The 55,010-nt window shown below is 59.8% G+C and carries 63 protein-coding genes and 1 rRNA gene; 47 read left to right on the top strand and 17 right to left on the bottom strand.

What is annotated here, in order from left to right:
• Nucleotides 1-211 precede the first annotated feature (211 nt).
• From KVT38_RS19530 to KVT38_RS19515, 4 genes are all read right to left on the bottom strand, one after another.
• A complete protein-coding gene (locus KVT38_RS19530; RefSeq protein ID WP_217595419.1) occupies nt 212-1,555 on the bottom strand; it encodes a hypothetical protein in 1,344 nt (447 codons plus the stop codon).
• Nucleotides 1,545-2,726: a glycosyltransferase family 4 protein gene (locus KVT38_RS19525; RefSeq protein WP_217595418.1), complete on the bottom strand. Its 1,182-nt coding sequence runs from the start codon at nt 2,724-2,726 to the stop codon at nt 1,545-1,547. The genes KVT38_RS19530 and KVT38_RS19525 overlap by 11 nt, the downstream gene beginning before the upstream one ends.
• A gap of 41 nt (nt 2,727-2,767) precedes the next feature.
• On the bottom strand, nt 2,768-3,754 hold the full coding sequence (locus KVT38_RS19520; RefSeq protein ID WP_217595417.1) for a nucleotidyltransferase family protein: 987 nt from the start codon (nt 3,752-3,754) through the stop codon (nt 2,768-2,770).
• A gap of 309 nt (nt 3,755-4,063) precedes the next feature.
• Nucleotides 4,064-4,228, bottom strand: coding sequence for a DUF1328 domain-containing protein (locus KVT38_RS19515; protein WP_090108542.1), 165 nt, complete (start codon nt 4,226-4,228; stop codon nt 4,064-4,066).
• A 379-nt stretch (nt 4,229-4,607) separates the two neighbouring features.
• On the opposite strand from KVT38_RS19515, the gene KVT38_RS19510 reads away from it, so the two are divergent.
• The 5 genes from KVT38_RS19510 (at nt 4,608) to KVT38_RS19490 (ending at nt 8,523) form a co-directional block, all read left to right on the top strand.
• Entirely contained in the window at nt 4,608-5,183 is a 576-nt protein-coding gene (locus KVT38_RS19510) for a DUF948 domain-containing protein (RefSeq protein ID WP_217595416.1), read from the top strand.
• A gap of 76 nt (nt 5,184-5,259) precedes the next feature.
• Nucleotides 5,260-5,586, top strand: coding sequence for a YflT domain-containing protein (locus KVT38_RS19505; protein ID WP_217595415.1), 327 nt, complete (start codon nt 5,260-5,262; stop codon nt 5,584-5,586).
• Nucleotides 5,587-5,756: 170 nt separating this feature from the next.
• A complete protein-coding gene (locus KVT38_RS19500; RefSeq protein WP_217595414.1) occupies nt 5,757-6,905 on the top strand; it encodes a PP2C family protein-serine/threonine phosphatase in 1,149 nt (382 codons plus the stop codon).
• A 112-nt stretch (nt 6,906-7,017) separates the two neighbouring features.
• Entirely contained in the window at nt 7,018-7,866 is an 849-nt protein-coding gene (locus tag KVT38_RS19495; protein WP_217595413.1) for a CheR family methyltransferase, read from the top strand.
• 102 nt (nt 7,867-7,968) lie between these two features.
• Nucleotides 7,969-8,523, top strand: a complete 555-nt coding sequence (locus tag KVT38_RS19490; RefSeq protein WP_217595412.1) for a general stress protein — start codon at nt 7,969-7,971, stop codon at nt 8,521-8,523.
• A 37-nt stretch (nt 8,524-8,560) separates the two neighbouring features.
• Here the strand turns inward: KVT38_RS19490 and KVT38_RS19485 are convergent, their stop codons facing one another.
• Nucleotides 8,561-9,790 carry an NAD(P)/FAD-dependent oxidoreductase gene (locus KVT38_RS19485; protein ID WP_217595411.1) on the bottom strand — a complete coding sequence of 410 codons (1,230 nt, stop codon included), beginning with the start codon at nt 9,788-9,790 and terminating at the stop codon, nt 8,561-8,563.
• A gap of 54 nt (nt 9,791-9,844) precedes the next feature.
• The gene (locus tag KVT38_RS19480; protein WP_217595410.1) at nt 9,845-10,000 is read right to left on the bottom strand and encodes a hypothetical protein; all 156 of its coding nucleotides are present in this window, start codon (nt 9,998-10,000) and stop codon (nt 9,845-9,847) included.
• Nucleotides 10,001-10,157: 157 nt separating this feature from the next.
• On the opposite strand from KVT38_RS19480, the gene KVT38_RS19475 reads away from it, so the two are divergent.
• The 4 genes from KVT38_RS19475 (at nt 10,158) to KVT38_RS19460 (ending at nt 12,190) form a co-directional block, all read left to right on the top strand.
• Nucleotides 10,158-10,484: an STAS domain-containing protein gene (locus tag KVT38_RS19475; protein ID WP_217595409.1), complete on the top strand. Its 327-nt coding sequence runs from the start codon at nt 10,158-10,160 to the stop codon at nt 10,482-10,484.
• Nucleotides 10,485-10,530: 46 nt separating this feature from the next.
• Nucleotides 10,531-10,974 (top strand): anti-sigma B factor RsbW, encoded by a 444-nt coding sequence (rsbW, locus tag KVT38_RS19470; RefSeq protein WP_217595408.1) that lies wholly within the window; start codon nt 10,531-10,533, stop codon nt 10,972-10,974.
• Nucleotides 10,971-11,753 carry a sigma-70 family RNA polymerase sigma factor gene (locus KVT38_RS19465; RefSeq protein WP_217595407.1) on the top strand — a complete coding sequence of 261 codons (783 nt, stop codon included), beginning with the start codon at nt 10,971-10,973 and terminating at the stop codon, nt 11,751-11,753. The genes rsbW and KVT38_RS19465 overlap by 4 nt, the downstream gene beginning before the upstream one ends.
• 86 nt (nt 11,754-11,839) lie before the next feature.
• A complete protein-coding gene (locus KVT38_RS19460) occupies nt 11,840-12,190 on the top strand; it encodes a hypothetical protein (protein ID WP_217595406.1) in 351 nt (116 codons plus the stop codon).
• 285 nt (nt 12,191-12,475) lie between these two features.
• On the opposite strand, the gene KVT38_RS19455 is transcribed toward KVT38_RS19460, so the two are convergent.
• On the bottom strand, nt 12,476-12,760 hold the full coding sequence (locus KVT38_RS19455) for a hypothetical protein (protein WP_217595405.1): 285 nt from the start codon (nt 12,758-12,760) through the stop codon (nt 12,476-12,478).
• Between the two features lie 78 nt (nt 12,761-12,838).
• Nucleotides 12,839-13,150, bottom strand: coding sequence for a YtxH domain-containing protein (locus KVT38_RS19450; protein ID WP_254639353.1), 312 nt, complete (start codon nt 13,148-13,150; stop codon nt 12,839-12,841).
• 164 nt (nt 13,151-13,314) lie between these two features.
• Between KVT38_RS19450 and KVT38_RS19445 the strand changes: the two genes are divergently transcribed.
• Genes KVT38_RS19445 through KVT38_RS19435 form a run of 3 tightly spaced genes read left to right on the top strand, consistent with a single transcriptional unit; the run spans nt 13,315 to nt 16,148 of the window.
• Nucleotides 13,315-13,923, top strand: coding sequence for a discoidin domain-containing protein (locus tag KVT38_RS19445; protein ID WP_217595403.1), 609 nt, complete (start codon nt 13,315-13,317; stop codon nt 13,921-13,923).
• A 24-nt stretch (nt 13,924-13,947) separates the two neighbouring features.
• Nucleotides 13,948-15,108 carry a glycosyltransferase family 39 protein gene (locus tag KVT38_RS35570; RefSeq protein ID WP_368859129.1) on the top strand — a complete coding sequence of 387 codons (1,161 nt, stop codon included), beginning with the start codon at nt 13,948-13,950 and terminating at the stop codon, nt 15,106-15,108.
• Nucleotides 15,109-15,152: 44 nt separating this feature from the next.
• Nucleotides 15,153-16,148, top strand: coding sequence for a glycosyltransferase family 2 protein (locus KVT38_RS19435; protein WP_217595401.1), 996 nt, complete (start codon nt 15,153-15,155; stop codon nt 16,146-16,148).
• A 78-nt stretch (nt 16,149-16,226) separates the two neighbouring features.
• Here KVT38_RS19435 and KVT38_RS19430 read toward each other — a convergent pair whose 3' ends face one another.
• From KVT38_RS19430 to KVT38_RS19420, 3 genes are all read right to left on the bottom strand, one after another.
• Entirely contained in the window at nt 16,227-17,144 is a 918-nt protein-coding gene (locus KVT38_RS19430) for a LysR family transcriptional regulator (RefSeq protein ID WP_217595400.1), read from the bottom strand.
• A gap of 28 nt (nt 17,145-17,172) precedes the next feature.
• On the bottom strand, nt 17,173-17,340 hold the full coding sequence (locus KVT38_RS19425) for a hypothetical protein (RefSeq protein WP_217595399.1): 168 nt from the start codon (nt 17,338-17,340) through the stop codon (nt 17,173-17,175).
• A 195-nt stretch (nt 17,341-17,535) separates the two neighbouring features.
• The gene (locus KVT38_RS19420; RefSeq protein WP_217595398.1) at nt 17,536-18,393 is read right to left on the bottom strand and encodes an AraC family transcriptional regulator; all 858 of its coding nucleotides are present in this window, start codon (nt 18,391-18,393) and stop codon (nt 17,536-17,538) included.
• Nucleotides 18,394-18,547: 154 nt separating this feature from the next.
• On the opposite strand from KVT38_RS19420, the gene KVT38_RS19415 reads away from it, so the two are divergent.
• The 3 genes from KVT38_RS19415 to KVT38_RS19405 all read left to right on the top strand — a co-directional run bounded on the left by KVT38_RS19415 (nt 18,548) and on the right by KVT38_RS19405 (nt 22,425).
• On the top strand, nt 18,548-19,729 hold the full coding sequence (locus tag KVT38_RS19415; RefSeq protein WP_217595397.1) for a galactokinase: 1,182 nt from the start codon (nt 18,548-18,550) through the stop codon (nt 19,727-19,729).
• Nucleotide 19,730: 1 nt separating this feature from the next.
• Entirely contained in the window at nt 19,731-20,717 is a 987-nt protein-coding gene (gene galE / locus KVT38_RS19410) for a UDP-glucose 4-epimerase GalE (protein WP_217595396.1), read from the top strand.
• Nucleotides 20,718-20,799: 82 nt separating this feature from the next.
• Nucleotides 20,800-22,425 (top strand): UDP-glucose--hexose-1-phosphate uridylyltransferase, encoded by a 1,626-nt coding sequence (locus tag KVT38_RS19405; protein ID WP_483298182.1) that lies wholly within the window; start codon nt 20,800-20,802, stop codon nt 22,423-22,425.
• A gap of 386 nt (nt 22,426-22,811) precedes the next feature.
• On the opposite strand, the gene KVT38_RS19400 is transcribed toward KVT38_RS19405, so the two are convergent.
• Nucleotides 22,812-23,033 carry a DUF1128 domain-containing protein gene (locus KVT38_RS19400; protein WP_090108524.1) on the bottom strand — a complete coding sequence of 74 codons (222 nt, stop codon included), beginning with the start codon at nt 23,031-23,033 and terminating at the stop codon, nt 22,812-22,814.
• A gap of 130 nt (nt 23,034-23,163) precedes the next feature.
• Here KVT38_RS19400 and yyaC point away from each other — a divergent pair, with 130 nt between their 5' ends.
• The 7 genes from yyaC (at nt 23,164) to KVT38_RS19365 (ending at nt 31,395) form a co-directional block, all read left to right on the top strand.
• A complete protein-coding gene (yyaC, locus tag KVT38_RS19395; RefSeq protein WP_217595395.1) occupies nt 23,164-23,745 on the top strand; it encodes a spore protease YyaC in 582 nt (193 codons plus the stop codon).
• A 55-nt stretch (nt 23,746-23,800) separates the two neighbouring features.
• Nucleotides 23,801-24,622 (top strand): alpha/beta fold hydrolase, encoded by an 822-nt coding sequence (locus tag KVT38_RS19390; RefSeq protein ID WP_217595394.1) that lies wholly within the window; start codon nt 23,801-23,803, stop codon nt 24,620-24,622.
• The gene (locus tag KVT38_RS19385; protein WP_217595393.1) at nt 24,615-25,277 is read left to right on the top strand and encodes a DUF6483 family protein; all 663 of its coding nucleotides are present in this window, start codon (nt 24,615-24,617) and stop codon (nt 25,275-25,277) included. The genes KVT38_RS19390 and KVT38_RS19385 overlap by 8 nt, the downstream gene beginning before the upstream one ends.
• Complete coding sequence (locus KVT38_RS19380; protein ID WP_217595449.1) at nt 25,274-26,476, top strand: class I SAM-dependent methyltransferase; 1,203 nt, start codon at nt 25,274-25,276, stop codon at nt 26,474-26,476. Before KVT38_RS19385 ends, KVT38_RS19380 begins: the two co-directional genes overlap by 4 nt.
• 124 nt (nt 26,477-26,600) lie before the next feature.
• Complete coding sequence (locus KVT38_RS19375; RefSeq protein WP_217595392.1) at nt 26,601-28,280, top strand: histidine kinase N-terminal 7TM domain-containing diguanylate cyclase; 1,680 nt, start codon at nt 26,601-26,603, stop codon at nt 28,278-28,280.
• A gap of 33 nt (nt 28,281-28,313) precedes the next feature.
• Complete coding sequence (locus tag KVT38_RS19370; RefSeq protein ID WP_217595391.1) at nt 28,314-29,000, top strand: GGDEF domain-containing protein; 687 nt, start codon at nt 28,314-28,316, stop codon at nt 28,998-29,000.
• 217 nt (nt 29,001-29,217) lie between these two features.
• On the top strand, nt 29,218-31,395 hold the full coding sequence (locus KVT38_RS19365; RefSeq protein WP_217595390.1) for an O-antigen ligase family protein: 2,178 nt from the start codon (nt 29,218-29,220) through the stop codon (nt 31,393-31,395).
• A gap of 123 nt (nt 31,396-31,518) precedes the next feature.
• Here the strand turns inward: KVT38_RS19365 and KVT38_RS19360 are convergent, their stop codons facing one another.
• On the bottom strand, nt 31,519-31,830 hold the full coding sequence (locus KVT38_RS19360; RefSeq protein WP_217595389.1) for a dehydrogenase: 312 nt from the start codon (nt 31,828-31,830) through the stop codon (nt 31,519-31,521).
• Between the two features lie 98 nt (nt 31,831-31,928).
• Nucleotides 31,929-32,378, bottom strand: coding sequence for a cupredoxin domain-containing protein (locus KVT38_RS19355; RefSeq protein WP_217595388.1), 450 nt, complete (start codon nt 32,376-32,378; stop codon nt 31,929-31,931).
• Between the two features lie 204 nt (nt 32,379-32,582).
• On the opposite strand from KVT38_RS19355, the gene uptA reads away from it, so the two are divergent.
• The 14 genes from uptA to KVT38_RS19285 all read left to right on the top strand — a co-directional run bounded on the left by uptA (nt 32,583) and on the right by KVT38_RS19285 (nt 42,673).
• Nucleotides 32,583-33,191, top strand: a complete 609-nt coding sequence (gene uptA, locus KVT38_RS19350) for an undecaprenyl phosphate transporter UptA (RefSeq protein ID WP_217595448.1) — start codon at nt 32,583-32,585, stop codon at nt 33,189-33,191.
• Between the two features lie 97 nt (nt 33,192-33,288).
• Nucleotides 33,289-33,855, top strand: a complete 567-nt coding sequence (locus KVT38_RS19345) for a thioredoxin family protein (RefSeq protein ID WP_217595387.1) — start codon at nt 33,289-33,291, stop codon at nt 33,853-33,855.
• 12 nt (nt 33,856-33,867) lie between these two features.
• Nucleotides 33,868-34,503, top strand: coding sequence for an MBL fold metallo-hydrolase (locus tag KVT38_RS19340; RefSeq protein WP_217595386.1), 636 nt, complete (start codon nt 33,868-33,870; stop codon nt 34,501-34,503).
• Nucleotides 34,504-34,700: 197 nt separating this feature from the next.
• Complete coding sequence (locus KVT38_RS19335; RefSeq protein WP_217595385.1) at nt 34,701-35,417, top strand: CpaB family protein; 717 nt, start codon at nt 34,701-34,703, stop codon at nt 35,415-35,417.
• A complete protein-coding gene (locus KVT38_RS19330) occupies nt 35,414-36,259 on the top strand; it encodes a CpaE/TadZ family protein (protein WP_217595384.1) in 846 nt (281 codons plus the stop codon). The genes KVT38_RS19335 and KVT38_RS19330 overlap by 4 nt, the downstream gene beginning before the upstream one ends.
• Nucleotides 36,256-37,713 carry an ATPase, T2SS/T4P/T4SS family gene (locus tag KVT38_RS19325; RefSeq protein WP_217595383.1) on the top strand — a complete coding sequence of 486 codons (1,458 nt, stop codon included), beginning with the start codon at nt 36,256-36,258 and terminating at the stop codon, nt 37,711-37,713. The genes KVT38_RS19330 and KVT38_RS19325 overlap by 4 nt, the downstream gene beginning before the upstream one ends.
• Complete coding sequence (locus KVT38_RS19320) at nt 37,707-38,636, top strand: type II secretion system F family protein (RefSeq protein WP_217595382.1); 930 nt, start codon at nt 37,707-37,709, stop codon at nt 38,634-38,636. Before KVT38_RS19325 ends, KVT38_RS19320 begins: the two co-directional genes overlap by 7 nt.
• A gap of 65 nt (nt 38,637-38,701) precedes the next feature.
• Nucleotides 38,702-39,595, top strand: coding sequence for a hypothetical protein (locus KVT38_RS19315; protein ID WP_217595381.1), 894 nt, complete (start codon nt 38,702-38,704; stop codon nt 39,593-39,595).
• Between the two features lie 56 nt (nt 39,596-39,651).
• Nucleotides 39,652-39,801, top strand: coding sequence for a hypothetical protein (locus KVT38_RS19310; protein WP_177244168.1), 150 nt, complete (start codon nt 39,652-39,654; stop codon nt 39,799-39,801).
• A 33-nt stretch (nt 39,802-39,834) separates the two neighbouring features.
• Entirely contained in the window at nt 39,835-39,981 is a 147-nt protein-coding gene (locus KVT38_RS19305) for a hypothetical protein (protein ID WP_217595380.1), read from the top strand.
• Complete coding sequence (locus KVT38_RS19300; RefSeq protein ID WP_217595379.1) at nt 39,978-40,403, top strand: hypothetical protein; 426 nt, start codon at nt 39,978-39,980, stop codon at nt 40,401-40,403. Before KVT38_RS19305 ends, KVT38_RS19300 begins: the two co-directional genes overlap by 4 nt.
• A 20-nt stretch (nt 40,404-40,423) precedes the next feature.
• A complete protein-coding gene (locus tag KVT38_RS19295; RefSeq protein WP_217595378.1) occupies nt 40,424-40,909 on the top strand; it encodes a hypothetical protein in 486 nt (161 codons plus the stop codon).
• A 63-nt stretch (nt 40,910-40,972) separates the two neighbouring features.
• Nucleotides 40,973-42,196 (top strand): M24 family metallopeptidase, encoded by a 1,224-nt coding sequence (locus KVT38_RS19290; RefSeq protein ID WP_256454879.1) that lies wholly within the window; start codon nt 40,973-40,975, stop codon nt 42,194-42,196.
• Nucleotides 42,197-42,295: 99 nt separating this feature from the next.
• Nucleotides 42,296-42,673, top strand: coding sequence for an ATPase (locus KVT38_RS19285; protein ID WP_217595377.1), 378 nt, complete (start codon nt 42,296-42,298; stop codon nt 42,671-42,673).
• A 74-nt stretch (nt 42,674-42,747) separates the two neighbouring features.
• Here the strand turns inward: KVT38_RS19285 and KVT38_RS19280 are convergent, their stop codons facing one another.
• A complete protein-coding gene (locus tag KVT38_RS19280; protein ID WP_217595376.1) occupies nt 42,748-43,167 on the bottom strand; it encodes an organic hydroperoxide resistance protein in 420 nt (139 codons plus the stop codon).
• Between the two features lie 26 nt (nt 43,168-43,193).
• Nucleotides 43,194-44,267: an EAL domain-containing protein gene (locus KVT38_RS19275; RefSeq protein WP_217595375.1), complete on the bottom strand. Its 1,074-nt coding sequence runs from the start codon at nt 44,265-44,267 to the stop codon at nt 43,194-43,196.
• 191 nt (nt 44,268-44,458) lie between these two features.
• Here KVT38_RS19275 and gatC point away from each other — a divergent pair, with 191 nt between their 5' ends.
• From gatC to KVT38_RS19235, 8 genes are all read left to right on the top strand, one after another.
• A complete protein-coding gene (gene gatC, locus KVT38_RS19270; RefSeq protein ID WP_217595374.1) occupies nt 44,459-44,746 on the top strand; it encodes an Asp-tRNA(Asn)/Glu-tRNA(Gln) amidotransferase subunit GatC in 288 nt (95 codons plus the stop codon).
• Between the two features lie 24 nt (nt 44,747-44,770).
• Nucleotides 44,771-46,222 carry an Asp-tRNA(Asn)/Glu-tRNA(Gln) amidotransferase subunit GatA gene (gatA, locus tag KVT38_RS19265; protein WP_217595373.1) on the top strand — a complete coding sequence of 484 codons (1,452 nt, stop codon included), beginning with the start codon at nt 44,771-44,773 and terminating at the stop codon, nt 46,220-46,222.
• Nucleotides 46,223-46,240: 18 nt separating this feature from the next.
• On the top strand, nt 46,241-47,686 hold the full coding sequence (gene gatB, locus KVT38_RS19260) for an Asp-tRNA(Asn)/Glu-tRNA(Gln) amidotransferase subunit GatB (RefSeq protein WP_217595372.1): 1,446 nt from the start codon (nt 46,241-46,243) through the stop codon (nt 47,684-47,686).
• A 78-nt stretch (nt 47,687-47,764) separates the two neighbouring features.
• Nucleotides 47,765-48,235, top strand: a complete 471-nt coding sequence (locus KVT38_RS19255) for a GNAT family N-acetyltransferase (RefSeq protein WP_217595371.1) — start codon at nt 47,765-47,767, stop codon at nt 48,233-48,235.
• 84 nt (nt 48,236-48,319) lie between these two features.
• Complete coding sequence (locus KVT38_RS19250; RefSeq protein ID WP_217595370.1) at nt 48,320-49,018, top strand: MgtC/SapB family protein; 699 nt, start codon at nt 48,320-48,322, stop codon at nt 49,016-49,018.
• Between the two features lie 29 nt (nt 49,019-49,047).
• Nucleotides 49,048-49,713, top strand: a complete 666-nt coding sequence (locus tag KVT38_RS19245; RefSeq protein ID WP_217595369.1) for a hypothetical protein — start codon at nt 49,048-49,050, stop codon at nt 49,711-49,713.
• 102 nt (nt 49,714-49,815) lie between these two features.
• On the top strand, nt 49,816-50,247 hold the full coding sequence (locus KVT38_RS19240) for a Fur family transcriptional regulator (protein WP_217595368.1): 432 nt from the start codon (nt 49,816-49,818) through the stop codon (nt 50,245-50,247).
• 144 nt (nt 50,248-50,391) lie between these two features.
• Nucleotides 50,392-52,137 (top strand): glycosyl hydrolase family 18 protein, encoded by a 1,746-nt coding sequence (locus KVT38_RS19235; protein ID WP_217595367.1) that lies wholly within the window; start codon nt 50,392-50,394, stop codon nt 52,135-52,137.
• A gap of 60 nt (nt 52,138-52,197) precedes the next feature.
• On the opposite strand, the gene KVT38_RS19230 is transcribed toward KVT38_RS19235, so the two are convergent.
• Nucleotides 52,198-52,572, bottom strand: coding sequence for a DUF2614 family zinc ribbon-containing protein (locus KVT38_RS19230; protein ID WP_217595366.1), 375 nt, complete (start codon nt 52,570-52,572; stop codon nt 52,198-52,200).
• Between the two features lie 162 nt (nt 52,573-52,734).
• Here KVT38_RS19230 and KVT38_RS19225 point away from each other — a divergent pair, with 162 nt between their 5' ends.
• The 3 genes from KVT38_RS19225 to KVT38_RS19215 form a co-directional block, all read left to right on the top strand.
• Nucleotides 52,735-53,634 carry a nucleotidyltransferase-like protein gene (locus KVT38_RS19225; protein WP_217595365.1) on the top strand — a complete coding sequence of 300 codons (900 nt, stop codon included), beginning with the start codon at nt 52,735-52,737 and terminating at the stop codon, nt 53,632-53,634.
• A 163-nt stretch (nt 53,635-53,797) separates the two neighbouring features.
• Nucleotides 53,798-54,604: a hypothetical protein gene (locus tag KVT38_RS19220; RefSeq protein ID WP_217595364.1), complete on the top strand. Its 807-nt coding sequence runs from the start codon at nt 53,798-53,800 to the stop codon at nt 54,602-54,604.
• A gap of 331 nt (nt 54,605-54,935) precedes the next feature.
• A 16S ribosomal RNA gene (locus KVT38_RS19215) occupies nt 54,936-55,010 on the top strand; the annotation flags it as partial.

The raw sequence follows: 55,010 nt of genomic DNA, 5'->3' as shown, positions 1-55,010 counted from the left end.
GGAGTAACCAGCCCAAGTATGCACGTAGATCGACAGTTGGCGAAACCGCGAGGAGTAACCAGCCGAAGTATACACGTAGATCGACAGTCAGCGAAGCCGCGAGGATTAACCAGCCCAAGTATGCACGTAGATCGATACTTCGCGGATCCCCCCGCACACACCAAAAATCCCCCGCCTCCCGGCAGGGGATCCGCTTAAACTGTCCAAGCCTTCAGCGGCACAAGGCCGCCGTCATCAGATAGGCGATGGTCGATTCGGCGCCGCAGTTGACGTTGGGGCCGTTTTCCTGGAGGCCGTCGCAGCCGCTGCCGTCGCTTGCGTCGGCCATGATGGCGCCGAGGTCGTTGTCGCCGAAAAACCATTGGAGGCAGCGATTGCGCGCGGACCGCAGCTGCGCCGCGTAGTCGGCGACCTCGATCGCGTGGGCGTCGGATTCGCTGGCCGTTGTGGCTGCGCCGCGGTCCTCGACCTGACCGTCATCCGTCTCAGCGCGGACGGCGAGCGCGATGCCTACTTCCGGCGCCCGGATGGAGCCGTTGCCTCGGAAGCCGCCGTTGCCGCGGTCTCCGCCCGGCGATCTCGCATTGGCAGAGCCCCCCTTTGCCGGGGCCCCTTGATCGTACGCAAGCAGCAACGCAACGCCCTGCTTGCCCGCTTCCTCGAGCGCGACCGCGCCTTCCTCGAGCGCCAGCGCCAGCTTGAAAATTTCGAGCGGCTGCTGGTCCCATTTGCTGCTCCTCGAGCGCGTGCGCCAGCCGGAATTGCCGATCGGGCGGAACCAGCCTTCTTCCGCGGTCATGGCCGCCTGAAGAGAGGACAGGCTGTCGAGGCCGATCTCCAGCGCTTCCGGCGCGTGGGTCACCCGGTAGGACCGCAGCAGCGCCCAAGGCAGCACGCCGTTGCCGTAGCTCATCTGCGTTTCGAACCAGCGCCATTCGGCGTCCGAATGACGAAGGAACGACTCGATCAGCTCGTCTTGGAAACGGACGACGTGCGTCTTGAGCTGCTCGCGCCAGCCCGGCTTGAAGGCGATCGCGCCAGCGCGCTCGCTCTCGAGCGCATGCGCGCACGCCGACAGCGCGTAGGCTTTGCCGCGCAGCGAACCGAGCTGTCCGAGCGTGGGCATTGCGCATTCGAACATCGATCTCGCGGCGTCCTTGTGCGAGTCGGGCAGCCCGACCCAGGCGCTGACGCATGCCCAGATCGATCTTCCCTGGCAGTCGTACGACACCGATTCCGCTTCGGGAGAGCGATCGTACGCGACGTTGTTGTGCCACCAGCCGTCTTCTTTTTGCTGCCACAGCATGAACGACAAGTAAATGGAAGCGAGCTCGAGCAGCTGTATGCGGTCCGACTCGCTTACTTCGGCGCCCGGGACGTCCCGCAGCCATTCGGTGACTGTCCAGAGCGAACGTGCATTATCGTCCGTCGTATAACCTTCGCCTCTGCGCGGCGTGCGTCCGAGCGCATGCTCGAGCAGTCCCGTATCGTCCGTCATTCTCCGCAAATGGGTAAAAGAGGGCGGATGGCTCCGCCCCTTCGGGTTATATAACATCGGCCATCCTCCAACGTTTCTCCGCAGCGGTCCGTTCCAGCAGCTGCAGGTATTCTTGGCCTACGACCGGCCATTGCATGCTTTTTCCGATTTCGGCAACCCTTGTCTCGCACATCTTGAGCTTCTCCGGATAAGAGAATAGCTCGATGAGCTTCACGCTCCAAGCTTCAATGTCGCCATAAGGGAGCAGGAGCTCCTCGCAGCCTTGAAGCAGATCTTTGGCGTAAATATAAGGCGTGCTGAGCACCGGGCGCCCTAGACCGACCGCATATGCCAGCGTGCCGCTCGTAATTTGCTGCATGCCGGGATACGGCGTCACGTACAGATCGCATGCCTGCAGCAAAGAGGTGAGCTCCTCTTCCGGGATATAACGATCGATCATGCGCACATGGTGCTGCAGACCGAGCTCTTCGATGAGGGCGTTCAACTCCTCCCGGTATGCCTCGCCCTCGTGCTTGCGCACTTCGGGATGCGTTTGACCGGCCAGGACGTAGAGCAGATCGGGCACGGCCTTGACCGCGGCAGCCATGGAGCGGAGGATCAGCTCTACGCCTTTGCTGCGGCTGAGCAGACCGAATTGGAAGACGACCTTGCGCTGCTCCCAGCCGTATTCGCTGCGTGTGCGGATCCGGTCCGCTTTGCTCGGAACGGGCGTTCCGTGCGGAATATAGGAGATTTTCTCTAGCGGAATGCCGAAGTTGTCGTTCAAATAGCCGATCGCCTTGCGATTCATGACATGAATGCGATCGCTTCGCTTGGCGATTTCGGCTTGAACGGCAGCATAGGGCTCCTGCGGGTTTTCAAATACGGTATGAAAGGTCGTGACGACCGGCTTGTTCAGCCTGCTCAGCAGCTCTAGCGCGTAGGAGCCGGCCTCTCCGCCGAAAATCCCGAATTCATGCTGCAAGGAGACGATGTCGACGGCGCTCCGGTTCAAATAGTCCGCCATCTTGCGATATTCTTCTTTGTCGTTTTTAAGAAGGGGATAATGCCAGCTTTCATTATAAAGTTCCAGCTCGTCTTCGTTGCACATGGCAATGATCGGATCCGGAAAAATGCCGTTGTGGGCTACCCGAACCGCTTCCCGAAGATGGTGCGTGTATGTGGCCAGGCCGCATTTCTTCGGTACGTAGGTGCTCACATAGGCGATTTGAAAAGTTTTTGGACTCATTAATGTCGCACCTCCAGCTTGTAGTAGCGAATTTGCCGACTTCATAGCGCAGCTTCGGCGACGGTGGTGCCCAAGCCGAATGCATATCCGTTGAGCAGCGACGAATCGCCGACGACAGATCGCGAAGGGAGGATCGTCCTTGCGATTCGGGCCTCACGGCCGATCTCGCAACGCGAGCCGATAACCGTATACGGCCCGACGATCGATTTGTCGCCGATTGTGGCATGCTCTCCGATTACGACGGGAGGTACGAGCAGCACGCCTTTTCCGATGACCGCGCCTTGGCCGATCCAAATGCCTTGTTCGTTCATTTCCGTACCGCTGATCGAAAGCGGAAGCTTGCGGTCAAGCAGGTCCCAGTGAAGCTGGGCATAGCTCTCGGGCATGGTTGCAAATGTACAAAAGTTGTCCGGTATGTAGCCGGATATCTTGCTTCCATTGCCGATCAGGAGAGGAAATGTTTCGTTTTCCAAAGAGACGTGTCGACCTACAGGGATGAGCGACAGCGCGGATTTACTCATCATGTATACGCCCGAGTTGAGAAGGATAGACGGCGCATTCTGCGTGCTTGGCTCTTGGACGAGCGAGAGGACGTCTCCATCGGATCCGACCTGTACGATGCCGTACGGCGAATCGCGTCTGCCAGACGTCAGGCACATCGTGACGATCGCAGCCCGATCGTCATGGTACGCCATGGCCTGGTCGAGGCGAAAAGCGTGAACGGCAGCGGGATGCAAGACGACGAACCGGTCCTGAAGCAGCGGCTCCGCCAGCTTGATCGTACCCGCCGAGCCGAACTGTTCCCAACCGGTCTGATAGACGACTCGCACGCCGAATCGAGATCCGTCTCCGAGCAGCTCCGCCAAATCTTCCTGATCCTGCCGGCCGACCGCGACGACAATTTCTTGGACGCCTTGATCGCGGCCCAGCGTGACCCAATGCTCGATCCAAGGGAGATTGACGATCGGAGTCGTCCATGCTCCCAAGCCATCTGCCGCCGGATTCGCGCCGAGTAACAATGCTTGCATGGACTTGTCGACCTCCGTAACGGGGATTGCCATGGCTGATACGGCGCAAGCGGCATGTACATTAATTAACGCATTTTGACGTCCGATGAAACAGGAATTGTCAGAAATTCATTCCTTTCGCATGGATTTTCCGAACAATCCTGGCGCAGGAGGGAAGCAAAAAGGCAACCGCAGCGGGAGATCCCGCGGCCGATTGCCTTTTTGCGATCGGGTCTGTTTGACTGTGACGAAGGGTTAACGCTACTTATATAAGTGCTCTATTCGGCGCATTTATTCAGTAGCGGCGCCTTCGCTGTGCGTTCATCGCTGTTATAAATTCCGGCGACGGCCAAAGATCAGCGAAACGACGAACAGAATCAGGAACAAGAAGAAGAGGAACTTGGCTACGCCGACTGCGGCGCCGACGATGCCGCCGAATCCGAAGATGGCTGCGACGATGGCGACGAGCAAGAAGATAAACGCCCAGTATAACATAAGAACGCCTCCTAAGTATGAATGATAATCATACCTTGCGGGATCGTGGCGGGTCGGGGTGGTCGAGCTTTCATGGAGCGACTCTACCGCCTTGCCGAAGGACGCTTCGATCGTTTCGCGAATTTCAGTTCGTCCTATCGGCTCCCGCTAGTTTCGAGCGTCGGTATGATCTTGCTGCATCCTTACCACTGCCCCAACCGGCTGAATCACCTGCAAATCAAGGCAAATTAATCCTACATTAACTTCTTGAAATTACGCACGGGGGCGCCGAGCTTCTCGTTTCCGAGAGGGGGCATACGTCGTTTCGCCGTCTGCCGGCAAGGGTAATTGACGATAGGCAAGAGACAATCGAAATTCCCTTGAAAGGAAGGTGATACGCATGAGCAACCAGGCATTGATGGCTTGGAGCGTCGTCGTCGTCGCGATCAGCTTCGCCGCCCTCTGCGTATACTTGATCGTCACCTTGAAGGCGGCCCGGGAGACGCTGGTCTCCGTCCAGGGCACGATCAAGGAAGCGAATCAGACGGTAGGGATGCTGCATACGAAGGTTGAGGACTTGACCAACAACGTCAAAGTCATCTCCGAGGACGTGAAAAACAAGATTCGGTCGACGGACGACTTTTTCCAGGCCGCTCGCAATGCGGGCGTGACGCTGAAGGAAACGACGGGAGCCGTGAAGGACATCTCCTCGACGCTCTCCCGCGCGGTCAGACAGCAGGTCGCCGCGCTGGAGCCCGGTCCGGAGAACAAGAAGACTTGGACCGAATGGTTCAAGATCGGCATGAACGTCGTATCCGCGATCCGCAGCGCCAAGCAGCAGAACAAAGAAGAAAAAGCGATCGTTGCCGCCGAACGGCAGGAAGAGGAACACCGCTTGTACGACAGCGCGGCGTATGTCCCGGAGCCGTTTCAGCCCGGCTCGCACAGGGTATATAACGGACACAGTCACAACTGAAAATCGATTGAAGGCAAGTCGTCGCCGATCGGCTTCGACAAAGATAACGAGGAACGAACGATAAGGAGGAATCGACATGGACAGGGCTTATGCCAAGTTGGTTAACAACGGACTCGAAGCGTTCGACACGGTCAAGGATCTGCACCGCCAAGGCTACCGGGAAGAGGAGATTTACGTGCTGGCACACGGCGAGAGCCGTACGGACCGGATCGCGGACGTCGCGAACGCCAACACGATCGGCGCCTCCGAAGAAGGCGTCATCCAATCCGTCGCGAATCTGTTCAGGGATCGGGGCGACGAGCTGAGGGCCAAGATCAAGGCGCTCGGGTTCGATTCCTCCGAGGCGGAGCAGTACGAGGCAGAGCTTGATCGCGGCAAGGTGCTCGTCCTGGCGAAGCATTGATGTTGAGATTGCGCGGCTCGCCTTGCGAGATTAGGAAGCTTGGTTGACGGGAATAAGGAATGAGAGGCATTCGCCTGCTCATTCCTTATTCCCGTTTGCCGGCATTGCTTTACAGCGGGCTATGGGCTGAGATAACTTTAACGTATGATATACGCGAGGAGAATTGGACAATGAGCATTTTGGTCGTAGACGACAATCCGATGAACGTGATGGTTGTCCGGGAGATGCTGAACCGGTCGGGCTACGAGGACGTGCAGATCGCCTATTCAGCCGATGAGATGTTCGATATACTAAGATCGGACAATCTAGGCGCTCAGGCGCCTACGTCGATCAATCTGATTCTGCTTGATCTTATGATGCCCGGCATGGACGCCATCGAGGCCTGCGCCTTGCTCCAGAAGGACGAGCGCCTTCGCGATATTCCGGTCATCATGGTGACTGCGATCGGCGACTCGCGCAAGCTCGCTGAGGCGCTGGACGCCGGCGCGTCGGACTACGTGACGAAGCCGATCAACAAGATCGAGCTGCTGGCGCGGATCAGGTCCGCCCTTCGCCTGAAGAGCGAGCTCGACTGGCACAAAGAGCGGGATCGGCGGCTGCATGAGGAGCTGAGCCTCGCCAGGCAGGTTCAGGAGGCGGTTATGCCCAACGACGTCGACGGCGACAACCTGAGGGTGCAAGCATTCTTTCGTGCCTCCGAGGGGCTGGCGGGAGATCTTTATTCCTGGCATGCGCTCGATTCGAAGCATTACTTGATCGCGATCATGGACGCCATGGGCCACGGGATCTCTTCCTCGCTGATCAGCATGTTCACCGCTTCCGTGCTGCACGAGGCAATGCGTACGACGGTCACCCCGAAGCGTATCGTGCACGAGCTGAACAGGCGCTTGCTGCAGTTGCAGTACGAGAACGAGATGGTTCAATACTATTGCACGGGCATATGCGCCTGGATCGATCTGGAGAACGGAATTATCGAATACGTCAACGCCGGCCATCCTCCGGGCCTTATCACACGAGGAGACGGCGGTACGCAGCAGCTTTACGCGACGGCGCCGCCGATCGGCATGTTCGAGCAAATGGACGTGCAGATGGAGACGGCAAGCATCCGGACAGGAGACGTGCTCCATCTCTTCACGGACGGGTTGCTCGATTTGTTTCCCGGCGACATGGAGCAGCGGATCGAGCAGCTCACGGGCACGATTCTGGAGGCCGGAGGCGACCACAAGGCGCTGGAGAGCCTGCTCGTCCAGGAGTCGCTGGACCGGCGGCCGGACGATCGTTGCCTGGTCAGGGTCGAAGTTAAAAAAACTCATCGTTGATGGCGGTTTAGCGACGTCGCAAACATTTTTACATAGCGAGCCGCAAGAGGCGTAAGCCTCAAGGCAGGCAGGACGGTGAACGACGGCGATTCATAAAAAGCGTGGTGTTACATTGACGGATTTTTTAGATATTAGCCCCTATGACGAGCGCCTGGAAAAAATCGAAATCGAAAGTCTACTCGAGGCGCTTTTCAAAAGGTACGGCTACGATTTTCGCAATTATGCCTATCCGTCGTTGCGGCGCCGAATATGGCACCGCGCCTCGATCGAACAGCTCGGGACGATTTCCCTGCTGCAAAATCTCGTGCTGCACGATCGCGACGCGTTCGAACGGCTGCTGTCCGATCTGGTCATTCCGGTCACGGAGATGTTCAGAGACCCGGGCTTGTTCCAGATTCTTAGAGCGCGGGTGATGCCGATCCTGAAGGAGGCTTCCTTCATTCGCGCCTGGCACGCGGGCTGCGCGACCGGCGAGGAAGCCTACTCCATGGCCATTCTGCTGGATGAGATCGGGATGCTGAATCATTCGCGCATCTATGCGACGGACATCAGCGAGGCGAGTCTGCAGCGCGCCAGACAAGGCCTGATCTCGCAGGAACGGATGACCCTGTACGCGCATAACTACGAGCAGTCCGGCGGGAAGGCGCCCTTCGCGTCTTTTTACGAAACGAATCACGGACAAGCGATGCTGCATGCCAAGTACCTCGAACGAATCGTTTTCGCGGAGCACAATCTGGTGACGGATCGCTCGTTTAACGAGTTTCAGATCATCTTTTGCCGGAACGTCATGATTTACTTCGACAACGGGCTCCGCGAGCGGGTTCATACGCTGTTGTACGAAAGCTTGTCGCCGGGCGGCTTTCTCGTTCTCGGCAACAAGGAATCGGTCGCCTTCACGAGCTTCGCCGGACGCTACGAGACTTGGAACGACGAGTACCGGATCTATCGCAAGCCGCTTTGAGGCGCGTCGCGGAAGCGGCGTGCGCGGTTCAAAGCGCCATCCCTCGGGTAAAATTACAAAAAGGCGATGCGTTCGTTTGCCGCCTACAAGGAGGGAATGGCCATGGGAGTCACGATCGGCATTTTTGAAAGCGAGCAACGCGTGTTGGACGCCGTGGAGCTGCTTCGCGCGAACGGCGCGCACAAGGACGGCGTGCGCGTCATCGTCAAGAGCGAGGAAAACGTGCCGCTGCTCACTGCCAGCGAAGCGATCCAGGTCGAGAGCATCACCGGCATCCAGGAAGCCAGAGATCGTTCCTACGGCGATCGCGACGGCGACGGTTCGTCGTGGGGAGACGATGGCGTGCTCCCGCTTCCGGCGGCCGGCCTCCTGGCGACGCCGGGGGTTAGCGGCACCGGCGGTTACGCCGGCGGCGTCGTGCCTGCGGGCTTGGCTGCGGCCGGCTTGGCCGGGCGGGGCGGCAGCCTGCTGGACCTGGACGGCGACGGACTGCATACGGACGACGTGCTGGCCGATCTGGGCCTGCCGGACGGCGATGCGGGAAGACTGGCCGACGAAGTCAACGGCGGCCGCTATCTTGTCGTCGTCGACGATCGTCCCGACGATCAGGCGGGCAGCCTGCTAAGCCAGGCGGGAGCTGTCGAAGTACTTAACTGACGGCGAGGGTCGTCGCAAAAAAAGAACCGGTCTTCTGCTACTGCGGCAGGCCGGTTCTTCGACTGCGGAGTCCGACGAGCTCGGCCAGCATGCTGGTCTTGCCTTGAAGCGCCTCCGTCAGTATGCCGCTTGCTAGCATACTGTACACCGCTCCGTTGCCGCCGTACCCAAGCGCTACATATCGCCCTGGACGCTCCGGATCTTCGCCGATCAAAGGCAGATCGTCCTCAGATTCGCAAAAGGCGGCATTCCAGGCGTACTCCGTTTCCAGCGACAATTCGGGAAACAGCTTGCGGGCTTCCGCGAGGAGCCGGTTCGCCTGCTTGTTCAAGGCGCTCCGGTCCGCTATCGGTTCGCGAATATTTTCATCGAAGCCGCCGATCACGACGCGGCCGTCCCGCGTCGTCCGGGCATACAAATAAGGCCTTGCCGTTTCCCACAGCAGCCATCTTTGGTGCCAATCGGCGAGCGACGGTACGACTCGCGTCGCGATAGCACTGGTGCGGGCATACTTGATAGCGAGATGGCCGAGGCCGGCGATCTCGGGACGGTAGCCGACCGCGTAGATGACGGACGAAGCGCGCACCGTACCGTGCGAGGTATGACACGCCAAATCGCCCTTCGGTCCTTCGACGGACTTCAGGGACGTATTTTCGTGGATGCGGGCTCCTTTTTCCGCGGCTCGTTCGGCGAGTCTGACGGACAGGCGGTACGGATTCAGTTCGCCGTCGCCGTTCGTCACAAGAGCCGCGGGTTTGGCGAAAGGGAAAATCGCGCGAAAGTCAGCCTGCTCCAGCCAATCGACGCTGAAGCCCCTGGCGCGAAGTGCTTCGTATTCCGTCTTGAGCTTGGGCACGTCAGCTTCGGAGCTGGCAAAGTAAAGGCTGCTGCGGCGTTTGAACGCCACGTCGTCCGGGAGCGTCTCCGCAAGCTGGCCCAGCCGTTCCACGGCGTTTTTGCAGGCCCGGTAAAAATGAGCGGCACGTTCCTCGCCTATGCGGGACAAGAGGTCGGACAGCATGATATCATTGGAGTATTGAAGCAACCCGGTGCTGGCGGCGGAACTGCCTCCGCCGATTCGTCCTTCGTCGATCAGAACGACGGAGAGGCCTGCCGCAGTCAATGCGTCGGCCGTCAACGTACCGGTCAAGCCGCCGCCGACGATCAACACGTCGCACCGCGCGGATCGGCCGGATAGGGACGGATAACGGGGAGGCTCGCCGCCGCCGGCGAGCCAGAGCAAAGAACCGTAATATAGCGGGTGCAATCGAACGCCTCCGTCAGATGGGATTCGTCCAAGTATATCCTAAAGAGACGTTCGTTAGACGAGCGGCAGCAGGTAGTAGATAATCAAGTACAGTACGCCGAAAAAAATGATCAAATATGCGGCATACTTGATGAAGGTCGACCAAACCATGCTGGAATCCGACTTTTCCTGCACCTCGTGCCTTTCGATGTCGACGTCCTTGTTCATCATGTTCAGCTCCTTCGCGTATTTTTTATCCTGAGCTGGGATATGCTTCTTTACCCGACCGCAGACTGCCCAAAACAAAGGCGTTTTCCAGGTTTAGGGCTGTTTCAACAGACAAGGGCGAGGGGTAATAAAATCTATGAATAACGGAAAGGGGTTTCGTATGCAAAGCGAAAAATTGACATTTCAAACCGAAAATCTGGACGGCTTGACCGTCGTGCGGATCGCAGGCGAGCTCGATCTCGAGGTCGCTTCGCAGATGCGCTCCGTGATGGAGCCCCTGATGGAATTGTCCGACCGCAAGCTCGTACTTAATCTTCGAGACCTCAAATACATCGACAGCACCGGCATCGGCATTCTGATCAGCATCGTGAAGGCCCGTCATGCTCGCAACGCCCCGTTCGGAGTAGAAGAAGTGCCTTCGACGATTCAAAAACTATTCGATATGACGGGGATCACCCCGTTCTTGGCCGCTTCTCCAAATGCTTAATGCGAGCGAGCACTTACATTCCGAAGGGAACGAGGACGAAACAACGATGAGAAACGATGGGACAGTGACGCTGACGGTACCCGCCAAAGCCGAGTTCGTTGACATTATCCGCTTGACCTTGTACGGCATAGCCGCCAAGATGAAATTTTCTTTCGAAGAGATCGAAGATATGAAGGTTGCCGTCTCGGAAGCATGTAACAACGCCGTTTTGCATGCCTATGATCATTCTCAACCGGGCCATATCGAGGTGTCCTTCACCATCATGAACGAAGACCGTCTCCAGATCGCGGTGAGCGATTCGGGCGTCAGCTTCGAACAGGTGACCGATCGGTCCACGTCCACCTTGCACGGTAAGTCCATCGATGAAATCCAGTCGGGCGGATTGGGACTTTACTTGATGCAAGCGTTGATGGACGAAGTGGAGATTCGAAGCAATCAAGGCACGAGCGTCATCCTCACTAAACGGCGGCTGGCGCAAGAAACGGTATGAGCCTTCAATCGAGCGCCCGTCTGCCCGACGACGCGATCTTGAAGCTTCTGGAATACCAGAAAACGCTGCGCAACGAGCTGGCCGAGGAGCTCATTCGGCACTACGAGCCGCTCGTTCGCATGGCCGCGCACAAAATGTCGCGCAGCCATCTGAGCCTGCAGGAAGATTTGTTCCAGGTCGGCCGCATGACGCTTTTCCGGCTGCTTAAGCAGTTCGATCCCGATCTGGGCATGCCGTTCGAGCCGTATGCGATGAAGAGCATCGTCGGCCAGATGAAAAATTACCTCCGCGACAAGTCGTGGTACATTCAAGTGCCGCGACGGATCAAAGAGAAGGGTCTCGTCGTGCAGCAGGCGATCGACGAGATGACCGTACGCCTCGAACGCTCCCCGAGCGTCGAGGAGATCGCCGAATTCCTGGAGATGAGCGTCGAGGATACGCTCGAGGTGCTGGCCGGACGCGAGCTGCATCACTACGTCTCGCTCGATACGCCGGTATCGCAGGAAGAAAACACCGCTACGCTCGGTGAACTGATCGGCTCGACCGCCGACGACTTTGCCGGCGTCGACCGCCGCATCGATCTGCAGGAAGCGATGATGAAGCTGAAGCCCGAAGAACGTCAGGTGCTCTTGCTCCTGTACGAAGAAGGGCTGTCCCAGCGCAGCGCCGCCGACCGCCTGCAGGTGTCACAGATGAGCATCTCCCGCATCCAACGGCGCGCCATCGAGAAGCTGAAGGGCTGGCTGACCGAACCCGACGACGACGAGGATTCCGATTAATTCCAATTCGATCAACTGTTTCTACCGTCCTGCCGCCGGGTAATAATCGGTAAGCTACACCATTCACTTCGCCGAAGGCGGTGGACATGATGACGGTTAAATATCGAATCGAATGCTTCGAGTGCGACATTGTAGTCAGGCAAAAAGACGAGGCCCATACCCTTAGCATCCAATCCCGCAAAACGCCACTTGGCAACGGCAACCGGTTAGCCGAATATGCATCCGAGCAAGAGGCTGTACACGCGGCGGATCAACTCTGCCAGTCGTATACCATTGCGAGGGAATTCGGCTACCATCTCTCCGGTGGGGAGTTCGTCAGAGACGGCGTACCTTCCATCGATGTCGTGTCGCTGCTCAGTCAGGAACTCGACGCCTCCGATCTGAAGTCGCTTCTCAATCGCGAAGCCATCAAGCACGGCATACAGCAAACAGGTTGAAACCGGTTGCAACATAAATGAGGGGCCTCTTCGGAGGCCCTTTTTTCAATGGATGGCAAGTTAGGCAGAGGACACCGGGCACCGGACTCAGGAGTCGCTATTTTCGTAAAAACCGGTCCCGAGACGATCGTAACGGACTGGGTGGACGTTATTCAACCGAATCCAGACTAAAAGAAGCCCACTATTGCGCAATAGCGGCGCCTGAGTCCGCAAGAGGCCCATGATGTCGGCTGGATCAAGAATAACGGCTCCTGAGTCCAGGAGCGGGCTCATAACGCCTCAGCCTCAGGCCTTCTCCTGGATCGGGTCGCTCACAAGTCCTTCCTCGCTCAGCTCGCTGCCTGTCTTGACGCGCTCCATATCGCGGCCAAGACGCTTCAGATCGTCGAAGTCCTGCACCATCGAGCCGTTCATCGCCTCGTCGACGGAGCGGGTCTCGATCGGGCCGGAGGGCCGGCTGTCTTCTTCTGAGCGATAATCGGCATTCGCGCGATCGATCGCCGCATCAGGCTGAGCGGCCACGCCTTCGGCGACGTCCTCCCGAACGTCGGGCTGTTTGGATTCAGTCATCTTAATCGCTCCTCTTCAGAAATTCGCACAGACAAAAGCCAATCCCGAGCAAGCTCAGGGTTGGCTTTTGGAGGTTATTCAGTTCGGCTTCGTCGATTCCTGAAGGGAGCCGGTGATCTCGTCCTTGGCGCCGTTCATGCCGTCCTTCGCGCTGGACAATGCCGATTTGGTCTGGCCGATCATATCCGAAGCTTGTTGGCCGACTTTGGAGGCCAACTCTTGCGTTTTGGTTCCCGCGGTGGAAACCCATTCCTTCGACTTATCCATCGATTTGCTGTAGGCGTTCATCAGATCCTGACGCGTCTCGCGTCCCGGTTTCGGAGCCAGCAGCAGCGCTGCTGCCGCGCCTACTACGCCGCCGATAACAACACCCTTTACCATTCCTGCCATGTGAATTCCTCCTTGTAATGGCTGTGCCATTTTGTTATAAGTGTTAACGTCCTGCTTGAGCTATTTTTACCCTAGGGGGTAGGTGCTGAATCAAAGCGGACTTTCCGCAGGGCGTGCTTTAGACTACAATAGGTAGCAGATGATCAAAGAGGGCGAGGACGTTCATGGAATCACAAGAATACGGCGGTAGCCTGTCTTCGTACGGCTGGAGCCGCAGCGAATCGGAGCGGAGCAGAAGACCTTGGAGCCGGATCGATTTTATTTTGATCGGGATTCTCATGCTCGTCTCGGCCTGGCTGTCGCTCCACGATCTGGGCAACCGGCATGCGCCGCAGACGTTCTGGCGGCCCGACGTATCTGGCGAAGGCTTCGTCGCCGACTTCGGCGAGCTGCGCCAGGTCGGCCGCATTAGCCTGTACGAGGGGCCTGGAGCCGCGGGCGAGACGCAGATCGAATCGTCGGCCGACGGCGTGAACTGGTCGCCGTATCTGACGGTCGAACACAAGACGGGGCGTGTATTCACCTGGATGGCAGAGGACAAGCCGGCCAGCGCGCGGTACATGAAGTTTACGGCCAAGCGCACCGGGTACAGCCTCTACGAGGCCGGCTTTTTCGAGGCGGGTACAAAAGCGCGGATCGCCATCGCCGGCATCGCGCCCGCCGGCGCCAAGGGAGAGACTTCCGCAGGCGGCGGCGAGCAGGTATTCGACGAGCAGGACGAAGCGCCGTATCGGCCGGGCTACCGCAACAGCATGCATTTCGACGAGATTTAACACGGGCGCACCGCCTACGAATTCATCCATGAGATCCAGCCTTACGAATGGACGCATCCGCCGCTCGGCAAGTGGCTGCTCACGTTCGGCATCCGTCTGTTCGATATGACGCCGTACGGCTGGAGATTCATGGCCGCGGTGTGCGGCACATTGATGGTGCCCGTGTTCTACGCGGCGGCCAGAGCGATGTTCCGCAGCACGCGCTACGCGTTCATCGCGGCTTTGCTGCTCGTGCTGGAGGGCTTCCATCTCGTCCATTCGCGCATGGCCAACGTCGACATTTTCGGCGTGACCTTCACGATTTTGATGTACACGTTTATGTACAAGTACGGAGAGAAAAAATGGGAGAGCGGGGGCTTCGGGCGAAGCTTCGGCTACCTGGCGCTGTCCGGGATTTTTTTCGGCTGCGCTTCCGCGGTCAAATGGAACTATATGTACGGCGGCGCAGGCCTGGCCGTCCTGCTGTTTCTGGCGCTCTACAGACGCTGGAGAGAGTCCCGGTGGGAATACGGCAGCGCCTACTTCAAGAAGCTGACGCTCACGCTGCTGTCTTGCTTGATCCTGTTCGTGGCGGTGCCTGCGGGAATTTATGCGGCTTCGTACATTCCTTACGAAAAGGCGACCAAAGCGGACGACGGCCTGAAGGATCTGCCTCGTTACCAGAAGGACATTTACAATTATCATAAAGGCGTCAAGGAGAAGCACCCGTACTCGTCCAAATGGTATACGTGGCCCGAAATGCTTCGACCGGTCTGGTACTACGGCGGCAAGGACCTGGCGAAGGGGGATGCGCAGAGCATCGCCGCCATCGGCAATCCGCTCGTCTGGTGGGGCGGCCTTGCGGCCATGCTGCTGTCCTGGTGGCTGGGCGCACGCAACAGGGACAAGATTGTGTTGACGATCGCGGTCATGTATTTGTCGTTTTACGTCCCGTGGATGGTGTCGCCGCGCAGCATAACGTTCCTGTACCATTACTTCCCGATGGTGCCGCTGCTGATTCTGTCCATTGTGTGGATGCTTCGCTGGCTGGAGCAGCGCTGGTACTACGGCAGGACGTTCACCGCGCTCGTCATTGCCGGCGCCGCCGTCCTGTTCGTTTGGTTCTATCCGGTGCTGACCGGCATGACCATCAGCCGGGAGTGGATGAACTTCGGCATCCGCTGGCTGCCGAGCTGGGGATTCTGATCGATATTCGTCCTGAAGTTCAGGCAAGTTGAGGAGGAAGCCGCATGGCTGCTGTGGTGACGCTGTCTGTCGTCGTCCCGATGTACAACGAGGAAGAGGTCATAGAGACTACGTATGCGAAATTGACGGAGGTGCTGGAAGCGACGGGCGAGAGCTACGAGCTCGTATTCGTCAACGACGGCAGCAGGGATCGGACGGCCGCCATCGTGCGGGGCATATGCGGGCGAGACGCCAGAGTGAAGCTGCTCGATTTCGCCCGCAACTTCGGCCACCAGATCGCCGTGACCGCCGGCATGGATCATGCTTCCGGCAGAGCGGTCGTCCTGATCGACGCGGACCTCCAAGATCCGCCGGCCCTCATTCCGCAGATGCTGGCGCTGTGGCGCGAGGGCTACGACGTCGTCTACGGCAAGCGCATCTCCCGGCAGGGCGAGACCTGGTTCAAAAAAACGACGGCCAAGTGGTTTTATCGCACGCTGGCGGCAATGACCTCGGTCAACATTCCGGTCGATACCGGCGACTTCCGGCTCATGGACCGCAAAGTGTGCGACGCGCTGAGCGGAATGCGCGAGCGGAGCCGCTTTATCCGCGGCATGGTCGCCTGGGCGGGCTATCGCCAGATCGGTCTCGAGTATGCGCGCGAGGAGCGCTTCGCCGGAGAGACCAAGTATCCGCTGCGCAAGATGGTGCGCCTGTCGCTGGACGCGATCACCTCCTTTTCCACCAAGCCGCTCAAGCTGGCCGGGATTCTCGGCTTTTTGCTGTCGGCCGCGGGCTTTATCTATCTGATCGTCGTCATCTGCCAGCGCATCTTCACCGACACAACGACCGCGGGTTGGACGTCGCTTATCGTGATCAGCCTGTTTTTCCACGGGATCACGCTGTCGCTGCTCGGCGTGCTGGGCGAGTATATCGGACGCATCTACGAGGAATCGAAGCGGCGACCGCTATATCTGGTGGCGGACAAGCTGAACTTCGAAGCTGCGCAGGATGATTCGCGCGAGCCGCGGGAGCAAGCGCCTTATGCGCTGCGGAGATGACCGCATCGCCGTACGTTAAAAAAACGGGACATTGCAAGAGCGTCAGCGCCCTGCCGTGTCCCGTTTTTTTCGTTTTTCTCATAGCGCTGCCGATATCTCGCCTTCGCCCTCGCCGTCACGCCCGGCCGCTTCGCGAAGCAGCTCCATCATATGGCGAATCGCGGGATCGCGCCACTTTTTGCGGTGGATGACGATCTGCGTATAGAAGGTGATGTCCGGATGGGAAAAGGGAAGCCGAATCAGTCTGCCCTCCGCCAGCTCGCGCACGACCGCGATCCGAGGCAGCAGTCCGATGCCAAGGCCGTAGGATACGCACTGTTTGATCGCCTCGAGGCTGCCGAATTCATGGTGGACGTCGTAGGCGACGCCGTGCTTGCCCAGCAGCTTCTCGAAGGCGTTGCGATACGTGCACGTATGCTCCGTCGCGATATAGGACTGGCCGTTCAAGTCGGCGGCGCAAACCTGTACGGCCTGCTGCAGCCGGTGTCCCGGGCTCGCCACGAGCACCAGCTCTTCCTCGCGCAGCTTGATCGCCTCGATGTCCTCATCGTGAATCGGCTGGTCGAGAACGATGCCGAGGTCGATCTCTCCGGCCTTGATCAACTGCAAGATCTGAGTCTCCGTGATCGGATGCACCTGGAGGTTGATCTCGGGATAGACGCGGCGGTACTGGTTGAAGACGGGAGGCAGGAAGTAGGAGAAGAGCGATTCGATCGTGCCGATGTCCAGATGTCCCTTGGCGGGCCTGGAGATCAGATGCTTGGAGCTCTCGTACAGCGTCAGAATCTGCTCGAACGTGTCGCGAAGCTGCTCGCCTGCGGAGGTCAGTCTCATCGATCTGCCGAACCGCTCGAACAGGACCACGCCGTATTCCTGCTCCAGCTTCTGAATGTGCGTCGTGACGCTGGACTGGACGTAGCCCAGATTCTCCGCCGCCTTGGTGAAGCTGTGACAGCGCGCTACCTCGATAAAAGAACGGATATAAATAAAGTCCACATTTGCCACCACCTGTCTAAAGGACGGATCAGTGACCGCGCAGCCAGCCGAGCAGCATCAGCGCCAGCCAGGAGGCCGGCAGCCCGGCATGCGGGCGCTTCGTCTCTCGAACGTGCCGTTCGACCGCCCAGCGCCGCTCGCTGACTTTGATCTCGTTCTCCCATATTTTATAGGCCGTCCGGTCTTGGATCAACAAATAAATCGCCCCCTCGGTCTTTGGTTGAGGAATATCTTAACACCCTCACCGGACCGGGGGTTATCGAGCGATTTGCATGCCGATTATCGATAATATCGATGGAAACGCCATCATCGGAACGTTCGGGGGCTGGGGGCAAGAGCGGTCAAGAGCTGTAAAGGGCGGTCAAGAGCGGTCAGGAGCGGTCAAGGGCGGTCAGGAGCGCAAGGCGTCCGTCCGGTAGCCCGTAGGCGTCGTGCCGAACGCGCGCCTGAATTGTTTGGAAAAATACAAGGCGTCCGGAAAGCCGACCGAAGAAGCGACCTGCTCGACCGTCAGCTCGGGCCGCTCACGCAGAAGACGCTTGCCGCGGTCGATCCGGATGCGGGTGAGAAAGGCGATCGGCGTCACGCCGGCGTGGCGCTTGAACAAGCGCGACAGATAGGCCCGGTTGTAGCCGAGCGTCTCCGCCATCGCTTCGATCGATACCGGCTCGGCGTACTGGGTTGATAGGTAGCCGATCACCTGGCGGACGAGCTCCTCGCCGTGCGTATCGCCGATCGGCGGCTGCTCCGCGCGCTCTGCGCCGGTCGACATGAGAGAGGCGAGCAAGAGATAAAGCAGGCCGGCGGCCTCGAGCGAGGCGGAGGGACGCCGCGCGCGGAACGCCTCGTAGATCTCGCGGCATCGCTCGTCCGGCGACGAGTCTTCGCCGGTGAAAACGATATGGCGGTCGGCGCCGAGACCGGCTTCGGCCAGCAGAGACGCCGCCCGGTCGCCCGCGAAGGCGACCCAGCGGTACCGCCACGGATCAATCGCGTCCGATTCGTAGCTGAACAGGCGCTTGGGGCGGATCAGAAACGTATGGCCGGGACCGAGCGCGTGAACGCGCCCTTCGGTCTCGAAGACGCCGTGGCCGGAAATCACATGATGCAGCAAATAGTAATCGACGACCTTCGGTCCGACGCGATGCGCCGGACGGGTCTGGCTCTCCCCCGCGAACAGCGCGGCGAGCCCTTGGGGGAGCGTGCGCGCGGGATTGGAGGCGACGCGGTAATCGGGGGCTCGGTTCACCTTGATCCGTCTCCTTATCGGGCTTCTTATCGCGATTGTACCGCACGAAGTCACATTTCTCCATAGAGACCGCATTTCAAGCCATTTCCCGTTCGCGCCTTCCGGCGTTATACTGGAATTAAATCGCAGCCCTAATCTCAGGAGGAATCCCATCATGCCTCATTATCCGACGCTTCGCGAGCAATTCATCACCCGCCTCGGCGAGGGCGAGTCCGACATCCGCATCTTCGCCGCGCCGGGTCGCGTGAACCTGATCGGCGTGCATACCGACTACAACGGCGGCGCCGTCTTCCCGGCCGCGCTGACGTTCGGCACGACGCTGCTCATCCGCCCGCGCGCCGATCGCCAGCTGCACCTGGCTTCGACGAACTTTCCGCAGTCGCGGCTCGTCCCGGCGGACGATCTCGCCTTCTCCGAGGAGGACGACTGGACCAACTATCCGAAGGGCGTCGTCTGGGAGCTGACGCAGCGGGGCATCACGCTGTCGCGGGGCTACGACATTTTGTATCACGGCGAGATTCCGAACGGCGCGGGGCTGTCCTCGTCCGCTTCGATCGAGGTCGTCACGGCGTTCGCGCTGCTGACGCTCGAAGGCCGCAAGACCGACACGGTCGAGATTGCGCTCTGGTCGCAGCATGCGGAGAACGAGTTCGTCGGCGTCAAATGCGGCATTATGGACCAGTTCGCGGTCGCCAACGGCCGCAAGGATCACGCCATCCTGCTCGACTGCGACACCTTGAAGTACGAGCTCGTCCCGTTCGAGTCGGGCGATTACAAGCTCGTCATCGGCAACACGAACAAGCGCCGCGGGTTGGTCGACTCCGCGTACAACGAGCGCCGGGCGCAATGCGAAGCCGCGGTCAGCGATTTGCGCGCTGCGTTCCCCGAGCTGACGCTGCTCGGCCAGCTGACGCTCGCCCAGTTCAACGACAACGCGCATCTGATTGCGGACGAGATCGTCCGCAAGCGCGCGCGCCACGTCGTCGAAGAGATCGACCGCGTCGGCCGCTCCGTAGAGGTGCTGCGCCAGGGAGATCTGGCCGCCTTCGGGCAGCTGATGAACGCGTCGCACGATTCGCTGCGCGACCTGTACGAGGTGACGGGCGCGGAGCTCGACGCGATGGTAGCCGCGGCGCGCGAGGTGCCGGGCGTGCTCGGCTCCCGCATGACGGGCGCGGGCTTCGGCGGATGCACGATCTCGCTCGTGCACAAGGATAGCACAGAGCGCTTTATCGCCGAGGTCGGCGACAAGTATAAGGCGGTGACGGGACTGACGGCGGATTTTTACGTATGCGACATCGGCGACGGCGTCCACGAGATCAAGGAGGCGAACTGATATGGCGGTATTGGTGACGGGCGGAGCGGGCTATATCGGCTCCCATACGGTAGCGGCATTGCTGGACAAAGGCGAAGAGGTCGTCGTGGTAGACAACCTGTACCAGGGTCATAAGGAGGCGCTGCTCGGCGGCAAGCTGTACGAGGGCGACCTGCGCGACGAAGCGCTGCTGGACCGGATTTTTTCCGAAAACGAGATCGACGGCGTCATCCACTTCGCGGCCAACTCGCTGGTCGGCGAGAGCATGACGAATCCGGGCAAATATTACCATAACAACGTGTACGGCACACTCGTGCTGCTGGAGGCGATGAAAAAGGCCGGCGTCTCCCGCATCGTATTTTCCTCTACCGCGGCGACGTACGGCGAGCCCGAGAAGGTGCCGATCGACGAGTACGACCGGACCAAGCCGACCAACGCCTACGGCGAGACGAAGCTGGCCATGGAGAAGATGATCTCCTGGTTCGACGTCGCGCACGGCATCAAAAACGTGTCGCTCCGCTACTTCAACGCCGCCGGCGCGCACGAGAGCGGCAAGATCGGCGAGGACCATACGCCCGAATCTCATCTGATCCCGCTCGTGCTGCAGGTGGCGCTCGGACAGCGCGAATTCATCTCGGTGTTCGGCGACGACTATCCGACCGAGGACGGAACTTGCATCCGTGACTACATTCACGTCAGCGATCTGGCGAACGCGCACATCCGCGCCCTGAACCGTCTGCGCGAAGGCGGCGAGAGCGCCGTCTACAATTTGGGCAACGGCACGGGCTTTTCCGTCAAGCAGGTGATCGACGTTTCCCGCGAGGTGACCGGCCATGAGATTCCCGCGAAAATCGTGCCGCGCCGCTCGGGAGATCCCGCGGTGCTGATCGCGTCGTCGGAGCGGGCGCGCACGGAGCTCGGCTGGACGCCGAAGTTCGCCGATCTGCGCCCGATCGTCGAGAGCGCCTGGGCTTGGCATTCGGCGCACCCGAACGGGTACGGAAAGTAAAGGCTGGCGGGGCGGCTGGGCAAGAGGAAATGCGCGAGGTGTGGGCAGGGGACGCTTAGAGCAGACGAAGGGATGACACGAGATGAGCAACAACGGCGAAGCCGCGGACACGAGCGGCATGACCGAGGCGCGCAGAGCCGAGATCGGATCGCTGATCCGGCGGCTGGTGCGATTCGCGCTGAAGCGCGGCATGATCGGCGAGCTGGACGAGGATTACGCGCACAACGCGCTGCTGGATTTGTTCGGACTGAAGGCGCCTGCGGGCGGCCCGCTGCCGGAGGAGACGCTTGACAGCCCGGTCGCCGTGCTGGAGCCGCTGCTGGATGCGGCCGCCGCGCTGGGGCTGATCCCGGACGACACGACGACGCAGCGCGATCTGTTCGACGCCCGGATCATGGGACTGCTGATGCCCCGTCCGTCGCAGACGTCGGCGGCGTTCGACCGGCTGTCGGCCGCGGAAGGCGTGCGTGCGGCGACGGATTGGTTTTACAGGCTCAATATCGACTCCAACTATATCCGGATGGACCGGATCTCGAAGAATGGCTATTGGCTGCATCCGACGGCCGACGGCGAGCTGGAGATCACGGTCAACCTGTCCAAGCCGGAAAAGGATCCGCGGGAGATCGCGCTGCTCCGCAGCCTGCCGCAGACGAAGACCGACTATCCGAAGTGCCTGCTGTGCCGCGAAAACGTCGGCTATGCCGGCAGGCCAGATCACCCGGCGCGCCAAAATTTGCGGATATTGCCGCTTACGCTGCGGGGCGAACGGTGGTTTTTCCAGTACTCGCCATATGTGTACTACAACGAGCACAGCATCATCCTGCGGGGCGAGCATGTGCCGATGCGCATCGTGCCCGAGACGTTCGAACGGCTGCTCGACTTCGTGGACGCTTATCCGCACTACTTCGTCGGTTCGAACGCGGACCTGCCGATCGTGGGCGGCTCCATCCTGAACCACGACCATTTCCAGGGGGGCAGGCATGTGTTTCCGATGGAAAAGGCGGGCGTGGCGGAATGGGCGACGCATGGCGGGGAGCGGGGGGTGCGCGGGGGCATCGTGCAGTGGCCGATGTCGGCGCTGCGCCTTCGCAGCCGCGACCGGGCGGCGCTGCTCCGCGTGGCCGATCGAGTGCTGGCGGATTGGCGGGCTTACAGCGACGCGTCCGCAGAGGTGTATGCGGCGAGCGGCGACGTGCCGCACAACACGATCACGCCGATCGCCAGACTCGCCGCGGACGGCGAATACGAGCTTGACCTCGTGCTGCGCAACAATCGTACGAGCGACGAGCACCCGGACGGCATTTTCCATCCGCACCGGGAGCTGCACCACATCAAGAAGGAAAACATCGGCTTGATCGAAGTGATGGGCCTCGCGGTGCTGCCGGGCCGGCTCGATGCGGAGCTCGCGCAGATCGCCCGGCTGCTGACGGGCGAGACGGCCTACGACCCGGCGGCCATCGGCGGCGGCCGGAGCGATGCGGCAGCGCATCCGCTGGCGAAGCACGCGGACTGGATCGCGGAGCTGGTCGCCGCGCACGGAACGGCGATGGCGCCGGAAGCAGCGAAGGCCGCGCTGCAGGCGGCCGTGGGCGACAAATTCCACGCCGTGCTGCGCGATGCCGGCGTGTTCAAGCAGGACGCCGCGGGTCGGGCGGCGTTCGGGCGGTTTCTGGCGGCGGCCGGCTTCCTGGAGCCGGGGGCCGAATAGGCGCGGCCCGGCGCCGCAAAACGTAAAACGCCTTCGTTGCCTGAAGCAGACAGGCGACGAAGGCGTTTTTTTGCTGTGGCGTTGGCGGGTTGTTCGGTTGGGTGCTGCCAAAATACGCTAGGGCGCAAGGTCGTTGGCCGCTTTGACGAAATCTGCGCCGAATAAGAATCCGGCACAGCGCAATTTTCCAAAAGACCCGGCGAACGGGCGAATAAGGGTCTGCGGCATTTCTATTGCGCTAACATCAATCGATTGTCGGCAAATAAGAGTCTGCGAGATCTCTATTTCGCCCGTATCATTCGTTTACCGGCGAATAAGGGTCTGCGGCATCGTTATTGCGCCTGCAACAAAACGTCTGTACTTATGGCATCCGGCTCCGTACCCATTTACCCCCGCAGCTTGCCCAGCTCCGATACGAGCGCTTCGACCTCGCTGATGCTGAAGCGGTCTTTGGAGGCGACCATATCGTATATGTCCTTGAGATCCTCGTAGCGTTCAGCATTAAAATGCGACGCCTGCATTGCGGCTCCCGAAGCCATCCGCAGCTTCGTCTTGATCGCTTCGATCATATATTCTACATTCTCTTGTGTCGGCTTGGTCAAATCCATTCGCGCAGCATCCTCTCTCGGTATAAACTCATCTCATTGTATCACAGCGGCGCCTTCTCCGCGCTGGCGTATCCGAACGTCGCGTGATACGCTGTAACGAGAACAAGCCATCTTCGAAAGGAGCAGGACGATGACCGCGAACCGCGCCCCCGGGCAGCCTCCTGTCTTTTATGCCGCTTCCGGCGAGCCCGAGCTCGAGCGTTTTTTTCGAAGCGCATTCGGTCGGCATCCCGGCAAGACGATCGTATTTCTCTGCATCGGAACGGACCGCTCGACCGGGGACTGTCTCGGTCCGCTGGTCGGCACGATGCTGGAGGCACGCGGAGTCGGCGGGGTGATCGGCACGCTGCGCGAGCCTTGCGACGCGGACAGGCTGGAGCGCGAAGCGTCGGCGCTGCCCGCGGACGCAGTCGTGATCGCGATCGACGCCTGTCTCGGCCGGCCGGAGAACGTCGGGAAGTTTCTGCTCGGCGAAGGACCGCTTCAGCCGGCAAGGTCGGTGGGCGGGGCGCTCCCGCCGGTCGGGGATTATAGTGTCGCGGCGGTCGTGGGCGAATTCGGTCCCAAGCCGTACATGACGCTCCAGACGACATCGCTGTATGCCGTGATGGAGATGGCGAAACGGATCGCCGCTGCGGCCGCCTCCGCGCTTGGCGGCGTTCGTCCTGAAGCGTCAGGCGCGCACGACCCCACTAGCGGCGGCTTTATTTGAGTTCGAGGACGACAATTCGTTAATATAATAAAAAACGGCGGAAGGATGTGCTGGCATGACTCGCAACCGGCTGACATTGAACAACGGGCTCGAAGTCTCGTATGTGGACGAGGGGCAAGGTGTACCCTTGCTGCTGCTCCACGGCTATTGCGGCAGCGCGGCGTATTGGAACGACGTGCTGCCCATGCTGTCGGCGCAAGCGCGGGTCGTAGCGCCCGATGCGCGAGGGCATGGAGAGACCGCGGCGACCGAAGGGACGTACGCGATGGAGCAGCTTGCGGAGGACGCCTTGCAGTTGATGGACGCCCTGCATATCGGACAGGCGTTCGTGCTCGGCCATTCAATGGGGGGCTACGCGGCGCTCGCGCTGGCGGAACGCGCCCCGGACCGGCTGCTGGGGCTTGGCTTGCTGCATTCAACGACGTTCCCGGACGATGAAAACGGCAAAGCGAATCGCGAAAAGGTGGCGGCTCGCATTTCCCGCGAAGGCATGGAGGGGCATATTCGCGACCTCGTGCCGAAGCTGTTTGCGTCCGACAATCTGGCGCAGCTGCAACCGCAGGTCGACCGCGCGCTCGCGATCGGCTTCGGGACGTCCGCCGAAGGCGGCATCGGAGCGGCGCTCGGGATGAAGGAGCGTCCCGACAGGCGCGCCGTGCTCGAGTCGCTAGAAGCGCCGATTGTGCTGCTCGCCGGCGAGTCCGACAACGTGATCGGTCCGGACAAGCGTTTCCCGGTCTCCGGCCCGAATGTGACGCACCGTCTGCTCGAAGGCTCAGGGCATATGGGCATGCTGGAGCAGCCGGCAGCGTTCGCCGAAGCGATCGTTTCCTTCGTTTCGGGAGCAGAACAGAAGCGGGGAGATGCCGATGTTTGAACGCGACTATTTTATGCGCCTGATCAATCAGATGTCGGTCGCCTTCGGCGCGCTGATGGGACTCAAGCAGCAGGGCAAGCACGAGGAAGCGCTGCTGCTGATCGACGAGTTCATGAGCAAAGAACTGCGTATGCGTGCCCGGCTGGCGCTGGGACTGTCTGACGCGGATTTGATAGCGATGTTTAGCGGAGACGGGCGCTCGGATGCCGAGGCGATCGGGGCGATCGGCGCCTTTTTGCAGGAAGAAGGCGATGTGCTGGCGGATATGGGCCGCGAAGCGGAGAGCCTGCAGCGCTTAGAAAAAGCGTTGCGCCTGATCGGCTATGTGCTCCGCACGCACGGACCGGTGGAAGGCCTCGAGCTCGAGCGCAGGATGGAGCGCCTTGTAGAAGGACCGGCTCGCGTTGACGGCTCCGCGCAGACGCTCCGCGCCATCATGGAGTGGCAGGAGCACGCCGGGCGCTATGCGGACGCCGAGAACAGCCTATACGAGCTGTTTGATGCCGGGGAGGCCGGAACCGAAGAAGGCTTGTCCTTCTACGAACGGCTGAAGGCGTTGGACGACGAGGCGCTGGGACGCGGCGGGCTCTTGCGCGAAGAGCTGCGCGAGGGCGTTCGCCAGTGGAACAATCTGACGAAGGAGACGGCATCATGAGCGCGGAGACGACAACAGAGGAATTGAACGCTCTCGTCAGAGGCGCGATCGAAGCGGGCAAGCTGATCCAGGCGACCGTCAGCCAGCCGCGCAGCAAGTCGGAGGAGACGCGCAAGATCGCGGTCCGTCCCGTCCTGCTGAAGGGCGAGCTGCGCTATCAATTCGAACGGTTCGCCGGAGCGAAGGCGCTTCATCACAATATGGCGCCCGCGGATGCTGCAGACGAGCTGCTGCGCCTCGTCGAACGTGACTATCGTCAGGCGCTGCTCAAGACGCCGGAGAACGATATCCAGATTCTCGTCAGCAAAAAGGGCAAAGCGGCCGTTCTGCGCGGCGCGCCGACAGCGAAGGCCGCGACAGCCGGAGGCTCCTCCGCGCCGGCGCCTTCGCACAACCGGACCAAAACGTACGTGCTACCCGAAGGGGAACCGGTGCCTTTCCTGGAAGCGCTCGGCGTCATGACGCCCGAAGGACGGGTGGTCAAGGCGAAGTACGACAAGTACAGGCAAATCAACCGGTTTCTCGAAATGGTATCCGACGTCATCTCCGATTTGCCGGCCGACAGAGAGCTGACGATCGTCGACTTCGGCTGCGGCAAGTCTTATTTGACGTTCGCGCTGTATCATCTGCTCGCGATCAAAGAGCGCCTGTCCGTCCGAATCATCGGGCTAGACCTGAAGGCTGACATCATCGCGGACTGCGCGAAGCTGGCCGAACGGCTGGGCTGGGATCGCCTACGCTTTGCGGTTGGCGACATCGCGGATTATGCGGACGCCGACAGGGTTGACATGGTCGTCACGCTCCATGCCTGCGATACGGCGACGGACGCCGCGCTGCTGAAGGCCGTAGGCTGGCATGCTTCGGTCATCCTGTCGGTGCCGTGCTGCCAGCACGAGCTGATGCGCCAGATCGAGCAGCCGTTGCTGAAGCCGCTGCTGCGGCACGGCATTTTAAAAGAACGGTTTTCTGCGCTCGTCACCGACGCGGTGCGTGCCCAGCTGCTGGAGGCATCGGGCTATAAGGTGCAAATGCTGGAGTTCATCGATCTGGAGCATACACCCAAAAACCTGCTGATCCGGGCCGTCCGCAGCGGTTCGCCCGCCTCTGCGCAAACGTGGAAGGATTATGAGCAGTTCAGGGATTTCTTGGCGATTTCGCCTTATATGGAAAGAAATATGGAACATAAAGTAAATAATTAGGAGAAATTTAACCTTAATTTTTACAATGTTTGCCAAACTTCTTGTCGGCAAAATCCTGCCTATGTTAGAATAAATCAATTGCCCCGGGTTATTGGGTTAGTCTTTCCATGAAAAGGTGAGCCGCTTGGAATTTATACGGCCAGACTTTCTGCTGTTCGTTTGTCTGTTTGTGCTGCTCGGCCTTTTCATTGCCCTTAATCCGATTTCCAGAACGCACAAGGCTTATCTGGTTTTCCATTTTATTATGATGCTGTGGCCGTTAGGTCAGGTCGGCGTGCGTTCCACGGACATTCCTGCCTATCAGCATTTATACTTAACCGTGTCCTTCGTCGCGCTTAGCCTGCTTGGACCCGGCTGGCTCGCTTTTGTGCTGTTCCTCACCAAGCGAACGCACTATTTGCGAAGACCCCCTCGCCTGCTGGCGTTTTTCATGCCTGCGCTCTTCTGCGCGGTCTCGGCGATCGCCAATCCGTTCGGCCAATTCCTGAAGCCCGAAGACGGGCAGTATGGGGATCGGCATTACGGCCCGCTGTTTTGGATCATGACTTTTGTGCAATTCGCGTACTTTTTTATCGCGCTTCTCCATATGTTCAACGCTCACCGGACGGTACGTTCGATCAACGAACGCAAGCAGCTCGCCACCACCCTGCTCGGCATGTTCGTACTCACGCTGTTCGCGGTGCTCGATCTGCTGTTCAACGTCGTGCTGTCGCCTTGGCTCGGCGTCGTTCAAGGGCTAACCTCGACAGGCATCGTCCTGTCGGATATTTGCTTCGTCGTCGCGATTTACCGGTACGGCGTATTCGATCTGGTCGATACCGCCAAGCACAAGATTTTCGAGCAGGTGGAGACGGGAATCGTCGTGATCGACGAGTCGTGCAAAATATTGGACTATAATCGCAGCGCCGTCCGCTTCGCGCACCTCGTCAAGGGGGAGGCCTTCGATCTCGAACGGATCCTGCTCTCCGGTCAGCCGGCGAACGACGTGAGCGAGTTTTTGTTCCGGTACCGGCATCATCCCGCGGATCGGATCCGTACGGAGATTTTGCTGACGGACGGGCCTTACCGATCGGTCTCGCTGCAGATCTCGCCGCTGATGGATCAGTTCAAGACCTTGCAGGGGCGGATCGTCGCCTTCTACGACGTCACCGAGCAGCGCAAGCTGATCGACGAGATGAACGAGAAGAACGAAGCGCTTCACGAGCGTAATCTGGAGCTGATCGCGATTCAGGACGAGCTCTACCGCGCGAACAAGAAGCTGGAGAAGGCCGCGATTACGGATGGTCTTACCGGCTGCTACAATCGTATCTTTTTCCAGCATTACGTCGAGCACGAAGCCTTTCTTTGCAAGCAGCGCGGGGTTCCGTTCTCCATCCTGCTGTTCGATATCGACCATTTCAAGCGGACCAACGACCGATACGGCCACCTCGCAGGCGACGAAGTGCTCCGTTCGGCGGCCGTAGCCGCGCGTTCGGCGCTTAGAGGCTCCGATCTGCTGGCGCGCTACGGCGGAGAGGAATTTACGGTCTTCCTGCCGCAAACGAATCGGGACGAAGCGCAGGCGGTGGCGGACCGCATTATGGCTTCCGTGCTGGGCAACGAAGCATGGATCGCCGGCGAGAAAATAAGCGTCACGATCAGCATGGGCATCGTCACCGACGGGCTCGGCGAAGCGGCCGCCGCTTCGGACGACGGCGACGGAAGGACGGACATCGCCGCAGATTTGCGAACGTTGTTCGCGAAGGCGGACGTGGCGCTCTATAAAGCGAAAAACGAAGGACGCAATCGGGTCGTCATCTCGTAAAACACGAGGCGAAGGAGAAGGAGCGGTCGTTGAATGGGCAATCGCGGACTCATGACCGGCTTGGCGACGGCGGCGCTGGTCAGCACAGCCGTCGGCTTGACCGGGCTGGCGCAGCGGTATATGGCTTCGAACGGGAACTATGCGTTGTGGGAAGCCGCCGGCTTCGCGCTTGTCCTGTTCCCGGTTTTCGGCATGCTGGGCAGGCAGTACGACCGGCTGAAGCGTCGCGCGGACCGCGACGGCTTGACCGGCTTATGGAATCGCAGCTTCGCGCATCGCTGCGTCGTCGGCCTATTGAAGCAAGCGACGGCGCGGCGCAAACGGCTCGCGGTCGTGCTGATCGACCTGAACGACTTCAAGCTGATCAACGACGAGCTCGGGCATGCCGAAGGCGACAGGGCGATCTCGATGGCAGCTGCAGCTCTGGAGGCTTCCGCCGTGCGCGGCGAGATCGTCTGTCGCTGGGGCGGGGACGAATTCCTGCTGCTGTGCCCGTACGCGGATCGGCAGGAAGCCGAGGCGCTGAAGCACGCGATCGACGAGCGGATGGAGCACTTGCCCCTGCACAGCGGGTACCGCATGTCGGCCTCCTGCGGGTATGCCTTCTTTCCGGAGGACGGCGCGACGTTCGCCGAGCTCTCGCAGGCGGCGGACCGGCGGCTCTACGATAACAAGCGCCAAGCTAAATGTCCGCCGGAGCCGCGCAGGCTGGAGGCGTGAGGGTCAAGGCCTGAGCGTCAGGGACAGAGCGTCGGTTGCCCGTAGCAACTCCGACAGACATTCACCGCGATTTGCGAACCGCGTTCGGCGGCTGCGCAGCCAACCCTGTTCGAATACGGCGTTCGACCGTCGTTCGGAGAAGGGTTATTCGCGCTTGCGGCCGACCGGAAAAGCCGCTACGCTAAAGACAAAACGCTGAACGAAGCAGGGATTGGATATGATCTACAAAGGTTTGCTGCGGCTGTCGTTCGCGCTGACCGGCGGTCTGCTGTTTGCCTGGGTGTTGTGCTGGGCCGCTTACAAGCAAGGGCTGTTTTACGACGCGGACTTGTACGGCTTCGAGTTGGCGCTGCTCATCGTCGCCGCCGTCGCAGCCATCGCCGCGATCGCCGTCAGGAGGGCGCTTCCCTGGTGGGCGCTCGCGCCGCTGGGGCTTGCGGCCGCCTACGGCTGCGCTTGGCTGGCTGGCCCGGCGTCCGTCAAGGGGACGGCGGACAGCCTGCTCCGATGGTGCGCATACGGCGCATGGCTCGCGCTGGCCGTGTTGTTTGCCGCGCGGCGCGGCCGAAGGAATGCGGGGCACGCAGCCTTGCACGCCGCCGGCCTGTACTTCGTATGGGGCGGACTGGCTGGCTGGTACGGCTGGATCCGTTATCCGGACATCGTCTACCGCTCGTCGGATGCCGCTTTGTCGATGACCGGCGCGCGGCTGGCCGGCTTTCTTCAATATCCCAACGCCTGCGGCGCCGTTGCGGCCTTTTTCGTGCTCGCCCTCTGGCAGCGGCTTGACAGTCCGGGACGCGCGGCGAGAGCCTTCGCGGCCATCTCGCTCGTGCCGGCGCTGACGGCGCTGCTGCTGACCGAGTCGCGAGGCGCCATGCTGGCGCTTGCCGCAGCGGGACTTGTGTCGCTGCTGGCGGCCTATCGCCGGGACCGCCGGGGCTACGGCCTGGCGGCCGCAGGACTGGCTGCGCTCGGCGCGGCGATCGCGGCCAGATCGGCCTTCGGCGCGATGGAGGCCGGGACGCCGGGAGACGGCGCCTGGACGCTGGCCGCGGCTGTCGCTGCGTATGCGGTGGCGGCGCTGCTGCTGAGACCGCCAGAGGCGAAGCGGTCATCGAGCATCGGCGCAAGGCTGCGCAGGCCGCTCACGACCATATGGGGCGGCGCGGCTGTGTTTGCAGTTTGCACAGCGCTCGCTTACCTGCTGCTTGCCTCCGGCGGCGGCGCGGGCGGCCGCGCGGAAGGCAACCTCGAGACGGCCGGCGCGCGAACGCTTTACTATAAGGACGCGCTGCGCATGTTCGCGGACCGCCCGCTGTTCGGCGCGGGAGGAGAGGCGTGGCGCATGCAGGTCGGCTTGTACCAAAGCGGACCTTATATCGGCAACGAGGTTCACAGCGGCTACCTGGAGGTACTCATCGACACGGGCGCGCTTGGATTCGCCGCACTGCTTGTCATGCTAGGCGGCTTCGCGATTCTCCTTTGGCGGCGCCCCGGAGCTCGGCATGTCTGGGGCCCCGCGGCGGTGCTGGCGCTGCACGCAGGCGTCGACTTCGATTGGTCTTACGCTTATATTTGGCTGCTGCTGCTGTTCTGGCTGGCGCTGCATCTGTCGCTGCCGCCGCACGAGCCTGCGCCGGCGCGCCCGCTGGCGCCCCTGCGCGCCGGGGGGGCCTCGAAGACGGCGCGCATCGCCCTGCTGCGGCTGGCTGTTCCGGCGCTGGTGCTGCTCGCTACGGCGATGGTCGCCGCGGCGCCGGCCGGCCGCTACAAGTCGGCGGCCGACGCGTACGAGGCCGCGCAGACGGCCGGAGGCGACGCGGCGAAGCTCGCGCTGCTCCGCGAGGCCCAGCGGGCGAACCCGCCGTGGAACCGGCCGCGCCTCGAATCCGCCGCGCTGGTGCCGGCGGCCGAACGGGCAGTCCTGCTGTCCGCCGGGCTGCGCTACGAGCCGAATTCGCCGACCGTGCATTACGCGCTAGGCATGGCGTATGCGGACGAAGGCGAAGTCGGGAAGGCGGAGACGCATCTGAAGGAGGCGCTGCGGCTCGCCCGCTTCGATCGCGAATCGCAAAACGCTGTTCTCGCCAGATTCGCGAATCTTGCGCAGCAGTTGAAGGACGAAGGAGACGACGAAGGGGCTAGGCAAGCGGGCCTCGCCGGCATCGGTTTTTTCGAGCGCTACAAAGCGCTTTACGCGCGTCAATACGCCGGCAAGACGAATCCGTGGTCCGGCACGGCGCTGTTCGTCTCCGCCAAGGTTAACGCCGCGAAATGCGCGATGATGGCCGGGCGTCGCGAAGAGGCTGCGTCCTGGCTGCGGGAGGCGCTGCGGGACGGCGATGAGGATTGGCGAAAAGAGGCGCAAGCCTTGCTCGATTCTATTCCTTGACGTTCTTGCTCGAATCTCTTGCTTGATTCGATAAGTTAGCGCTAACAAGCCCGGCCGCACCCGCATCGTTATAGACGCGGCGCTGCCGGGCTTTTATCGGCGGACTTGCACGGACCCCACCCTTCAACCGCCGAACGCGTCCCGGAACGCCCGGGCGAGGCGGTCCCGGTCGATCTCCCACAGGCTTGCGATATCGGAGGCGACCTCCGCTTCCCACCAGTCCGCGAGCTTTTTGCGGTCGCTGCGGTGCTCGTGGATCCAGAGCAGGTTGAGCATGACGCGGCGTACGTACAGCTCTTCCGCTTCCTTTACCTTCGCGTCGGGTACATAGGTCTTGAGCCGCTTCAAGGTACGGTACAGCTCGTTGCCGCACGCGCGCCTGATCGTTCTGGCGGTGGGCAGCGAGTCGGCGTGCTTGCCTGATTCGTTTTTCATGCACAAGCGCTCCTCTCCGCGATAATCTATGCGGGAGAGGAGCGCTTGGTTACGAGAGCGGCCGCCGCCGATCGTGGGCGATTATTGATTGTGGACAATTATTGGACGACGAGGTACCCGACCATCGGGACGCCGTCCTTCGGGTCGCTGTGCGTCTCGCAGACGATCGCGTAGGTGCCGGCTTCCTTCGGGGTGAACCGGACGACCGTCGTTTTTCCTTTGGTCACGGTCGCCTTGACGCCCAGTCCTTCGATCGTGAAGGGATGCGACGCGCCGTTTATGCCGGTAATGCGAAGCTCGACGGGCTGTCCTTTTTTCACCGGGATCGTGCCGGGGTCCCAGCGATACGCCTCGAGCTCTTGCCCGCTGTCCGTCTTCGAGGTGAATTCGGTCGTCACGATGTAACGGACCTGCACATCCGACGGCGGAGGTGCGGTAGCCGCCTGCGACCGGTGCCATCCCGCGTAGGCCGCGCCGAGCACGACGATCGCCAGGGCGACGACGTACCATTGAATTCTCCTTTTGCTGATAAACATGACTCTGCTCATATCCGTTCGCTCCTCTTCGGCTTTGTCCTACTGCATTTGTATGCGCAGGCCCGTCCCCGCATGACATCGTTTCTACCTGGACCCCGGCCCAAGTAGAATCGGGATGCGCGGATATGCTAGAATAATAAAGGTTCCGGCCCCTACTTATATCGCGTTTGTCCTACGACGCAAATACGATGAAGAGAGCAGGTACATACGTTTATGATGGATACGGTTCACGAATGGCTTAATCAGCTGCTGCAATGGATTGAGAGTCTCGGTTATTTCGGCATCATTATCGGTCTTGCCATCGAGGTCATCCCCAGCGAGATCGTGCTTGGCTACGGCGGTTACCTGGTCTGGAAGGGCGACGTCAACTTCTGGGGAGCGGTCGTGTGTGGCGTGATCGGGGCGCTTATCCAGCAATGGATTTTGTATGCGATCGGCCGTTACGGCGGCAGACCGATCGTGGATCGTTACGGCAAATTCCTGCATTTGAAACCGAAGCATGTCGACAAATCGGAGCAGTGGTTTCAAAAGTACGGGCCGATTATCGTATTTACCGCGCGATTCGTGCCGGTTATGCGACAGGTCATCTCCATCCCGGCCGGCATGGCCAGGATGAATCTGGCTTTATTCAGCGGCTTGACGCTGCTCGCGTCTATTCCCTGGTCGATTTTGTTCGTCTGGCTCGGCAAGTCGCTCGGGGACAACTGGGAGCAGATCGACGAGAAAGCGGCGCCTTACGTGCGTCCGATCATTTTGATCGCGCTCGCTGCATTGATCGTTTATTTCGTCTATATTTTCCTGCGCAAGCGCGGCAAATCCATTTAACGGATTTGCTTTTTTCTTTTGCATGGGTTTTCCTTTTGCCGCCGGGATTGCTACAATAGGATCAAGTTCATTCAAGTTGTCGAAACGAGGGATTCGCATGAGCCAACAGCTCGCACACAAGTTTAACCAAGGCATCTCGCCGCGCGCGTTTATGGACGGGATGGAGAAGAACAAGGAAGCTTTTAACGCCAACTACGACAGCTTCGCATGGCCCGACGACAAGAGCCGGGAATTTTTCGAATCTCTGAACAATCGCGACGATCTGCGCGCCATGATCATCACGGCGGACTGGTGCGGCGACGCGCTGCGCAGCGTGCCCGTCGTATTTCGGGCATTCGAAGCCGCCGGTATCCCGACCGAGGTCATGATCATCGAACAGCACTTCGACCTGATCGACCAACATTTGACCTTGGGCGGACGTTCGATCCCGATCGTCCTCGTCACTGATACGGGCGGCGCCCTCCTTGGCAAGTGGGGACCGCGTCCGCAGCATGTTCAGGACGTGATGATCGCTTTCAAGGAAGCGAATCCGGACAACCAAGCGGCCGACTATCAGGACAATCTGGCGGTAGCGCGCAAGGAGATCGTCAAGCAATACGGCGATGCCTCCGAATATACGCCTGTCATCCTTTGGGAGCTGCAGGACGTGCTCGAGCGCGTTTAAAGGAGCTTCGCGATGCTGACTTTTCAAGCTTTTCTGCTCGGTCCGCTCCAGACCAACGCTTACGTGGTCATCGATGCGGCGCGGACGCGGGCGATCGTGATCGACCCCGGCACCGCGGATCCGGCGCTTTTGCGCAAGGTTGCGGGTCTTCAAGTCGAGGCGATTTTGCTTACGCACGCCCATTTCGACCATATCGGAGGCGTGGACGAGCTTCGTACGAAGTGGGGCTGCCCCGTCTATCTTCATCCGCTGGAAAAGGATTGGCTGACCGATCCTGCGAAAAACGGCTCCGCAAGGTGGAGCGACGTGACTGCGCCCATCAAGAGCGGCCCGCCTGACCATAGTCTCGAGGACGGCATGAAGCTGCAGTTGATCGGCGAGACATTCGAGGTGCGCCATACGCCCGGACATTCGCCAGGCAGCGTCAGCTTCGTATGCGGAGATCTGCTGTTCGCTGGCGATGCGCTGTTCCGGCGCTCCGTCGGACGTACCGATCTGCCCGGCGGCCATCAGGATACGCTGACGAAGTCCATTCGAAGCAAGCTGTACACGCTGCCAGACGATACGCTCGTCCTGCCGGGACACGGCCCGTCGACGACAATCGGCGAAGAAAAACGGGAAAATCCTTACGTTCCGGCGCTTTCTTAAAAGGCCGAGCCAACGGATTTCCCGGGAAATTGTCGATCGGTGGAAAAAAGGGGTTTACAACCCTTGCGTTCCTCTGCTATATTGGCGGTACGAAGATATATGTATAGCAACGGCTGCGAAGAACGCAGGCGACAGAGAGCACGGTCTCTCTTGCGCCTGCGTTTTTTTGTTTGCCGTTGTCAAGGGAGGCTAGTCGTTTGAACAGAGGAAGACAGATACGGATCAGCGTTTCCGCGGCCGTATTGTCCGGATTGCTCGTCTACGGCGTTTATTTGCTGCAGATGAGGCAGATCAGGTTGACGGAGACGACGGAGGTCGTCGTACCGAAGCAGTTCGTGCCCGCGGGCACGTCGCTCGGCCGCGAGATGCTGACGAAGCTTCGACTGCCCAGCGGCGCGGTTACCGGCGAGATGATCGTCGATATGGACGAAGCGGACGGCTTGGAGTCCTCCGTTCCGCTGGGCGGCGGAGAGCCGCTGCTGCGGTGGAAGCTGGACAAGTTCAGGCTGCTGCCGCGCGTCGGGGAAGCGACCTTTCAAGTGCCGCGCGATTATGTGAAGTCCGTCTCCAGCGGGATTCGGGCGGGCGACCGGGCGATCGTGTATTTGTCGGCGGAGGATGGCGCGTCGCGCAGGCTGTTTCCGGAGCCGGTGGTCGTGGCGGCGGTCAAGACGGCTTCGAATCAAGAGATCGACAATCCGAAGAGCTCGAATCTATTGTCCATGGCCGAAGGGGACAAGGAGCGGATGTACGCCTCCCGGCGGGACGCGAACGGCAGCATCGACGCGGTCAACCTGAATTTGACAGAGGCGCAGTGGCTGGAGCTGGACACCGCGTGCAAAGACGGGAAGTCCAAGCTGATCGTGGCCTTCGACGCGTCGTCGTTCGAAGCGGGGGAGGCATCGGGCTCATGAGCGGTCAACGGGGATCGCTGATCGCGTTCGCGGGCTCGACGCCGAATATCGGCACTTCGCTTGCGGCGTTCGGGACCGCCTACCGGATCGCTTCGGTGACGGGCAAGCGCGTCGGCTATCTGTGCCTGAACTTGAAGAGCGCCAAGACGCATCTGTATCTGGGCATAGACAGACCCGAGATCACGCTCAGCGGCATGCGTCCGGAGCTGAAGTCGGGCACGCTGACAGGAGCGAAGCTCAGGCAGTACGCGTTTGCGCCTTCGCGGCTTGACGGCTTGCACGTGCTGTTCGGCAATCTGGCGCGAGACCAGGCCGAGTATTACGAGCCCGAGCAGATGGAAGCGTTGCTGGGGGCCGCGCGAGACGCATTCGACGTGACGGTGGCGGACGTGAGCGCCTATTGGGACAATGCCGCGACGGTATGCGCCATGCGAGCGGCCGATCACCGGTGTCTGGTGACGACCGGGAGCTTGACGCATTTTCAGGAAGACGTGAATCGGTGGACAGGGCAGGTCGGCTCGCAGTTCGGGCTGTCGCTTGCGAATTATCATCTGGTGCTGATGCAGAGCAAATACAGGCACGCGGGGGGATTTGGAATGAAGGAAATTCGCAAGGAAACAGGAGCCATTTCGTTGTCTGAGCTGCAGCTCGCGGAGAGCGTGCACCTGCAGCTCGACAGCGGCCGCCTGGACGAGTGGCTGGCGGCGGACGAGCGCCACGCCTCCGCTTTCGATCCGGTCGCGGGCACTTTGCTGCGGCAGTTGAATTGGGAAGAGCGGTTGAAGCGCACGGAGCGCCCTTGGCTTCGAAGGCTGCTGCAGCACCGGAGCAGAAGAAGATGACGGCTGTTTATCGGCAAAGCGGCGAAGATCGGACCGGGGAGCGGCCGGATGCAGCAGCTCGATTCTCCGCAGCGGCTTACGCGGCGCGGCTGCAGGAGGACAAGCAGGGTCTCGTCCCTTACGGCGCTTCGCAAGAGGGCGGCGCGGGAGCCGGCGGCCAGGACCTCGGCGCTTTGACGGAGGAAGCCCGGCATATGCTGGCGGCGCCGCGAGGCTTCAGCGACGAGGACCGAAGGCGTTACGCTGAGAAGCTCAATCGGGCCGTGATCGGATTTCCGCAGGAACGGCAGGAGCTGCTGGCCATTTTATCCGATTGGATCATAAAAAAGCGGCTTCAGCATGCAAGCTTCGGCCCGTTGCCGTACGGTTCGCTTGCCGAAGCGCTGTTCGCGGAGGTTATCGGCCTCAACGTGCTCGAGCTCATCCTTAAAGATCGCGATGGACTCGAGGAGGTGCAGGTCGTAGGGACGCGAATCTTCGAGGTCAGAGACGGCATGGCGACCCGTTCGGCGTTCAGCTTCAGTTCGATCGCGCAGGTGGAGCGGATCCAACAGAACCTGGTGCTGTTCAACGACGACTCGATCAGTCCCCGCAAGCGATGGGCGGAGGTGTTGCTCCAGGACGGCTCACGGGTGACGATGACCGGCTTCGGTTTTACGGCTCAGCCTTCGCTTACGATACGCTTCTATACCGTGCGGCGCTTCGATCTGCAGACGCTGCTCAGACCGGAGTATCGCTCGATCGACGAGTCCGTGTACAAGCTGCTGCGCTGCATCGTGAAGTCCCGCTTCAACATGGTCGTGATCGGTCCGACCAATACGGGCAAGACGCATCTGATCAAGGCATTGATCGCGGCGATGCCCGACGAGGAGCGGATCGTGACGATCGAAGGCAGGTTCGAGCTGCGGCTGCAGCGGGACTTCCCCGACAAGAACGTCATCGAATACGAGGCGGACGAAGACGATCCGCAGCACGGCCCGCAGCAGGCGTTCAAGCTGGCGCTTCGCCAGTCGCCGCAGCGGATTTGCCACGCCGAGATTCGCGACGCGGATGCCAACATCTACGTGCGGGCTTGTACGCGAGGACACGAAGGCAGCATTACGTCCGTCCATGCGAACAGTCTGGAAGACGTGCCGGACGCGATCACCGACATGTGCATGCTCGATGGCAGGGCAATGAACGCGGCCAGACTGACTCGCCGAATCGCGGAGCACGTCACGCAGATCGGGTTCGAGATGCGGATGGTGGGCGGCAGCCGGAAGCTGGTCAGAATCGGAGAGTACGTCTGCGGCGGCGACGCGATCGAGGTTCGGGATTGGGCGCGCTACGACGAATCCAGGGATGCTTGGCAGCTGAAGGCGGAGCTGTCGGAGCGGGCATGGGAACGGATCGGCAGGCTCGATCCCGAGAGCTTTGCCTGGCTGCGCGACGTGAGAGGCGCGGGATCATGCTGACGACCGGGCTTGCGGCCGCTGGCTGCTTGTTGTTCTTGCTGCTATTCGCCGCGCTGAAGGCATTGTTCGCCTTGGCGGAGGACAGCCATAGCCGCTCCAAGCGGCTGGGCAGACACGAGGCGGAGGATACGGCGGCGCAAGCGAGCATGGTTTGGTTGCAGCCGCTATTTACGCACTTGGCGGACGTTCTTGCGGCTTCGGGATGGCGAATGAAGCCGAACGCATTTTGGAAGCTCGCACTCGGGCTCGCGATCGCGGGCTTTGCGGTAGGCGCCATCGTGTTTCAGTCGCTGCGCTCGTCGGCGCTGCTGGGTGCGATGCTTGCCATACTGCCGTACAGTCTTTTGCGGATGTCGCTGGTCAACCGCCAGATTTCGGCCAGGCTCAATTTTTTGCCGGCAGCGGAGCTCTTTTATCAGTGCTATCTCGTGAACGGCTCCAGGCACGTTCGCACAGCATTGCAGCGCATGGTCGAAGAGCGGCAGCTGCCGGGGGATACGCAGGCCATATTCGAAGAGCTATATCGCCAACTGAACATTCACCACGACGACGAACGCACGTTAAGGCGATTCTCGATGTCCATCGGCCACATTTGGGCGGATTACTTCTCGAGCTTGCTGGCGGTCGCTTTAAGCGAAGGCAACAACATCTCGGACAACTTGCGCGAGCTCATCGACGATATGCGAAAAGCGCGCATGGACGACCACGCGGAACGCCACAGGCTGCTCGAGATTCGTTTGGCCAATTTTACGCCCTTGTTTTTCCTGGGGCTGTTCTTGGCCATCAATTTCAGGCTGAACGCACAGTCGAGCGCCTTGTACTATTTGTCCGACCCGGGCGGCCGGAGCATGCTGTTGAACGCGTTGGTGCTCATCTTCGGATCGTTTCTGATGGGATTGTATTTATCCAGGCGAAAATTGTGAGCATGCGTCGGGGACGGCGTATCTCAAAGCAATTCACTTCGATCCTGAACGGGAGGTGAACGGAATTGACGGGAATCAGTCAGACTCTATACGCTACCGTATTATGGCTGGTCCAGTTTATGGCGGGAACCGTCGGCGTCGCATTCGTATTGCATGCGGCTACTTATCGGAAGCCGCGATGGCGGGTCTCATTCGCCGGCTGGCGCAAGCACGGTCCGCCCCGGTGGTGGCTTAAGGCGACGGGCTGCGGTACGGACAGCTCCGCCTTGCAGGAGAGGCGGCTGCTGCTCGCCGGCTGCGGCGTCAGACTCGACCCGACCATCTATTTGGCTTCGAGGAGAAGCTTGATTTTCGCTTGCGTCGGGGCAGCTTGCTTCGCGGCGGCCGGCGGAGCGTTCGGCATCGTTTCCGAGGTTATGCTGTGGAAGACCTTGCCTTTCGTCGCTATGCCCGCGGTCGTCGCCGCGTTCGACAAGGCTTTGCTGGATTCGTTCAAGCGATATCGATCCGACCGGATCCGCAAGGAGCTGATCGCCGTCATGAACCAGCTGATCTATTATATGGGCTCCCGCCTGCACCTGCACGGCAAACTCATGCGCTGTATGCCGTATACCCGGATCATTCGGGGAGACTTTCAACTGCTGCTGAACGAGTGGTACTACGACGCGGACAAGGCGCTCCTTCGCTTTAAAGAGCGGCTGGGCACCTCCGAGGGCTACAGCTTCGCCGAGACGATGCGCTCGATGCGCCTTCACGAGAGCGACGAGGTCTATCGGATGATTAGGGACGTGCTGGCCGAATACAAGGCGGGGATCGAACTCGCCAAGGCTGGCAGAAAGGAGACGGCTTCGTACGCTTTGTTCGTGCTGGCGGGTTTGCCGATTCTTTATACCTTTCAAATTTTCTTGTATCCGTGGGTCCGGGAGTCCCAGAAGCTGTTTGAGGTGTTGAAGCCTTAATTAGCGCAGCGAGGGATCCCAGTCCATTCAGACGCTGGGAAAGGAGGTGCTTCATAATGCGGAATATTCTGATAACTGTCATGATGCTGATCGTCGTGGCCTTAATGTTTAACGGGATCGTCGCGAACGACACGACGGGGACCCGCGCGCGTATCGAGACGCACGGCACGACGGCCAACACGACGCTTGGATCGATGGAGCCTTAAGGCGCGAAGCTTTGAAGCAAGGAGGAATTCGTCATGAGACAGCTGCTGATGACCGTGATGCTCATCCTGACCGTCGCGCTCATCTATATCAACGTGGCGGGAGGGGAAGGGGGCACCAAGGCCAAGCTCCGCGATTCAGGCACGGGAATGGCCGGCGCAATCGCCCGGATCAGTCCATGAAGCAATTGCTTGTTTTTGTGTTGTTCGCGACGTTGTTCTGCTGGCTGATGTTTTCCCCGATCTACAAGCATGTGGTCGTACTTCGCCAATCGCTCCTGCAGCAGGAGGTCGATTACATGCTGGAGGTAGGGGCGAGCGGACGGTACGGGTATATCGACGCGGCGATGATCGACGACTCCCGGACGAGATTGTCCGATTACGGATTCAGGCCGGAGGTGCTCGAGTACGAGGTGACGACGACGAGCGGTTTGCCGGGGACGGATGCGACTGCGCCGCTTCGTCGAGGCGACGGTCTGCGGTTTGTAATCCGTTATCCGTACGACGGTCTGATGGATATCGACAGGCTGATCGGCGTCGATCCGCCTTCAAACACGGCACGAATGTCGGCAGCGGGAATGAAAATGAGCGAATTCGTGCCCTAGGCGAAGGGAGCGCACCTTACATGCACAAGCTATTTTTCAGCTTTCTTATGATCGTCGTCTGGTGGTTGCTGCATGCGGTGCAGCTCGAAGAGGAGACGGCGCTCGGCACCTTGCACGAAGGCAAGCGGGCCGTCGATCGGGCTGCGCACGCGGCTGCCCAGCAGATGGACGAGCTGAAGCTGGAAGCGGGCACGGTGTCCATCGATCCCGCGCGGGCCGAAGCGGCTGCGCGAGCCTATTTGGCTGCCAATTTGCGAACCGCCGCCGACTTGTCGCCTATAGAGGGAGCGTGGTTGGAGAAGGCGCCCGAGATCGTCGAGTTCGCCGTGATCAACGAGCAGCATGCCTTCCCGTATACATATATCAATACGGTCTACGATTACGAGGTCACGCTTCGCAAGCCAGGCGTCGTAATGATCGTTCGCCTCGAATGCCCGCGCGTGTTCGGACTGATCGATCCGATCGAATGGGATTTGAAGGGCGCTGCCGAGCTGGTATTCGCTTGAACGTGGACCGTCTCCCGTATGTGATAAACTAGAGAAAAACGCATACGATAGGGGAAATCCGATTTGAACGAGACCATACATTGCTCGCCTGAAGAGAACCTTGAAAGACGGCGCCGCCTTCAGCGGCTGATGACGGCAAGCGGCTTGCAGGCGTGTTTGATTACGCAAAACGTAGGATTGTACTATTGGTCGGGCTCTATGCAGACAGGGTACTTGTTTATTCCCGCGCAGGGCGAACCCACCTATTATGTTCGCCGCAGCCTTAATCGGGCGATGCGGGAGTCCGCGGTCAGGACCGTACCGCTCAGTTCGCTTCGCTCGTTCGACAACGCGCTGACGCGCGATTATCCCGAGCTGTTCGCGGACGGCGGCCGTCCGGCTGTCGGCGCGGACCTCGACGTGCTGCCGGCGCAGCTCTTCCTGCGGCTGCAGGAAGCGGCGCCGAATGTACAATTGCGCGACGGATCGGCCATCATGAGGCAGGTCCGATCGGTGAAGTCGGCAGGCGAGATCGCGCTGATCGAGAAGGCGGCCCGGGCGGCCGCGGCCGCGCTTGACCTGGCGCTCGGCCGGATTCGCGAAGGCATGACGGAGCTTGAAGTCATGACGATCCTCGAAGGCGAGATGCGCCGGCATGGACATATCGGACTGATGCGCATGCGAGGCTACAACCAGGAGATCATGACGGGCATGGTCGCGGCGGGAGAGGCGGCTGCCGAGCCCTCATACTTCGACGGCCCCGCCGGCGGCAGAGGCTTGACGCCGGCTGCGCCGCAAAGCGCGAGCCGGAGGCCGATCGGCGCGGGCGAACCGATTTTGCTCGATATCGGCTGCTGCATCGACGGCTATACGATCGACCAGACCCGAACCGCTGTCATCGGCGACCTGGACGACGAGCTGTCCCGCGCGTACAACGTCTCGGTGCGCATCCTCAGGCACATCGAGTCTTTGCTTAGGCCCGGCGGCGCATCTCCGGAGTCGCTGTATGCAGAGGCGCTTCGCCTCGCGGACGAAGCCGGTTTGGCGGCGCACTTTATGGGGTTCGGCGCGGATCAGGTCCGCTTTCTGGGCCACGGCATCGGTCTCGAGATCGACGAATGGCCCGTTCTCGCACGCGGCTTTGCCGATCCGCTCGAGCCCGGCGTCGTGCTTGCGATCGAGCCTAAGTTTACTTTTCCGGACAGAGGAGTCGTCGGTATCGAAAACACGTACGCGATTACCGCGGATGGCTTTCGTACGCTGACGTCGTCTCCGGAGCGGCTGTACCGTCTGCCTCTCCACTCCTGACAAGTCTATTGCTCTTGGACAATCGTCGCGTTATCTAGTAGGATAGTAGGATAAGCAGCTACGATTAATGTCCGCTTGATCAGGGGAGGGAGAAACGGCATGCTGAAGCTGGGGGAGAAGATCATCATCGTAAACGACCGTTTCGAGCAGAACATGCCCGTCGGCGAATACGGCTATATCATCGCCTATGACCGCAACAACGACAGCGCCTTCGACTATATCATCCGGGTTCCGAATGCGAACCGTCAATATTATGTGCCTGCGTCCGACGTCGAGCTGGAGGAAGTGCTGCTCGAGCTCGAGGCGGAGCGGATCGGCCGCGAGGCGCTTATCGATTATGCATTGGCGACGCATAATGCCGAGCTGTTCAAGCGCATTATGAACGGCGAGACGGATGAAGCCGAAGAGGAGACGCCGCGCGAGGTTCAGAGCCGCGAGGAGTTTATCAGGCTCGTCAATTTGAAGGCGTGGATTTAACATTCCGCTGCAAACCAAAAAAAGCTTCCAATCCGCTTCAACGCGGATTCGGAAGCTTTTTTACGGTCAGGCAATTAACGCTGCGGCGCGCCTGTCTTGACCTCGACGTCGATATCGCCGCGAGTCGCCCTGGAATAAGGACATACTTGATGCGCCTCATCGGCCAGTTGCTGCGTTTGCTCGGCATCGAGGCCAGGCACTGAGACGTTAAGGGTAACGGCCAATCTGAAATCCGCGCCATCTCCTTTGAACAGGGACACCTCGGCCGCTACCTCCGAGCCCTCCGTTTCGATGCCCTTGTTTTTGGCGATCAACTTCAGCGCGCTGTGAAAGCAGGCTGCGTAACCCGCCGCGAACAGCTGCTCGGGGTTCGTCGCGCTGTCGGCCGAAGCCGACGGCTGGGACAGCTTCAAGTTCAGCTTGCCGTCGGACGATTTGACGAAGCCTTCGCGGCCGCCTCTCGAGGTCACTTGCGCCGTATAAATCTTATTCATTTCACATCGCTCCTTTGATGATCGATTCAGACAGAAACGGTCGATGCGGTACGCTCGAACCTGACCGGCATCGGAACGGGCGAAGGCGGACCGAACAGATAGCCCTGCATGAGCGGCACGCCCGCTTCCCGCAAATATTGCCATTCTTCCTCGCGCTCGACGCCTTCGGCCAGTACGACGCCGTGGAAGCGGGACGCCCGCTCGAGCACGTCCTCGATCCGGCGCTGCTTGTCCGCGTCCGCGTCGCAGCCTGCGACCCACTTGCGGTCGAGCTTGATATAGTCCGGCTGCAGCTGCTCCATCGCTTCGACCGTAGCGAATTCGTCGCCTAGGTCGTCCATGGCAAGACGAATGCCCATATTACGATAGGCAGCAAACACTCTATTCAGATGCTTCACGTCGTCCATGCGTTCCGTCTCCACGACTTCGAACACAAAGTCGGCTGGATCCATGCCGCTCATGATGATGCGTTCAAAGGTTTGCTGCAGGCATTGGTCGGGGCGATAAATCGAAGACGGCAGGAAATTGATGAATTTTTTTACCCCGGCCGGCAGCTGGCGCGAGGCGACCCGAATGGCGCTGTTTCTCGCCTCGCGATCCAGGAAAGAGTGAAGGCCGGCCGCCCGGGCCGCTTCAAACAGCTGCGACGGTCTAAACGGCGGCTGCTCGGGCAGCGGCCGCAACAGCATTTCGTAACCGATGGGCGTGCCGCTTAATTGCACGATCGGCTGCATATAGCTCGAAAAACGGCGGTTCGCAATATAATCGACGACGCGATGAGGGCCGAACCCGGTCAGCAGACGCGATGCTTGCACCCAGCCGTCGCTCTCGTCCCGCTCCGTTCCGGCAACAGGTTCTTCGAAGAAAAATCTGCATTCCACCGACTGCTTCTGCGCTTCGGTCAGCCGGCGGTCCGCGACATTCAGCATCTGAAGGAGCTGCTGGTAATGGTCGTATCGGATGCTCCAATTGCCCGATTCGCCCGGAGGACCGAGCAATTCCGTCAACGTCCGCGAAGCGCCTGCATCCCTGGCTCTGAATTCGACGTAGCCGCTGTCGCGCAGCGGCGCCTGCCTTTCGAAGGCTTGACGAGTCAACATCAAAGACAACCTCCCTAGTTTTTTATAATGGCGTATACTCCCGACAACCCCTTATAATTCGATTTAAGTATTTCCCCATTTTTCGCCTTTATGAAACAATTCCGAATGCCAGCTTGCATTGAGTTCCCTCGGCATGTCCGATATAATAATGAGAATTGAAAAGGTATCGCAGCAAAGGAGAGAACAGGCCCATGAGCATCACCGCAAAGGACGTCGAGCACGTCGCCAACCTGGCGCGCTTGACGCTTACCGACGATGAAAAAGAGCAATTTACAGGACAATTGAACGCCATCCTTAAATATGCCGAAAAGCTGAACGAGCTCGACACGGCCGGCGTCGAGCCGACGAGCCATGTGCTGCCGATGTCGAACGTGATGCGCGAAGACGCGCGCAAGGCTTCCTTGCCGATCGAAAAGGTGCTTCGCAACGCGCCGGAGGCCGAAGACGATCAATTCAAGGTTCCGCCCGTACTGGAATAGAACAACTCCGAGGAGGAAGCTGCATTGTCGCTGTTTAACCTGAGATTGTCCGAAGTGCACGACAGGCTTCATCATAGAGATTTGTCCGTTCAGGAGCTCGCCCAAGCTTCGCTTGCCCGAATTGCCGAGACGGATACGAAGATCGGCGCGTTTCTAACGTTGAACGAAGAAGGCGCGCCCGCCCAGGCCAAGGCCATGGACGCCTCGAGCGCGGCCGAGCGGGGGCTGTTGTACGGTCTGCCGGCCGGCATCAAGGACAACATCGTCACCGAAGGGCTTCGCACGACTTGCGCGAGCCAATTTTTGTCCAACTACGACCCGATCTACGATGCGACGGTCGTGGAAAAGCTGAAGGCCGCACAATCCGTCACGATTGGCAAGCTGAACATGGACGAATTCGCCATGGGCGGCTCCAACGAGAACTCCTCGTACCAGCTGACGCGCAATCCTTGGGATACCGATCGCGTGCCCGGCGGCTCGAGCGGCGGTTCCGCGGCTTCCGTGGCGGCCGGCCAAGTTTACTTCTCCCTCGGTTCCGGTACCGGCGGCTCGGTCCGCCAACCCGCCCCCCATTGCGGCATCGGCGGCCCCATGCCCCCTTCCGGGCTCCTCTCCCGCTACGGCCTGGTCGCCTTCGCGTCGTCGCTCGACCAGATCGGTCCGCTCACCAAGAACGTCGAGGATTCTGCATACGTCCTGCAGGCGATCGCAGGTCACGACAAGCGTGACACGACGTCGGCGAACGTCGACATTCCCGACTACACGGCTGCGCTGACCGGCGACATCAAGGGCCTCCGCATCGGCGTCGCCAAGGAATACCTCGGCGAGGGCATCGATCCGCAGGTCAAGGCGCGCGTGTTGGAGGCGCTCAAGACGTTCGAAGCGCTCGGCGCCGAATGGGAAGAAGTGTCGCTGCCGCATACCGATTACGCTATCGCGACTTATTATTTGCTCGCTTCGTCCGAAGCATCCTCGAACCTCGCGCGGTTCGATGGCGTCCGCTATGGCGTCAGAGCAGAGGATCCGGCCAACCTGTTGGACTTGTACAAGAAGTCCCGCAGTGAAGGCTTCGGCCCCGAGGTGAAGCGCCGGATTATGCTGGGCACGTACGCGCTCAGCTCCGGTTATTACGATGCTTACTATAAAAAGGCGCAGCAGGTCCGCACGCTGATCAAGCGCGATTTCGACCAGGCGTTCGAGCGCTTCGACCTCATCGTAGGACCGACGGCGCCTACGACGGCGTTCCGCATCGGCGAGCAGGTTGGCGACCCGCTCACGATGTACCTGAACGATATTTGCACGATTCCGGTGAGCCTTGCCGGCGTGCCCGCGATCAGCGTACCTTGCGGCCTGGCGGACGGACTTCCCGTCGGTCTCCAGATCATCGGCAAGCCGTTCGACGAATCGACCGTGCTGCGCGCCGCTCATGCCTTCGAAGGCATGACCGAATTCCACAAGCTGCGCCCGGCGCTTTAATAGGAGGAACAAATACTCATGTCCACCGTATCCCCATACGAGACGGTCGTCGGCCTCGAAGTGCACGTGGAGCTGCACACGAAGACGAAGATCTTCTGCGGCTGCGAGACCTCGTTCGGGGCGTCGCCCAACAGCCATACGTGCCCCGTATGTCTTGGCCATCCGGGCGTGCTGCCCGTATTGAACCGCCAGGCCGTCGAATACGCCATGAAGGCCGCCATGGCCATCAACTGCGAGATCGCCGACTGGTGCAAGTTCGACCGCAAAAATTACTTTTATCCCGATTCGCCCAAGGCTTATCAGATCTCCCAATACGACGAGCCGATCGGCTCGAACGGCTGGATCGACATCGAGGTGAACGGACAGACGAAGCGGATCGGCATCACCCGGCTTCACCTGGAGGAGGATGCGGGCAAGCTGACGCATATGGACGGCGGCCTCGGCTCTCTCGTCGACCTCAACCGCGTCGGCACGCCCCTCGTCGAGATCGTCTCCGAGCCTGACATTCGCTCCCCGGAGGAGGCTAAGGCTTATCTCGAAAAGCTGAAGGCGATCATGCAATACTGCGATGTTTCCGACGTCAAGATGGAAGAAGGCAGCCTGCGCTGCGACGCCAACGTGAGCATCCGCCCTTGGGGACAGGAGCAATTCGGCACACGTACCGAGCTGAAAAACATGAACTCATTCCGCGGCGTGCAGCGCGGTCTGGAATATGAGGTCATGCGCCAGTCCGACGTGCTGGACGGCGGCGGCAAGGTCGTACAGGAGACGCGCCGCTGGGACGAATCGCAGGGCAAGACGTTCAGCATGCGCAGCAAGGAAGAAGCGCACGACTACCGCTACTTCCCCGATCCGGACCTTGTACGCGTGCAGATCGACGCCGAGTGGAAGGATCGCGTTCGTGCTTCAATTCCAGAGCTTCCGGACGCGCGCCAGGCCCGCTATACCAAGGAGTACGGCTTGCCGTCCTACGATGCCGGCGTTATCACGTCGTCGATGAAGCTGGCCGACTTTTTCGAGGAGTCGTTGAAGTATACCGACGACGCCAAAGCATCGGCGAACTGGATCATGGGCGATCTCCTCGGTTACTTGAACGCGAACAATCTGGAGATCCAGCAGGTTCCGATCACGGGCCAAGGGCTCGGAGAAATGATCCAGCTCATCGCCAAGGGCACGATCAGCTCCAAAATCGCCAAGACCGTATTCAAGGCGATGCTGGAATCCGGCAAACTGCCGCAGCAAATCGTCGAAGAGCAGGGACTCGTGCAGATCAGCGACGAAGGCGCCATCCTCGAGATCGTCGATCGGATCGTAGCGGCTAATCCGCAGTCGGTCGAAGATTTCCGCAGCGGCAAGGACAAGGCGAACGGCTTCCTCGTCGGCCAGAGCATGAAGGAAACGAAGGGCAAGGCCAATCCGGGGCTTGTCAACAAACTGCTCATGGATCGTCTGAAGAATTCATAAGAATGGCTAGAGGAGGCGGCATACCCGACTGCAGGGAGGCCGCCTCTTTTTAAAGCCTGCAGGAGGAGAGCTGGACCGATGCCAACGATAGAGCGGCTGGACCTGACCAGCCAGGAGGACGTCGGCGATCTATGGCGTCTTCAGCACGCCGCTTACCGGATCGAAGCAGAGCTGATCGGCATTCCCGATCTGCCGCCGCTTCACGACACCATCGCTACGCTCCAGGCGTCGGAAGAGACGTTTTGGGGCTGCAGGGACGACGACGGCGAGCTGATAGGCGCGATTGCGGCCGAGCGGGCCAAAGACGGTTCGGGCGTCATCAGCAGAATGATGGTGCATCCCGACCATTTTCGCCAGGGAATCGCCGGCGCGCTCATTGCGCATATGATGCAAGCATGGAGTGAGGTGTCCGGGTGGGAGGTTACGGCCGAAGCCCGCAATCTGCCCGCGATCGCGCTGTACGAGCGCTGCGGCTTCGTCGCGGTCGACACTTTCCATCCGCGCGAAGATATTACGATGATCACCCTGAAGCGGCCGCCCAAGACTTAAGTCGGGCATCCCTCCCCGACGGGAAGCCGTTGCCGCTGCAGACGATCTGCAATTAAAATGTGACTTATAAGGCGTGATACTGAATTGGACAATCCATGGGTAATCGACGATTGGCATCTGATGCTTCGCCTCTTGCTGTCCGTGCTGCTCGGCGCCTTGATCGGCTACGAGCGCGAACGCAAAAACCATGCCGCGGGCTTGCGCACGCATACGCTCGTCAGCTTGGGCTCTTGCTTGATCATGCTGCTGTCGATTTACGGCTTTTCCGAATTCATCGGGCAGTACGGCGTGAACCGGGATCCGGCACGGTTGGCTGCACAGGCGATTACGGGCATCGGATTTTTGGGCGCGGGGACGATTTTATTCACGGGCAAGTCGATCAAAGGTTTGACGACCGCGGCGTCTTTGTGGGTCGTTATGGCGATCGGCCTTGCGGTGGGAGCCGGTTTCTACGTAGGCGCGTCGTTTACGATGTTTTTGGCGCTCGCCGTGTTGTGGGGGCTGAACGTCGTGGAGAAGCGGTACGTCGCCCACCCGCGCGAGTTCGTCTTCACGGTGGCGGCGCAGGCCGATCGGGAGCTCACTGAGCCGATCCGGCTGCTGCTCGAAGCGAAGGAAGCCAAGCTGATTAAAGTGCAATTCGACGAGAGCGCGATCGAGACCAGGGGAGAAGGCGGTATCCGAATCCGGCTTACGATCCGGCTCGGCGATCCGCTGCAGGCGGTATCGCTCGCGGAGCAGCTGCGCAGGCTTGAGGGCATTCGGACCGTGTCCGCGGAGTAGCGCCAAAATTGATGTCGGGGGATGAAGTAATGAATAACGAAAACAATGAATGGCAGCAGCCGCAGGGACAGCCGTCCAATGCCTCGCAGGGTGCCTCCGGAGAGACCGTCTGGACCGATCCGGGCACTCTGCCGTATCCGCCCGGCTACGAGCCAAGCGCGGCGTCGATGACGAGCAAAAAGAAAAGCAAGTTTTTGGCGGGCTTGTTCGCTTTTATTTTCCCGGGGACGGGTTACATGTACTTGGGGCTTATGGGCAAAGGCGTCATGACGATGCTGCTTCTCGCGCTCAACATTTGCGGCGTCGTTTTCGTCGTTCAAGAGATGGAGGGGAACGTGCTGACCGTCGTGCTCGTCAGCCTTCTTCTGCCGATCATCTACTTGTACAATTTGTTCGATACGCTGCAGAGCGCCGAAGCCGTGAACGAGCGGATCGCTTCGGGCGGTTACTACTACCGTCAGCCGCCGCTCGGCTGGGATGGCCGTCCCGCCGCCCGCTCCGAAGGCGATTCGCGCGCTTTCCCTGCGCTCAGCATCGTGCTGCTGGCGGCAGGCGCGGTCATTTTGCTCGGGTCGTCCAACATTCGCTGGCTCTTTCATTCCGCGGGGGCGATGTTCGGCGCGATCGTACTGATCGGCGCCGGCGCCGCGCTCTGGTTGTGGGAAAATCGCAGCCAGCAGGGTCGCAAATCCTAAATAAGAAAAAGGCCGTCACGCTCGTGGCGGCCTTTGCCATTGACAGCGCCTTTTTAAACCGCTTAAAATATAATTTAACCCGAAGGAAAGGCTGTGAGGAGCATGGAAACCCGGATCTATCATGCCGTGGACCAGCTCAAATCCGGAGGCGTCCGGATGACGCCGCAGCGCTACGCGATACTGAAGTACTTGATGGAGTCCACCTCGCATCCGACGGCCGACGATATTTTCAAAGCGTTGTCTCCGGCGTACCCCAGCTTGAGCGTAGCGACCGTCTATAACAACTTGAAGCTGTTCGTCGACGCCGGCCTGATCCGGGAGTTGACCTATGGCGACGACTCCAGTCGGTTCGACGCCGACTTATCCGATCATTACCATGCCATTTGTACCGGATGCGGCGCGATGGTCGATTTTGAGCACGATCCGGTCGTAGAGGTCGAACGCGCGGCGGCAGCGCGTACGGGGTTTCTCGTACAAGGACATCGAATGGAGATTTACGGTCTATGTCCGTCATGCCGCGGGCCGGTATCCTGATTTTTTCGTCAACTTGAACTATATTTGGCATAGACCGCGCCGGGCATCCGGCGCGTTTGTTATATCGGGGGGGGCAAATATTGGTCGAAACCTCTCGGACGTTTCGTTCGTCCTTTAATAGAATAGATATAGGAGAGTGAGAGATTGCAGACGACGATAATGGGCGGACGCGGCAGACGACGCAGAAAAATGACGCCGATTCTGGGCCTGTTGCTATTGTTTTGCCTTTCCGCCGCGGCGGCCGCATTCGCTTGGTGGTCCTCCCAGCCGAACCGGGCTTATGAGAAGCCGGATTATATGGCCAAAGCCCATCCGATCATGAGCGAGGGGGATTGGACCGGCGATTACGCGCTGGGCGAAGGCGAAGGATTGTGGATCCCGTTTCCGCTCGCCAAAGAATTGATCGGGGACGGCGTGCGTTATGAGACGGAGACCGATTCCGTTATTTTAACGTCGGATACGAGCGTGCTTCATTTTAAGACAGGCAAGCTGAGCGCGACGCTCAACGCTAAGCCTTTTAATATGAGTTTCGGCGCCAAAAAGACGGAGGACGGAACGCTATATCTCCCGTTCGCGCCGCTCCAGCAGTTGTTCGGTATGACCGCCGCGACGGATGCGGACACCGGCATCGTCACTTTGGCGAAGCCGGGACTCGCGATACAGAAGGGCGAAGTGCGGGCAAGCGGCAAAGGCGTTAAGCTTCGCAGCGGCGCGGGAAAGTCGAATCCGATCGTGCAGGATCTGCCGGCCGGCACGTCCGTCGTCGTATGGGGAGAAGAGGATGGCTGGTACCGGATTCAAGCTTCCGATGGTTTTGTCGGTTACGCCGGCAAGCGCGACATCGTGCTGGTCGGCGTCGAGGAGACCGCTTCGGGAGCCGTTACCGAGCAAGAAGAGCCCTACGTGCCCTGGAAGGTGACGGGCAAACGGATCAATCTGACTTGGGACGCCATTTATAACGTGATGCCCGATCCTGCCAAGATCGGCGACTGGAACGGCGTTAACGTCGTCAGCCCGAGCTGGTTTTCGCTCACGGACGGCAAGGGCAATATCCGCAGCAAAGCCGATGCCGCTTATTCCGCATGGGCTCGGAACAAAGGCATGCAGGTGTGGGCGATGTTCGGCAACTCGTTCGAACCGGATATGACGCACGAAGCGCTCTCTTCGTACGCATCCCGCAGCTTGATGATCCAACAATTGATCGCCTACGCGCGAACGTTCAGGGTACAGGGCATCAACCTTGATTTCGAAAACGTGTATACCAAAGATAAAGACAACCTGATTCAATTCGTTCGTGAGCTGACGCCGCTGATGCATGAGCAGGGACTGTCGGTATCGATCGACGTGACGCCCAAGTCCAATAGCGAGATGTGGTCGGCGTATCTCGATCGGGGCCGGCTCGCCGATGCCGTCGACTATCTCATTCTGATGGCTTACGACGAGCACTGGGCGGCAAGTCCGGTGTCCGGCTCGGTCGCTTCTCTGCCATGGACGGAAAACGCCATTACGAAAATATTGAAAGAAGACGGCGTCGCGCCGGACCAATTGATCCTGGGCGTGCCGTTTTACACGAGAGTATGGACGGAAAAGACGGACGATCAAGGAAAAGTCGAAGTATCGTCCAAAGCGATCGGGATGGATGCCGCCGGCAAGCTGATCTCAGACAACAAGCTTACGCCCGCGCTCTCCGAAGAGACTGGGCAGCATTACGTCGAGTTCAAGGAAAACGGCGTACTCCAGCGCATTTGGCTCGAAGATGAGCTGTCGGTTCAAGCGAGGGTTCAGCTCGTCAAAAAGTACAAGCTGGCCGGCGTTGCTTCCTGGAACCGCGCGTTTGCGTCGGATGGCATCTGGAGCGTGCTGGATAAGGCGCTGCAGAGTTATCCGTAAGTATTCGAATCTCCACGCAATAGAAAAGGCGCTTGCCGCGAAAGCGGCGAAGCGCCTTTCTTATACCGTCGTCGACGGGGAGGATTCGTGTTCCTTGGCGATCGAAGCGTTCGTCGCCTGGGAGGGATCCCAAGTCAGGATCGTGTGGCAGTACATGCACCGGTCGGTTTTGCCGAGCATCTTGGTGCGCTTGCCGCATTCCGGACATTCGATGACGGGCGCGCTGGTCGATAACATGCCGACCCAGAAGTAGATGAACATGCTCGCGCCGCAGGTGAGAATGCCGATCACCATAAAGATCGCGGCAATAATCTTCCCGACTTGTCCGAACAGGATGATGCCGCTTGTCCCGAGCACCATAAGTCCCATTCCGCCGAGCACCAGCAGCAGGCCCCAAGTGCGCATCGTCGATATTTTGCTGGCCTTCATTTTCATTGCCTGATTGCCCCCATGATCTTAATTCGCCTGTCGGCAGGAAACTTGCTCCCGGCGTAGAATTAAAATAAACTGTCGAGCTATCCTCGAATAGAGATATCTCATTATAGCCTACAAATAGCAGGCAAGCCACTTCAAAGCCTGACTGGGTGGTGAAATTTCATGAAGCGTCTTGAAGACACCAATCTATTTTATACGGCAATGTTCGGCTCCGATGAGCGGCTCTGCGGGCTGTTGCTCGTGAAAAATCTCGAAGCCTCCCCCTCCATAATCGGCGGAATGGATCGAATGATCGTTGCGCTGTACGAAAACGGCTATATCGAAGGCAAGGCGCCGGAGGAGCACTGGAAGTGGAGCGACATGACGATCCTGGTACGCAGGTCTACGCCGGAGCGGCTGGACGCCTGGATCGCCAGCGGGGAGCATTGGCAGCCGTTTTTTCAATGGCTGACCAACGGCGAGGTGCTGCTGGACAGAGACGGCTATCTCGCGAGTACGCGCGACAGGCTCGACCGGTGGCCCGAACGGCTGCGCGAGAGACGTCTCATCAGCGAGTATTCGCGGTTTTTGGGCGCTTATCTGCAGGCCAAACAGAATTTGAAGGATCAACACGCGATGGACGCGTATACGAATATATTGGCGGCGCTGAATCATTGGGCCCATATCGTTATTATAGAAGAGACGCTTCACCCTGAACCGAGCCTGTGGGAGCAAGTAAGGCGCGTAAACCCCGGGATCTTTAAGCTTTACGACGAATTAACCTCGAGCGGGGAAACGATGGAGCAGCGGGTCAATCTCGTGATTTTGGCCGTCGAGTTTGCCGTTCTGACGAAGATGAAGACGTCCTCGTCGCTGCTTTTGCGTATTTTGCAGAGTCGTCCCGAGCCTTGGAGCTTGTCTGAATTGCAGGATCATCCGGCGCTGTCGGACCTCAACCTTGAACTCACGCCATTGCTCCGCAAGCTCGCGCACCGAGGTTACGTGTCGGAAATCACGAGAGGCGTCAAGGAACATGGCCTTCATTTACTCGATCTCCGCTATACGGCGTCGGGTTTCGATTAATCATTATAGTTTGCGCGGAGCCCTCCTGTGAGGGCTCTTTTTATGTTGATAGGCGGTTGACGCCCGGCGAATGGTCGTGTTCAGCTTGCAGGAGGCGAATAGGGAGGCTATAATCAGATCAGTTGATAACGATTCTCATTATCGGAATTAAGGGGGCGTATTAATGTTTCGGAATTCATCCCGCACGGAGGATCTGCTGTTTCACCAGTCCGCGGTTCGAACGCTTGACGATCGCAGGCTTCTCATTTCTCCCGCAGGGCGCGGTCTTTGGAGATCGGCTGAAGAGGGAGGCTGGGAAGCGTTCATGGAAGGCATTCCGCAGAAGGTGCATATCAATCGTCTTGAGCAGGCTTCGTCCGGCGCGATCATCGCTTGTACGAACTATGGACTGTACAAACTGGACAACGACCGTTGGTACGATCTGCGTCTTCCCTTCGTCAGCTATGCGTACAAAGAGATCGGCGGCATCGGTTTTGCGGCGACGGAGCGCGGACTTTGGTGCCGAACGGAAAAAGGGTGGAAAAGTATCGCTTCGCCGGAAAATCCGGTATATGATTTGTTCGCTACGCCTCACTTTATATTTTTGGCCTTGCCCTGGGGAATTGCCATGTACGACCGTTTAACTTGCGCTTGGGAGCAGTTTCCGCTAAAGACGACGATCGTCCGGTTGGCTGCGATGGATGGGGCGCTTCTCGGAATCGCCGAGAGTGGCGAGCTGGCCCTTGGGGATCTGAAAGGCGGCTTCGAACGATTCCGCATGCCCGGCATTTTTGCGTTTAATGCGGTTCGAATCGGTCAAAGTCTGTACTTCTGCACCGATCGGGGGCTTTATCGGGCGGCGAAGCTGCGGGGCCAATTTTCGCTCGTATCCATATCGTTAGGATGTCCGGTTACGGACGTTGACCTGCGGGAAGGGCAGCTGCATATGGCGACGCTTAACGAAGGCATTCAGACCATTCCGTGGCGTTAAAACAAAGCTCGGAAATATTCGACATGAAGTGTTGACGGGGCATGTACATCTGTGATAAATTAGTTCTCGCCGCCTTCGACAGAAGGATACGGCGAACGGCAGCGGAAAAGAAAATGCCGAGCGGTTAAAAAAAGTGCTTGCATTGAACTGGGCTGCTGTGATATATTATTCAAGTCGCCGCTGAGAGGTCGCCGAGCAAGAGGGCCGAGAGCGAAGACAAGATTGCTCCTTGAAAACTGAACATCGAGCGTTAAAACAAACGGACGCTGAAGCCTTTCGAGGCCGAAGCGAAAAGTTATACCAGCTTTATCATGAGCAAGTCGAACTACCCTTTATGGAGAGTTTGATCCTGGCTCAGGACGAACGCTGGCGGCGTGCCTAATACATGCAAGTCGAGCGGATCTCT

The organism is Cohnella sp. GbtcB17 (genome assembly GCF_019091135.1).
In the GTDB taxonomy this organism is placed as follows: Bacteria; Bacillota; Bacilli; order Paenibacillales; family Paenibacillaceae; genus Cohnella.
The sequence above is the reverse complement of the archived record's forward strand: the minus strand, read 5'-3'. Positions and strand labels throughout refer to the sequence as shown.

Bases quoted from the DNA above. Each gene is read 5' to 3' on its own strand.
- KVT38_RS19530 (WP_217595419.1), bottom strand. From the start codon at position 1,555: ATGTTATATAACCCGAAGGGGCGGAGCCATCCGCCCTCTTTTACCCAT.
- KVT38_RS19525 (WP_217595418.1), bottom strand. From the start codon at position 2,726: ATGAGTCCAAAAACTTTTCAAATCGCCTATGTGAGCACCTACGTACCG.
- KVT38_RS19520 (WP_217595417.1), bottom strand. From the start codon at position 3,754: ATGCAAGCATTGTTACTCGGCGCGAATCCGGCGGCAGATGGCTTGGGA.
- KVT38_RS19515 (WP_090108542.1), bottom strand. From the start codon at position 4,228: ATGTTATACTGGGCGTTTATCTTCTTGCTCGTCGCCATCGTCGCAGCC.
- KVT38_RS19510 (WP_217595416.1), top strand. From the start codon at position 4,608: ATGAGCAACCAGGCATTGATGGCTTGGAGCGTCGTCGTCGTCGCGATC.
- KVT38_RS19505 (WP_217595415.1), top strand. From the start codon at position 5,260: ATGGACAGGGCTTATGCCAAGTTGGTTAACAACGGACTCGAAGCGTTC.
- KVT38_RS19500 (WP_217595414.1), top strand. From the start codon at position 5,757: ATGAGCATTTTGGTCGTAGACGACAATCCGATGAACGTGATGGTTGTC.
- KVT38_RS19490 (WP_217595412.1), top strand. From the start codon at position 7,969: ATGGGAGTCACGATCGGCATTTTTGAAAGCGAGCAACGCGTGTTGGAC.
- KVT38_RS19480 (WP_217595410.1), bottom strand. From the start codon at position 10,000: ATGATGAACAAGGACGTCGACATCGAAAGGCACGAGGTGCAGGAAAAG.
- KVT38_RS19475 (WP_217595409.1), top strand. From the start codon at position 10,158: ATGCAAAGCGAAAAATTGACATTTCAAACCGAAAATCTGGACGGCTTG.
- rsbW (WP_217595408.1), top strand. From the start codon at position 10,531: ATGAGAAACGATGGGACAGTGACGCTGACGGTACCCGCCAAAGCCGAG.
- KVT38_RS19465 (WP_217595407.1), top strand. From the start codon at position 10,971: ATGAGCCTTCAATCGAGCGCCCGTCTGCCCGACGACGCGATCTTGAAG.
- KVT38_RS19460 (WP_217595406.1), top strand. From the start codon at position 11,840: ATGATGACGGTTAAATATCGAATCGAATGCTTCGAGTGCGACATTGTA.
- KVT38_RS19455 (WP_217595405.1), bottom strand. From the start codon at position 12,760: ATGACTGAATCCAAACAGCCCGACGTTCGGGAGGACGTCGCCGAAGGC.
- KVT38_RS19450 (WP_254639353.1), bottom strand. From the start codon at position 13,150: ATGGCAGGAATGGTAAAGGGTGTTGTTATCGGCGGCGTAGTAGGCGCG.
- KVT38_RS19445 (WP_217595403.1), top strand. From the start codon at position 13,315: ATGGAATCACAAGAATACGGCGGTAGCCTGTCTTCGTACGGCTGGAGC.
- KVT38_RS19435 (WP_217595401.1), top strand. From the start codon at position 15,153: ATGGCTGCTGTGGTGACGCTGTCTGTCGTCGTCCCGATGTACAACGAG.
- KVT38_RS19415 (WP_217595397.1), top strand. From the start codon at position 18,548: ATGCCTCATTATCCGACGCTTCGCGAGCAATTCATCACCCGCCTCGGC.
- galE (WP_217595396.1), top strand. From the start codon at position 19,731: ATGGCGGTATTGGTGACGGGCGGAGCGGGCTATATCGGCTCCCATACG.
- KVT38_RS19405 (WP_483298182.1), top strand. From the start codon at position 20,800: ATGAGCAACAACGGCGAAGCCGCGGACACGAGCGGCATGACCGAGGCG.
- KVT38_RS19400 (WP_090108524.1), bottom strand. From the start codon at position 23,033: ATGGATTTGACCAAGCCGACACAAGAGAATGTAGAATATATGATCGAA.
- yyaC (WP_217595395.1), top strand. From the start codon at position 23,164: ATGACCGCGAACCGCGCCCCCGGGCAGCCTCCTGTCTTTTATGCCGCT.
- KVT38_RS19390 (WP_217595394.1), top strand. From the start codon at position 23,801: ATGACTCGCAACCGGCTGACATTGAACAACGGGCTCGAAGTCTCGTAT.
- KVT38_RS19385 (WP_217595393.1), top strand. From the start codon at position 24,615: ATGTTTGAACGCGACTATTTTATGCGCCTGATCAATCAGATGTCGGTC.
- KVT38_RS19380 (WP_217595449.1), top strand. From the start codon at position 25,274: ATGAGCGCGGAGACGACAACAGAGGAATTGAACGCTCTCGTCAGAGGC.
- KVT38_RS19370 (WP_217595391.1), top strand. From the start codon at position 28,314: ATGGGCAATCGCGGACTCATGACCGGCTTGGCGACGGCGGCGCTGGTC.
- KVT38_RS19365 (WP_217595390.1), top strand. From the start codon at position 29,218: ATGATCTACAAAGGTTTGCTGCGGCTGTCGTTCGCGCTGACCGGCGGT.
- KVT38_RS19360 (WP_217595389.1), bottom strand. From the start codon at position 31,830: ATGAAAAACGAATCAGGCAAGCACGCCGACTCGCTGCCCACCGCCAGA.
- KVT38_RS19355 (WP_217595388.1), bottom strand. From the start codon at position 32,378: ATGAGCAGAGTCATGTTTATCAGCAAAAGGAGAATTCAATGGTACGTC.
- uptA (WP_217595448.1), top strand. From the start codon at position 32,583: ATGGATACGGTTCACGAATGGCTTAATCAGCTGCTGCAATGGATTGAG.
- KVT38_RS19345 (WP_217595387.1), top strand. From the start codon at position 33,289: ATGAGCCAACAGCTCGCACACAAGTTTAACCAAGGCATCTCGCCGCGC.
- KVT38_RS19340 (WP_217595386.1), top strand. From the start codon at position 33,868: ATGCTGACTTTTCAAGCTTTTCTGCTCGGTCCGCTCCAGACCAACGCT.
- KVT38_RS19330 (WP_217595384.1), top strand. From the start codon at position 35,414: ATGAGCGGTCAACGGGGATCGCTGATCGCGTTCGCGGGCTCGACGCCG.
- KVT38_RS19325 (WP_217595383.1), top strand. From the start codon at position 36,256: ATGACGGCTGTTTATCGGCAAAGCGGCGAAGATCGGACCGGGGAGCGG.
- KVT38_RS19320 (WP_217595382.1), top strand. From the start codon at position 37,707: ATGCTGACGACCGGGCTTGCGGCCGCTGGCTGCTTGTTGTTCTTGCTG.
- KVT38_RS19310 (WP_177244168.1), top strand. From the start codon at position 39,652: ATGCGGAATATTCTGATAACTGTCATGATGCTGATCGTCGTGGCCTTA.
- KVT38_RS19305 (WP_217595380.1), top strand. From the start codon at position 39,835: ATGAGACAGCTGCTGATGACCGTGATGCTCATCCTGACCGTCGCGCTC.
- KVT38_RS19300 (WP_217595379.1), top strand. From the start codon at position 39,978: ATGAAGCAATTGCTTGTTTTTGTGTTGTTCGCGACGTTGTTCTGCTGG.
- KVT38_RS19295 (WP_217595378.1), top strand. From the start codon at position 40,424: ATGCACAAGCTATTTTTCAGCTTTCTTATGATCGTCGTCTGGTGGTTG.
- KVT38_RS19285 (WP_217595377.1), top strand. From the start codon at position 42,296: ATGCTGAAGCTGGGGGAGAAGATCATCATCGTAAACGACCGTTTCGAG.
- KVT38_RS19280 (WP_217595376.1), bottom strand. From the start codon at position 43,167: ATGAATAAGATTTATACGGCGCAAGTGACCTCGAGAGGCGGCCGCGAA.
- KVT38_RS19275 (WP_217595375.1), bottom strand. From the start codon at position 44,267: ATGTTGACTCGTCAAGCCTTCGAAAGGCAGGCGCCGCTGCGCGACAGC.
- gatC (WP_217595374.1), top strand. From the start codon at position 44,459: ATGAGCATCACCGCAAAGGACGTCGAGCACGTCGCCAACCTGGCGCGC.
- gatB (WP_217595372.1), top strand. From the start codon at position 46,241: ATGTCCACCGTATCCCCATACGAGACGGTCGTCGGCCTCGAAGTGCAC.
- KVT38_RS19255 (WP_217595371.1), top strand. From the start codon at position 47,765: ATGCCAACGATAGAGCGGCTGGACCTGACCAGCCAGGAGGACGTCGGC.
- KVT38_RS19245 (WP_217595369.1), top strand. From the start codon at position 49,048: ATGAATAACGAAAACAATGAATGGCAGCAGCCGCAGGGACAGCCGTCC.
- KVT38_RS19240 (WP_217595368.1), top strand. From the start codon at position 49,816: ATGGAAACCCGGATCTATCATGCCGTGGACCAGCTCAAATCCGGAGGC.
- KVT38_RS19230 (WP_217595366.1), bottom strand. From the start codon at position 52,572: ATGAAAATGAAGGCCAGCAAAATATCGACGATGCGCACTTGGGGCCTG.
- KVT38_RS19225 (WP_217595365.1), top strand. From the start codon at position 52,735: ATGAAGCGTCTTGAAGACACCAATCTATTTTATACGGCAATGTTCGGC.
- KVT38_RS19220 (WP_217595364.1), top strand. From the start codon at position 53,798: ATGTTTCGGAATTCATCCCGCACGGAGGATCTGCTGTTTCACCAGTCC.